Here is a 57,671-nt window from a genome sequence, read left to right as displayed (position 1 = left end):
CCACTGCCTCTTAACATATCTGTCAGTAGTGAAGTACGGGATTGGGTAAATTTAAGTCGGTAGAAGTCCTCAGCAAAAAACAGCAGTTGCTCGTCACCGGGCGCGTCAAGTATCTGCTCAATCAACTCTTTACACTTGTCATGCTGACCTTGTGCGTACAGTTGGCGGATATATTTTTCTTGCGCCTTAGGGTGAGCACTTAACGTCAGTAAAGCGGCGCTTAAATCTGAATCTTCACTGGCAACTAGGTTTGCTAACTTATAACAGAGATGGTCGTATTTTACTTTTGCTAACTGGCCCTCTGGGGAAGTGTATTCCCCTGACACTAATTTCCGTGCATGCTCTATCAAAGAATTAGACGGCAATAATTTTAGCTCGCTGTACAAATTACAATATTGGTAAGCACTGAGTGCTTCTTCTCGGTGTTCAAAATGTGCATTGCCCTGCTCTCTTTGATTTTGCGTTTGCATCACCCCTAAATCTCGCATCGAAAACTGCGACAGTGCACCACCTAACTTTCCAAAAAATAAAAACAAAAAATAGGAGAAATCCGCTTTGAAAGGCGAAAAAAAGTATTCTTGAAAGATAGCTGATGCAGGGTGGATACCCTCTATCTGAGATAACGTATAGTCAAGCCACTGTGCTTTTTTTGCGGATTTTACAGGTGGTTCATCAAAAGTATGGGTTTTCACAAGGGCAATGAGCTGGGTTTTGTTCAGTTCTGAAATTAAGCCTTCAAGCTCGGAATTGGATGTTGCATGACTTATCCAGCCACATGTTTTTAGCGTTTGATAAGCCTGATCATAGTCTGTGATTTCATCGTAAACGAGATCAGTATCGCACACAAAATCACGCTTTCGATTGATCACCCGAACTAATAAACACTGCGCATCTTGCGAAAGGCGCTTAAACTCATTAATTTTCTCTCGCTGCTTATCACTTAACAAATCCCAGCTGGTTTGCGTTAAGTAATCAAGCAGCTCAAAAAAGTGCGTGAGATAATATTTTTCGGGCAGTGTTTTCAAAATTAGAGCCTGTATATTTAAACAGTACTCAAATATGCCAAAATTCCCGCTAGATAGCCATTCATTTTTTACTCTGTTAAATCAGAGCGCGCAGTTTGTGTACTCAAATGCGCTTTCAGACATTGTAACAAGGTCCCAGGTTGAATTGGCTTTGTTAAATAATCATCCATTCCGGCATCTCGGCATTTTTTCTCATCGCCACTCATTGCGTTTGCAGTAAGCGCAATAATTTTGATCTCTTGGTTACTATGCCCTGCTTGTCCTTGCCTAATTAAACCTGTCGCCTCATACCCATCCATTTCAGGCATTTGACAGTCCATGAGCACCAAATCATAGGGTTTTGAGTGTTGGCAGTGACGCAATGTGTTAATCGCTTCTTGGCCATTAGTCACAACGTCAACAAACTCAATACCAAGCTTTTTCAGCATGCTTGTTGTAACTATTTGATTTACGTGGTTATCTTCAGCCAGTAATAAACGGGGTTTTGGATCCCAAACAACGGGCTCAGACGCATCATTGTCTTTAAACGATTTCAAATAATGAGAAGTAACAATCGGTTTTGCATTGGCAAGCGCTTCACCATCTTCTCCTACTACCGATAATGCATTGTGTAAGTCTGTTGTAGTGGCTGGTTTAGGGAAATACCCAGAGAACCCTCGTTTTGCAAAATATGCCGCATCTCCTTGATGTCCCATAGATGTCATCATAATCAGCTTAATACTGCTCAGCCTAGGATCAGCCTGCATCTCAGCGCCAAGCTTTGCGCCATCCATCACAGGCATCTGCATGTCTAATAAGGCAATATCAAATAAGGTTTTACTTGGGTCTTTTAGTCGTGATTCGCATTGAGAAAGCGCTTCTATAGCAGACGAAGCCTCAGTCACAGAGGCGCCCCAAATTTCCAATTGCTCTCGAAGTACAGTACGGTTTGTTTGATTATCATCGACGATTAATAGCTCTAATTTGCTGATATCAAATTTGGGCATTGGTCGGTTATTTTGCTCACCTATTCCTAAGCTAATAGAGAAGTAAAACTCACTGCCAGAGCCCTCTTCACTTTTCACTCCAATACTACCGCCCATCAATTCACAGAGCTTTTTAACAATCGATAAACCTAAGCCCGTACCGCCATATTTTCTTGTGGTAGATGAATCTACTTGGGAGAAGGTTTCAAATAATTTATGTTGCTTTGATAACGGTATGCCTATACCAGAGTCAATAATAGAACAGTCTAAACGAAGCTTGTCGTCTACTTTATTAAGTTCGGCACGAATAATGATTTCGCCTTCATCAGTAAATTTAATCGCATTGCCTACAAGATTAGATAATACCTGTCGCAAACGGCTTGGGTCACCTTTTACTACTGAGCTGTCGACCTTTACGATATCTAAAATGAGCTCGATACCTTTGCTTTGAGCTTGCAATGCAGCAGATTCTGAGAAATCACCAAACAGTTCTCGTAAATCAAAATCAAGTAACTCAAGCTCTAGCTTCCCAGCATCAACTTTGGAGAAATCTAATATGTCATTGATTAGGTTAAGCAACGAATTAGCACTATTCATCGCAAGCCGTGCACGATGCTTTTGTTCATCATCGAGTGGACTATTCATCATTAAGTTAAGCATACCCAACACCCCATTCATCGGGGTGCGGATCTCGTGACTCATCGATGCCAAGAAGGCACTTTTCGCTTCGCTCGCTTGCTCAGCTTGGACTTTCGCATCTGCCAATGCTTTTTGTTGACGAATTTGCTCTGTCACATCTTGCAAAATACCCACATATGCGATCAATTTTTTGTTTTCATCCAACACAGGACCAATGTGCATATTGTTCCAAAATGGCTCGCCGTCTTTGCGATAATTCAGTATTTTTTCTCTATGCGGTTGCTGTAGCTTTATCGCTTCACGGATTGCTTCGACTGCAGAACTCGATGTTTGCTCACCTTGTAAGAATCGGCAGTTTTTACCAATAACTGATTCATCATACCCAGTAATTCGCTTAAAGGCTGAGTTGATAAAGCTCAAAGGCATGTCTTTTTTATAAGCATCTGTGATCACAATACCGACATCACACGACTCAATCGCATAAGCTAATAAGTCATTATGCTCTTTCGCTTTTTTAAGTGCTTCTTGATACATTTTTTGATCAGTGATATCGGTCAGTGAGCCCGACATACGCACTGCTTTATTTTGCTCATTACGAAGCGCCAAACCCTTTGAACGATAAAATCTAAAGTCACCGTTTTGATTACGCATTCTAAACTCAACGTCAAACACATCTCCGCTTTCCAAATGCGTATTCAACGCCCCAAATGTATGGGTTTTATCTTTTGGGTGGATAGCTCGCTCCAAACTATCAAACACATCAGGAAACCCGTTAACATCATTAGCACTATAGCCCAACAGCTCTCTAAATCTGGGTGAGTAAAACATACTACCCTTTTCTATGTCCCAATCCCAAATCCCGTCATTACTGCCTTTGATTGCTAATTTAAATCGCTCTTCACTTTTTTGAGTCTCTTTCTGAGACAGCTGTAATTGCTTAAATGGGTTTAGCAATAGTTGGCGCCCAAAGAAAAACAGCAAAAGGAAAGACAATAACAAACTAATCACAACCGCTTTTGCGATGGCTAAAATAAAGGTGTTTACGCTATTTTGAATGATCTGTTGGTCAATAAAGAATTTTATCTCTATATCTGTATCTGGTAAGCGGCTTTCGAACAGCTGCAAATACTCTAAACCCTCCTCAGCATTGCTGTACTCAACCCATTGACCAGCAAGCTCAACCACTAATTCACTTTGCCTCATGTCGATGGCCAAAAGCGAGGCTAGGTCGGTTTTAAATTCAGAGATCAGTACTCCTTCCGTAAAACCGTTGTATTCTATGGGCACAGCCAAAATAAACTTGAACTGTTGCTCTTCTTGTTTTAAGACAATCGCTTGACCAAGCTCACCCAATAACATCTGATCCAGCCACGGTTCACGACTAAATTTTCCACTGTATAGAGGTGAGTTTGTAAAAACCGGCTCAGAAAGCACATTGTACAGGTGCAAAGGTACATGCCCGCCCAGCACCTTATAATCTTTTAAAAAATCAGACAGCGAAGCGCGCGATATATCACTGCCCATCACTGCATTTGAAAGCATTGGGATTTTGGCTAAATCCTTTAATAAGATAAGACGTGTTGACACAAACTGACCAAGGTTACTAACCGCCAACTTTGCTTCGGTTTGTCTTGCTTGCAGTTGAAGCTCTTTCACTGAGCTATCCGCTCGAGTACCAACCAAAGACAAACTAATAACAATTGATAAGACTAGGCTACATAACAAAAAGGCATAAAAAGCCCTGTCTGAGGACATGCTAAATACCTTATTCAGCCAGCGGATCATGAATTACCCACCAGCACTTTGGTACTGCCGTTAGACTCAAAGTATGCCATGCATAAATCGCCTATTCCTAAGGCCTCATGGGCGTCTGGATTTTGTTTACTCCACTTAGAATAAGGGTTTTGGTAAGTTTTGATAAGCCCTTTAACAGGCTTATCAAGTTGCTCAAGGGCACTTCTAAATGCAGCTCTGTCTTTAGACATATCACCGGTTAATTTTATTTGCTCGATAGCCGCTAACGCAACTTTTGCTAAATCATAACCATGGATGAATCCGGTAGGCGCAAATAAAAAGTCACGCTCTGCAAATTCATCAGAAAACATGCGTTTAGCATTGTTCCACACTTTACCTGCTTGCCCAGATAACGGGCGCTGCTGAAATGAGAAACAACTTTGGATAAAATGTAAATCTATGCCTGATGCAAGATCTACTTTCGCCTGCTGAAAAAAGTCCCCGCCCGTGATTCCCCAGTGACTAATAATTGGAATTCGTTGTTCCTTTGGATAGTCAGCCATCGCTGAGACCAGTTGCTTGCCTTCAATGGCATTACCAACAAACAAAATACAATCACTGTCTTTTGCGACCATTTCTCTGATGTGAATTTTTGCACTGCTTTCCTTCATGCCCCAATCAAACCAAGTCACCGTTGCCTCTGGGTTACCCAAAGCTTTACCAATTGATTTATAATTTGATTTCCCCCAAGGCGTTCTTTCTAAGAAAAGGTGAGGGTTTTTGCACGCGCGTTGATTAGCAAATTCCACGAGCTTAATACCCGCTTTGGTGTCATCCACAGACAGGCGAAATACCCAATTTTCACCCTCATCATAACGTGTGATAGGGCCACCTGCTGCCCAAGGTACCAAAAGTGGGATTTGGTTGGTATTGATAAACTCTCGGTATTTTATGTAAGGGGGAGAATGTAGACCACCCAGCACAAACAGCCCAGATGGATCTTTCAAAAAACGCTTAAAGTTCAAAAAGCTGCGATTACTGTTACCACGATGGTCTCGAGATAACAGTTTAATTTTAAAACCTTGCGCTTGGTTGTCTACTTCATCTAACGCAGTCAAAAAACCCATTTTTATCGCAACAGCTGACTGTCGATGGGTACTATAGTCTGAATCATGATAAATATGTAATTCAGGTAAGCTTTTTTCTTTTGCAAATAAGCAAGTCGACAACACGACAAAGAGCACGGCGCAACAGTATTTGAACATAAGCACTAATCAATTATTTTTAGCTACTATAAAGTTAGTCTATCTTGCCTATGAATTACAATTCCATCAAAGTATTAAATATCAATTAATTGTCTAATCGCTTGCCAAGTCTGTGGACTGTTTATAACCCTACCGTGGCCTTGACCTTGTGTACTATGTAAACTGGCATGGCTGTGTTTCTCAACCTGAGCCAAAGTATGCTGGTATGGCGCATATTTATCTTCCTTATCATGAACCATTAAAAGCTGTGATTGCTTAGCCAAGTGATTTTCTGCTTGCAGGGACTTAAATACCATATCATGCTCTGTCTCTACTTCATTAAGTAGTCGATCCACCAGTTTATCGGTTATCCCTGTCGAGTAAATACGCTCCTGAAATGAATTGTAAAAATCAAATGTAGGCGCAATCATGACGTGTTTGGCATCACAAGTTGCATTTACTGCGCTAATTGTGCCCATGGAATGACTCACTATGCCCCTAATTTGTTCATCTTCATACTCAGCTAAAACATGTTTGAGCCCTTTAATGAACAGAGGTAAATTTGCAAACTTGCCAGCACTTTTTCCATGTCCAAAATGGTCAAAGCCCACCACAGAAAACCCTTCATCAATGACTTTTTGCATCAATGGATAAAATTGACTCACGCCGCCAGACCAACCATGGGTGAAAACAAGTCTTGGACCTTCTCCACCTTCTACCAAGTTTAGCGCACCATAGGGTGTGTCAAGTTTATGGCGACTCATCTGCTGTGGTACTGCGACCTCTTTACGCCCAGCTGCTGGTGTTAACAGTAATTTTCGAGTCGCGTTTAAGCTCATTTTAGGTGCGAATTTGGCCATTAAACTCGACACCCCTCTAGTCACATGGAAGCTCATTGATTTTTTATTCTTGTCAGAAAAGTATATTTTACTGCTCATGCGTTTTGGCTCCATATTTATCTAACAAAGCATTAAACCCTGTTTGAAAACGACTACGCTCATCATCTTCAAATGATAACCAGCGCAGATTTTGACTTCCGAGATATAAAGAATACAGTTCGAACACAAACTGTTTTGGACAAGTGTCTGAATTAAAGTCGCCATCTTGAATGGCTTGCGAGACTATATGTTGTAAGTAGCTTAGCCAGTTTTTTAACGTGGCTTGGATGTGCTCCCTAAGCGCGCCAGGTTGGTCATCAAACTCCGCCGCAGCATTGATAAAAATACACGTTGCCGCATCTGGCTTATACCAATTAAGCCAGTTTTGACAAAGCTGGTTTAACTTTGCCAAGCCCCTCGAATCTTTATCACACGCTAAAATGACATGCTCTTTAAATAAGTCAGATGCATATTCAAGTACATTTAACTGCATAGTTTCTTTAGAGTTAAAATGACCAAACAGCCCAGATTTAGACATACCTGATGCAGTAGCCAACATGCCAATTGTCAGATCATTTAGGCCAGTTTCAGACGCCAATGCCAAGCCTTTGGCTAAAATTTGCTGTTTAGTTTGTTTACCTTTACCCATAATACGCAAAAAAAGAACGAACGTTCGTTTTATATTAATCAATACTCTAGGGAGATCAAGGTTTATTTAATGTGGTCTTTTCTCAGTTTAGAGGGACTATTCTAAAACCACTTAAAAAACAAAAAATTAACGACACAAAAAAAGAGCGCATATCGCGCTCTTTTATTTTGCTTAACATGCTAACCCACGTTAGCTGCCAGATCCTGCATCTCCACTCATTTGGCTTTGGATGTAGTTTTGAATACCAATTAAATCTATCAGGCCAAGGTGCTGTTCTAACCAGTAGATATGATCCATTTCTGTGTCATCAAGCAAGGCTTCTAAAATTTCTCTTGTTACGTAATCTTGCTCTTCTTCACATACGGCAATGACCTTTTTCAGATGATCTTTCACCACTACTTCGGCGGCTAAATCATTTTCGAGCATTTCTTTTACATTACTGCCTACGTTGATAGGCGCACGTGAAGCCGTATCAGGTGTTCCCTCTAAAAATAAAATCCGCTCAGTAATACGTTTAGCATGATCCAACTCTTCTTCATATTCATGAGACAATTTGTCATGCAAACGCGCCATTCCCCAATCTTCATACATTTTGGAGTGTGCTAAATATTGATCCATTGAACTGAGTTCAAGGGTGAGTTGCTTATTTAGCAAGTCGATAACTTTTTTGGAACCTTGCATAATTTAATCCTCTATCTGTGATTGAAGATAGTTTTCAATACCCGTATTCTTAATTAAGAAGTCTTGAGTTTCGAGCCAGTCCACATACTCTTCTTCATACTCTAAGATTTCTTCGAGTAACTCTCTACTGACGTAATCTTGCTCTTTCTCGCACAAATCAATGGCTTCGCGTAGTGCTGGTAACTGCTCATGCTCAAAAGCAAGGTCGCAGCTGAGCATTTCTTCGGTGTGCTCACCAATGCGTAACTTTTCAAGATGCTGTAAATTCGGTAAGCCTTCTAAAAATAAAATGCGCTCAATCAAATCATCTGCTTGCTTCATATCCTTGATTGATTTTTTGTAGGCTTTTTCGTTTAACTCTTCAAGTCCCCAGTTTTTGTACATACGTGCATGTAAAAAATATTGGTTAATTGACGTGAGTTCGAGTGTCAAAATTTTGTTCAAAGTGACAATTACTTGCTTACTACCCTTCATAGGGCCCCCTAGTGGCAAAATCAGTTAGACGCTATTTAACACTAGTCCAATATTCGTACTTGGCAAGACTAAATGAAAATAACAAAAAAGTTTTAATATCCTTTTAAAATAAATAACTTATAAAAGAATTAAGAACAATTTTCATTGCCAATAACAATTGAATTAAGGTCTCGATTAACACTTTAAACACGCCGTTGCGATTACCTAACTTGGCTACTTAACTTTCTTTACAGTTTCGACGCCTAAGCGCTTAGCTAAACGGACTAAATTTGCTCGATCAATATTAAGTGCTCTGGCCGCCGCTGCCCAGTTGAGCTGATGGGTGTTAAGTGCTTTTAAAATAAGACTGCGTTGAAATTCTTCTGTGGCCTCTTTTATTGGCTGTAACATAACCTCCTGCTCGCCATATATATGTGTTTCCAGTTCCCCCTTTGGAGATTCAAAACTGAGTTCACAGTGGCTAGGCATAATTTTGATAATGTCTTTTTGCCAATTTGAATGCTTCGCTTTGAGTGCTGCGCGACTTAATACATGCTCCAATTCTCGAACGTTACCCGGCCAGTCATGAGCTTTTAAACTTGCAAACAAATCATCATCCAGTAAAAGTTGAGACACTCCTAGCTTCTTGCGAAGCTGCTCTACAAAGTAGCCAGCCAGTGGGACTATATCTGTATTGCGGTGTTTAAGGGCTGGAACCTGAAGTGGGAAAACCCTTAAGCGATGATACAGATCTGAGCGAAACCGACCTTCATCCACTTCTTTTTGTAGGTCTCTATTCGTCGCAGCCACAATCCGGACATTCACAAAGTGTGGTTTATCGCTGCCTACGGGCTGGATCTCACCACTTTGCAACGCCCGCAGTAATTTACTTTGAATATGCAGTGGCAATTCGCCTATTTCATCTAAAAACAATGTGCCCTGATCGGCTACCAAAAACTTGCCTTCACGGTGTTTATCTGCACCTGTGAACGCCCCTTTTCGATGACCAAAAAACTCACTTTCTGCTAGATTGTCAGGCAAAGACGCACAGTTTACTTGTACAAATGGCCCGGTACTGCGATTAGATTGCGCATGTAATTGCCGTGCTACCAACTCTTTACCTGTGCCAGTTTCTCCTTGAATAAGCACACTCAGATCAGAGTTTGCAACTAGGCTAATGTCCGACTTAAGCTTTTGCATCGGCACAGACTCACCAACCATGGTGTATTGCTGATGGCTCAGCTCATTTAACATCGCAATCCCGGATTTGGCGCGCTTAGACAATCTATGCATGTTGTCTACTGCACTAAAGTGGCTAGAAACCGATGCTTGCACCATGGTAAGTAAAGAAGCACCATAGCCATCGAAAGCATACGGGCTTAAACTATCAAATGTGATCACGCCCAATAACTTATCTTGCTCGTACATTGCAAAGCCCATACAAGCATGCACAGGTAAATCCCCCGTCTCCGCTATCAACATGCCATCATAGGGGTCGCTCAGTGGACAATCAGCAGGAAAAATCACCGGTACCGTTGCGCTGTGCGCTATTTCTTTTAGTCTTGGATGCTCTGATAATTGAAATCGTCTCCCCATGACTTCTGGCGCCAGTCCTGTCGCAGCCAACGGAACCAAGGCCCCTTGCTCGTGACCAAGTACTGCTATCGCATCTGCACCAATTAAAGCTTTAAGCGCATTCATCACCGCACCACAATATGACACTAAATCAACCTCGTTATTTTTTGGCAACGCCTCAGCAAGTGATTGATTAAATGTAATTAGTTGGGATAACTCTCTTTTATCCATGTCATATTGACCTATTAAATATAAAAAGACTTTATTTAAAATATGTCAAATTGACTCTAAAGTAAATCATAAAAGCCATAAGCATCTGTTTTTATTAAAATTAAAAGTTGGCACATCTTGTGCGATGTATATGACACGAACACAACCTAAGTGGGTATACATATGCAAATACAACAAGAGAACTTTACGGGCGTTTTTACTCGTTTACTTAGCACTTCGAATTGGCTACTTGTCGCCAGTATAGTCGGCTTTGGCCTCGCTATCATCGCCAGCTACCCGTTTTCTCACCTGCTATCTATACCCATACAGGTCAGTGCGCATATTGGCAGTTTGTTGTTCGCCACTCTATTAAAAATTAGCTATGTAGTGCGGTGCTTGTGCCAGTACAGCTTAGGCTTGGAGGTGCGCTAGTGACGATGTTGCCAATTGAAGAACCTCTACCAAAACCCATTCTATTTAAGCCAGCCACTTGGCCCTTTTTAATGTTAGGGTTTAGACCTTTATTCTGGCTATCAGCGACTTGGGCAGTCGTCAGTATGCTCATTTGGGCTGGTGTTTTATCCGGTATTTTACACTGGCAAAGCCAAGTACCCGCGACGCTTTGGCACGCCCATGAAATGTTATTTGGCTTTGCCAGTGCCGTCGCTATCGGTTTTCTGTTCACCGCTTCAAAAAACTGGACGGGGATCCCAACGATAAATGGCGTTCAGTTGCTATTGCTGTGCAGCTTGTGGTTAGCCGCAAGATTAATTTTTGTATTCTCCGATAGCCCTTACATTTGGCTCGCTATTTGCCAAGGCTTATTTTGGTTACTGAGCATTACCCATCTGGCCAATACATTGGTGCAAGCCAAGAGCAAAAATAACTATCAATTTATCGTTATTTTGTCGCTCATGGCGAGTGTCAACTTGACCTTTATCTGGTTGATTTACAACCATAACTACATGTTTGCACTCACTTTGTCATGTATTGGTGTACTTGGTTTTACTTTTTTAATCAGCATCATTGCAGGACGCGTATTACCGTTTTTTATTGCAAGAGGGTTAAACCTGCAATCGCAAACGACAACGCCTTTGCTCAACATAGCATTGTTTTGGAGTGCTTTATTAGGGCTTATCGGTTTCTTTGCTCACCATGTATTTAATAGCCCTATAAACCCAGGCTACCTGCTCATAGTAACAGGCCTGTTGCATATCGCTCGAAGCGTGTATTGGTTCAAATTCGCAATCTGGCAAGTCCCCTTACTTTGGTCGCTCTATATCGCATATTGCTTGATGGCCATAGGCTTGATCGGATTTGGCGGTGCCTATTTGAACTTTGCGTGGCAAGCCAAAGACGCTTTGCACTTGATCACCATAGGTGCAATGGGTCTGATGATTTTATCAATTATGTCCAGGGTTTCACTGGGACATACTGCAAGACCACTCAAGGCACACCCGCTTCTGAGTGTGGCATTTGCACTGTGTTTTCTATCAGCCCTGATCAGAAGTCTATTTCCTTTATTTATCAATCCGCACGATGCATGGCTTGCCAGCGCTATTTTATGGTCTGGTGCATTTACCATTTTCGTTGCGATTTACACCCCTATTTTAATGAAACATCGCCTCGACGGGCGTCGTGGTTAATTGGAGAATACCTATGTTATCAACTCAAACAATTAAACTGGTTAAGGACACCATTCCTCTGCTTGCTAATGCTGGCCCTGCGGTCACTGATCACTTTTACAAACGTATGTTTAGTCATAACCCTGAGTTATTAGATGTTTTTAATATCAGTAATCAAAAAACCGGCAAGCAACAGTTTGCGCTATTTAGTGCACTGGCGGCTTATGCAACCCACATAGATAATCCCGCGGTATTGGCGCAGGCTATTGAGCGCATCAATCATAAACACGCCAGTTTAAACATTTTACCTGAGCATTATCCCATTGTAGGTACCCATCTATTGGCCACATTACAGGAAATGTTTCCCAATGAATGTACACCAGAGATCATTGATGCTTGGGCCCAAGCTTATGGTGCTTTGGCTGACTTATTCATCACTCAAGAAGAAGCAATTTATCAAAATAATGAACATAAATCTGGAGGCTGGCGCGGTCGTCGTCGCTTTGAAATTACCAAGATTGTACAAGAGTCAGAAGTTATCAAGAGTTTTTATCTAACGCCGCTAGATAAACGACCTGTGGCTAGCTATCAAGCGGGGCAATACCTTGCCGTTGATTGTGAGATTCAAGAGTCTGAAAATCGCCAGATCAGACAGTACTCATTGTCGCAATCAAGTCAAAGCGATCATTATCGTATTTCAGTTAAAAAAGAGGGGCTGGTTTCAAACTATTTACACACTCTTAAGGAAGGCGATGAAATAGATGCATACCCTCCTGCTGGTGATTTTGTCCTGTTAGCGTCAGATGCACCTAAGGTATTTATCAGTGCAGGTGTCGGGATCACACCCATGATGGCGATGCTGCAAACAATCAAATCAAACGCATCAAACACACCATGCTGGTTCTTGCATGCGGCACGTACGCATTCTGAGCACGCATTTTATGACAATGTAGAAGCTTTCAAACCACAAGTTTCCTCTCTGCAAAGCCATTATTGGATAGAGAATAACGCCATCGGGCACCGCGAGGGAAGAATGCACCTAACTGAAATATCCTCTGAATTACCAATAGAAACCGGTGAATTTTATCTCTGTGGGCCAAGCGCATTCATGGCGTTTATAAAAACCCAATTAATTGATTTGGGTGTTGACGATAGCCGTATTCTTTACGAGGTGTTTGGCCCTCACCAAACTCTATAACTGACCCATCCTAGTATGGGTAACCTTTTAAAAAGAGCCAATCGGCTCTTTTTTATTCACCGCATATTGTTGGAATGTGAATTGCTTAAATTTAAAGCAAAGCAAATACAAGGACAGAATATGCACATTCAAAATACAGCGCACACATATGCGCCAACACGGCAAAGTACGTTAACAACGCCTGTACAAAATACCGACCAAATAACGCAATCAACCAGTACAAACAGCCCTGAACGCGCATTTGATTTCACTAACATGACCTTAAAAGAGCAAAGTGAGGCGGCAAATACACATTATGAATCAGGTTATTTGACCATGGGTGAAATGGCATTTTTAACCGGTCGCTATGGCCTTATTAAACATGATGGTCAACTGGGCGGTACCACGTTAAATGACGCTAACACCAAATCATTTAACGTGATAGAGCAAATGCGTGAGGACCTCGCTTATGTAAAATCACAGCACCCGGCCAATTCTGATGTGGTAAACAATCACGAAGCATTGCTTAAGAAAATTGAACACTATCAGTATGGTATCAATACACATGCTTAATCATGCAGACAGGCAAATTGTTATCAAGACAGTTTGCCCCTGTTCAAAGCTCATCACCATCTATAACTATAATTGCATGTACCAGAAACCACTCTTTTATTAACCTAATTTATATCAATATCTTAAAGTAAAAACCGCTTATATAAATACGCACCAAACTCAACATTCTGTCTGTTTTTTAACCTTCCCACTTGATCTCTGAAGTACTTGCTCTAGTTTTAATGTTACTAAACTGTAACAATTGGAACATATACATGAAAAGGTTCATTCTGATTCTCATTTTAGGCTTTACGTCTTGCTTTACACACTTAGCTTATAGCCGAGACACCCTCGAATACCCAGTGGTGCTGGTACATGGCTTATTTGGATTCGATAACTTGCTCGGTGTTGATTACTTTTATCGAGTCCCCTCAATCATTCAACAAGAAGGTGGCAATGTATTCGTCGCAGAAGTCTCCTCTGCACATAACTCAGAATTGAGAGGTGAGCAACTGCTTGAGCAAGTCGCTTTGATCAGGGCACTAACGGGTAAAGACAAAGTCAATTTAATCGGCCACAGCCAAGGTGCACAAACAATCCGCTATGTGGCAGCAGTAAAACCACAGTGGGTTGCATCGGTAACCAGTATTGGCGGTGTAAATTGGGGGAGTCGATTTGCCGATGTCGTTAGAGGCGGTGTTGACAGAGGTTCTTTTTCTGAGCTGTTTTTGGCATCGCTCGCCAATACATTGGCCGGCTTAATTGATCTGCTGTCAGGAAAAGCCACTGCGCCCAAAGATGCTTTACAAGCACTTGAAGCATTAACCACAGAAGGCACCCTTGCATTTAACCAAAAATACCCTGAAGGCGTACCAAACCACTATTGTGGTCAAGGCAACATGCTTGAGCACAATGGTGTTTATTATTTTTCTTGGAGTGGCGCTAAAGCATGGACCAATGTGTTTGACCCCGCCGATACCCCTTTGGCATTTATCTCACAGGTTTTTGACGAGCCTAATGATGGACTGGTGTCAGCCTGCTCGAGCAATTTAGGGCAGGTCATAGGCAATGATTTTAAAATGAACCATTTAGATCAAGTCAATCAAACCATAGGGATCCACCATCTATTTGAAACTGATCCGTTAACTTTGTACAGACAACATATTATTCGCTTAAAAGGGCTCAACCTGTGAAAGGAAAATATCTGTTAACGGTGGCGATTGCTGGGGCGCTATGCGCCTTGGTTTTATGGTACTTCAATAACAACAGAAACAGCGCTGAGCAAATCGTACTGCACTATCCTACTGTTCAAAAACCTAAAACACGTGCAACAACCGAGAGTCCTGTTAGCTCAGGCCCCATAACAATATGCAGCACAGTGACAAAATCACACAAAACATACATTGACGATTGGTTAATTACCTTGCAGCATAAACAGCAAGTTGAAAGCTGGGATCAGTTTATTCATCAGCTGCCTGTTTGCTTGCAATCACTCGCCCATGATTACATGCATTATAAGATGGCGCTTACAGAGTTAGACCCGAATTTAGACATACATGAACGATTTGAAGCTTTAACCGCCTTACAAAAACAACACTTTTCTCATCCGGTTATCCATGCATGGTTTCAAGATGAAAACAGCTGGCACGGGCACACCCTGACACGTTGGCACATTCTCTCTGACAAAACACTCAGTGATGACATACGCAACTCACTACTCGATGCACATATCTCTCAACTGCCAGACGCGCAGCGACAGATAATTGAATCATCACTGCGCTTCTTTGAACTGAAAAACAACTGGCATGGAATGAACCATAACCAATTTAGTGCAAATTTTGGTGATGAGGCAGCCCAGCGACTTGTTACATTACAATCTAAGCAACAACTGTGGCTGCAAAGAATTAAACACTATAAACAAGCTCATCAGGCGATTGTGGCGCAAGCCCCAATTGAACAGCACAGTGAAAGAATCACCACTCTCAAACATAACTTATTCAACAGTAATGAGTTAAAACGTCTAGATGTGATCTTGGCTAGTGAGCAGGCTCAATCGCCGTAATTGCAGCTGCTCACCATAAAGTTAGGCTAAAATACTCTCTCACCTTGTTTTTTCGAGGTCAGAACAAATGCTTTTTTCAGCCCTAACCGTTTATATTTCGCGGTTATTTCAACAGAGCTAAGGGCATTATCACCGTAAAAAACATTATGGAATGACAGGTTCTTCGTGTGATCCACATTGATAAACTTACCCATAACGATAATTTGGTCTATCTCACGGCCATTGCCATGGTGAGACGCTTGAGGAGACAACATCAACCCCTCCAAATACTGGGTTTGTTCACCCTGTTGCATATAAATGCCAGCCAGTACTTGCTTGAAAATAGTCTCTTTTGCCTGCTTAAATTCAGTGAAAGACAGGTGTCTATCTTTATCTGTATCCGCCGCTAAAAAGTTAGATGCCGATAGCGATATCACGGTATAAACTCCTGTTTCATCGAAGTTAAGCGTACCACGCTCAGCGACCATAAGGTGTGCATTAGCAGGCACGCTGAACACCAAAAAACACATACACCAAAAGTGATTTTTAAAATAAGTCATTACATCTACCTCTTTTATATTTCACCTTTCACACAACGCTGAAAATATGGATAACTGTCCGTTGCATAGTAATGATAAATGCCTTCAGGAAATTCAGGTGTGACACCAAAGCGCCCATTACACTCGTCTAGATCTCCACTACCCGCTACGTATTCCCAATCCTGTGCAAAGGTGCCTAACGCATAGACTGAGGTAGATGGTCGATTGCTGCTGACATTTTCAACCAGTTGATAGCTACCTGTGATCACTTTGAGCGCGGACTGTGCATCATCAGCATCGCTATAACCATATCGCGCATAAATTGGAAAGCCATCTGCCGCCCAACCAATTAATGTCATGGTTGTGTCTGAGCCACCGCGAAGCGCTATAAACCCTTCTGGCATGCCATGGTAATGATATGATCCATCCGGTTGCACATGAGCGTTATTATCATCGGTACCAAAATCAAAGCTCGTTTGACCCAACGCTTCAATGCTCCAGTTTCCCGTATTCCCCACTAGCGAACAATCATTGCCAGAGTCATCACAGGAGCCAGCTGTATTGGCATCAATTTTTACACCATTCAAAACATAACCCGTTGCACCTCTTGGGCCACCGAGCGTTGAAGTGGTCTCAGTTTTTGTTGGCGTCAGCGAGTAGCTGATTGACACTGACGTTTCACTGATCGTATTTGGATTGCCTGGATTTGGGAAAGTACCTGTTTGGTGGTCAGGAATGCCATTTGCAGTTAAGGTTCTTGCACTGCCTGTACAATTCCAATCGGCATTACTGGTTGCTTGGACCGATGCAGAGTCATTAAACTCATTATAGAAATAATCACATAACACACCGTCAGTTGAACCTGATGTCGCAGCAGTCCCATTATCAACATCATCTGAGCTATCCGTGCTGCCACTCGTGTCGCCTGAATTGCCAGTGCTAACACCACTCGTCGTGTCTGATGTTGAAGTGTTGCTACTGGTATCTGAAGTGTTATTCGAGCTACTACTAGATGTACTGGTATCAGCTGTGTTATTTACACTTTGCTGTGTAATTGACTCAGTTTGTGTGTTATCGCTACTACTGGAGCCACACCCTGCCAACATTAACATAGTCGCACTTGCTGTAAGTACAGATATGTTATGAACAATTGAACCTTGCTTCATATCAACACTCCCATAGAAAAAGAAACTGTCATCACCAAATGTGGTTAACTATTGCTGTTTTTTTAACTATAGGAGCTGATTGTGCAAACACTGTGCAATAAAATAAATAATTTATAATTCTTTTTACAAGGAATATAAAACTAACTTTTTGAAATCGAAAGTTTGGGGTTTTCTTTGATTAAATTCATCATCGGAATAAATAACGGTTGTGGTAAGTTATCCCACGTAAACCACTGCCACTGCTTACATTTATGCGGTTCTAAAATTTGTGCATCTCCTTCATCACATCGCGCCTCTACAAATATTGTGATGTAATGCTTATCTTCACGCTCAAAAATATCATTCGTGAAACCAACTTGTTTAACATCCACAACCGTTAATCCGGTCTCCTCAAGTACCTCGCGGGCCGCACAAGACTCAATACTTTCGCCAAATTCCAAATGACCACCGGGCGTTGCCCAGGTATTTGCGCCATGGGCCCCAATACGCTCACCCAATAAAACTTGATTGCCACGCTTGATAATAACACCAACCCCGACACGGACTACTTTACTCATGGGATTTCCTTTTATAAATGAGTGGAGCTGGATTTTAACCCTAAAGTAGACTTAGGCAAGCAAAGATTACGTTGTAACTCAGTTAAGAGCGATTTATAACTGAGTTACAATACAATCGAATAAACCCATGGATTAGATCACCCACAAATCCATAAATCGGTTCACCGGTGTTTTTAACAGTCGATGTTTATCATCAAACAAATCAATAATTTGATTACACTGGCCTTTAGGAAAACGAGTTTCCAAGTTTCGTTTGAATTTTGCTTTTAATACAGGAATGCCTTCTTCGCGGCGGCGGCGGTGGCCAATTGGGTACTCCACCTCAATTTTGTCAGTGCAACTTCCATCATGAAAATGGATCTGAATCGCATTGGCAATTGAGCGCTTGTCAGGGTCATGATATTCCTCACTGTAACGCTTGTCTTCGATAATCACCATTTTACTTCTAAGTAAATCGATTTTCGGGTGCTGCAGATGAAACTCATCTTCATAGTTTTCAGCACTCAATGTGCCAAATAATAAAGGGACTGCGACCATATATTGCAAGCAATGATCTCTGTCAGCTGGGTTTGCCAACTCACCTACTTTAGAAATAATTCGGATTGCAGATTCATGAGTTGTTATTTCTATACGTTTTATATCATCAACTCGGTTTAAGACTTGCTTATGAAGCATGACAGCTGCTTCACAGGCAGTTTGCGAGTGAAACTCTGCGGGGAAACTCAGTTTAAAAAGAATGTTTTCCATCACATAAACACCATACTCCCTTTGGAAGCTAAACTTGCGCTGTGCTTGGGGCTTCAAAGCGAGATCTTTATTCGTTTGACTAAAAGATACATCGTAAAACCCCCACTGCGGCGCACTCAAAACCCCCGGAATGCCCATTTCTCCCTTAATCGACATATCGGCTAACCTTACCCCTCGAGAGGTCGCATCCCCTGCCGCCCAAGACTTTCGTGAGCCAGCATTAGGCGCGTGTCGATAGGTTCGAAGTGATGATCCATCTACCCATGCTTGAGAGATAGCAGCCATGACTTGCTCTCTATCGCCACCCATAAGATCAGTTATAACCGCTGCTGTAGCAACACGCACAAGTAATACATGACACAAACCAACGCGATTAAAACTATTCTCTAACGCCATTACACCTTGCACTTCATGTGCTTTAATCATGGCAACAACAACATCTTCGATAGTCAACGGAGCAAGCCCAATACTCATATTTTGCTGAGATAAGAAATCTGCAACCGCTAAGATCCCCCCAATGTTATCCGAAGGATGCCCCCACTCTGCCGCTAACCATGTATCATTGAAATCCAGCCAACGAATAATACACCCGATATCCCAAGCCGCTTTCACTGGGTCTAAAGTAAACTGGGTACCCGGAACTCTTGCACCGTTTGGTACCAAAGTCCCTTTTACCAATGGCCCCAGATGCTTTGTACACTCTGGAAAACTCAAGGCCAGTATTCCACAACCTAATGTATCCATTAAACAGTAGATAGCCGTATCAACCGCTTCTTGAGACTCAACTTTATAATTTATAACGTAATCGGCTATATCCTGAATTTCCTGATCGTAACTTGGGCGGTTTGCCAAATCGACATTTGCACTCATAGTGCCACTCCTGTGGTTCGCTGTTAGATGATTTTCATGCCAAAAAGTAATGCATTGCATAACTCAATCGAAAAATGAAAGGCTGAGGTATATTTTTAGTTAGTGTAAGGATATGCACCGCAACCTTTGCAAATGATATTTATTTTCATTATCATTTGCAAATAACAATACAGCAGTGATTTAAATGCTTTGATGTATTATTAGAAAAAGGATAAACATGTCAGCCCAACTACTTACATTGGTGTCGTCCACTAACTCAGATTCTTTGACGATAAAATACAATCGATTGATAGACAGTGCACAAACTGCATACCTGTTTGGTCATCAAGAAAAAGCAGCTAACTGCTATCAAGAGGCATTTAAAATTAGTCTCAAAATTTTACAACAACCAAGTGCAAATAGAGTGTCGATTAACCGAATAGTTGAGGTGTGCAATTACTGCTTTGATTATTGTCCAATTTTCAATGAATCAGATAATTTTTGCTTCTTAGAAGCCGCTGCAGATACGCTAAGCAAATTGGTGCAAAGCCAAAGGGAATTAAAAATAAGAAAAAAAGCCTTAGATGGGTTGAAGAGTATTGCTTGTTTGGCATGTGAGCTTGTCCGCTTTAACCAAAGTATTCGCTGTCAGGTTATTATCGATCAATATGTGAAATTAGAATCAACACATGCTAGATATTTATCTCATTGAGTAAAACATTAAAATGGCTGTGCCACAATCGAGCACAGCCTATCTAATTAACTAAAATTAACCGTATACGCACCTATATAAGTTTGTTGATTACCCACTTTTTTACTTAAACGACATTCTAAACTGTAAGCTGTGCCCACATCTCTATTACTGTCACCAATCGTACTTGCAGAGACAGACTGAAATAAAAATCCAGGATAGCTAGATAGGGTAAAATCTTTCTTTAATAAAGTGGGCTTAGTTGCATAATGTGACCAATGTCTACGCACTAAACTACAATACACCGTACGGTGAGGTTGGTGCCAAATATCTAACCCCTGAAATTTTAAACCAACTTGGTTGCGAATAGGACATCGGATCGTTAAATCATGAGTCAAGGAGTCGTTTGTCACACCCGCCTCGTCAAAAGCAATCTCTCCATCCCCCCCAACCTGCTGACATTCTGTTGGATCAACAGACACTCTTACTTGCGCACTTACAGCAAAAGACAGTAATAATCCTGATACTAATAATATATGCTTCATCATGTTTCCTTCATTTCAACCTTTACAAGAAAACACAATGATTACATAAAAATTACAGTTGATTTATATTTATTGTAGATAAAAAACGCACCAGCCATTCATACAAGCTATTAATGGCTTGTTTTCTACTCCTCTCAATTTGAAAGAGACTTTCACTCAAAGCATCAGTGCTGCTGAAATTTTTTGCGCAAAGAAATCTATAAATACGCGTGATTTTTGTGCGAGAAACCCTGTATTTGGGTAAACGGCATAAATATCCGATTGATTTAATTTCCACTGCGGTAACACTTCAACGAGCGTCCCTTTTTGTAAATGGGAATAGGTAATAAAATCTGCCAGCAGCGCGATACCAGAACCATCTAACGCCGCAGCCAATAATGCCGACGCATCATCACACATGAGTGTTGGTGTAATCTCGACTTTTCTCGTGACCTTGTCTTTCGTTAATTGCCACTTTTTGCCTTGAGATAAATGCGAGAAATGTAAACATTGATGGTTTTGTATATCGGCAGGCCACTGAGGAACGCCTGCTTGTGCTAAATAATCAGGCGAGGCAACCAAGCGTCGTATATTAGGGGCGATCCGTTTAGCGCGTAAGCTTGAGTTACTTAAAGTCCCAATCCTAATTGCAACATCAATATTCTGCTGCATTAAGTCCTCAAAATTATCCTTTTGAATAAGCTCTAATTTAAGTTTGGGATAACAACGTAAAAATTCTCCCAAATATGGACTGATATGCAAACGTCCAAATGTATTGGGAATACTGACTCGCAAAGTGCCTCTTGGCTCACTATTTTCGCTCGCCATATCTTGCTCAATAGAGTCCAATTGAGAAAGCACGCCAGAGTAGGCCTCTAAATATCGCTGTCCAGCTTCTGTGATATTGACTTGTCTTGTTGTGCGCGTGAAAAGCTGCGTTTTTAATACGGATTCGAGCTTTTTTATCCTTCGTCCAAGTGTCGATGGTGATAACTCTAAAAGCTGAGCAGCAGTAACAAAGCTACCTGCTTGCGCTGTGGTCACAAATGTACTGTACAGGCCCAGTAAACCTTCATCTTGATTATAGCGTGTCATGCAATTCACTTCCTTATCACACGGTGATTATCCTCATACCAATCTATTGTAAAGTGCATGCAACTTCAAACAAACAGGTAAAAACATGCTAGAAGGAATTAAAGAACATGCATTTTTAGTCACTGGCGCAAGCGCTGGTATCGGACAAGCAACTGCGGTTTTGCTTGCCAAACTGGGCGCCAAAGTGACTATTTTGGCAAGACGTGAAAATGAGCTATTGCAAACGTTAGAGATGATCAAACCCTACACGGATGATGCAAGTTATCTCGTCGCCGATATTAATCAACACAACGTGCACCACCAAGCGATAGAGCATATGGTTACCAAATATGGGCGGTTTGACGGTGCTTTTAATAATGTAGGTACTATTGGGAATTTCGCTCCGTTACTAGAACAATCAGAAGCCGACTTTGACCGTACTTTAACCACAAATACCAAATCTATATGGCTCGCTGTACAAGCTCAAGCTCGCTACTTTAAAGAGCAGCAAAATGGCGGCGTTATCGTCAATACCTCTTCTTGGCTTGCTAACGGTGGGCTGATTGGGTCAACCAGCTACTCAGCGAGTAAAGGCGCACTAGACGCTTTTATTCGCCCAGCGGCTCTTGAGTTAAGTCAATACGGGATACGGATCAATAATATCAACCCCGGAGGTATTGATACTCAAATGACACGCAAAGCATTTAATCATGACGAGACGGTACTTCAGCAGTTTGCAAACCAGCACCCCAGAGGTTGCTTAGGCTCCTGTCTGGACATTGCTAATACAGTCGCGTTTTTACTGAGCGATGCGGCTGTGAACATCACGGGTCAATCCATTACTGTCGATGGTGGTTATGCCATTGCAGGTCAACGTTAAAGGAATATTCTAATGACAAAATCACTGTTAATAACGCTTTTTTTCTTATTCATGACAACCAGTGCACGGGCACAAAACATGAATAATATCAGCCAACGCGCGTACCGAGATGTCTTTGAACATACGCAATTATCAAAAAAAGAGCAGTCTCTTGCCTCTATCGCACTATTAATCGGCGCGAATCAAAAGCAACTCGCTGTGACAACTATTCAAGAGACACTGAATGCCAAAACATTGACCCCTCAACAAATAATTTCATTGCTTGCCCAGCTAACCAGTTATGTGGGGTTTCCAAAAATAGAGGCGATCACAGTGGGTTTACCAGAGAAAATACAAAAAGCGCAGATAAAGTTGCCAAAAGATACATTGAACATACGCCATGCGGTGGGTAAAAAATATTATGAAAAGCTTGATCCAAAAGGCTATCAAGTCATAAACGCTGCGTTTGGAGATGCTGCACCTCAGCTAATCGCCACAACATACCCTTTATTTGGTGATGCTTTTTCCCACCAAACACTCACTATTAGAGAAAAACAGTTAGTGACAGTCAGCTGTCTCACTGCACTTGGCAATGCCCAGCCACAATTGAGTTTTCATGTTGGTACATCATTGCATGTTGGTTTAACCGTGAATACGCTCTATGATATCGCGACTATCAGCCAATATTACTCTGGCATGCCAAGTGCTTACAATCTAGCCCTTGCGATTAAACAACATACCGAGTCACAAAAGCAAAACCCATATGCAGAATAAAAACCATGTGCCGCACTAATTTACTGCGGCACATGTTACTTGAGTGACTCATTTAAAACTCATTTATAGCAAGCTGCACAGCTTTATTTTCAACCTCTGCTTGATCTTGCCCTTGCGTAAATACAGCTATGGTTTTAGGAATCTGCTGTTTAAAGTGATGCACCGCAATGACACTCCCCGGCCCCATCCCTGTATGCCCCACAGTATGGAGACTATTATCATCATTGCACATTAGCCCCAACCCAATCGCTGGATGAGTCCAAGGACGCTCGCCCACATCGACATTCAATGGCAGCATAGACTGCATTTGCGCAAGCGCTTGATTACTCACAATGTCTCCATTGAATAAGTAATGTAAAAACAATGCCGCATCTTTCACCGTACCAGCCACCAAGCCATGGTAACACCAGTTGGGTTCGTAACCATTAACACTGCCTTCTAGCAGCATAAAAGCCTGCTTATCTTGTACGACGTGTGCACTGCTTAAACCCAGCTCTTTAACTAAGAGATCATGAATTAATGTCGCAAATTCCAAATCATAAAGTCGCTCTAATTGCTGGCGTAACAATAAATATCCAATATTCGAATAGCACCAGCCGTCTCCAGGCGAATACCGTAGTGCATCCACATCAACTTTTTCTAACAGCAGCTCTATCGGCCAGGGCTTGTCATTATTAGCAACTGCACGATGATACTCAGGTAAAAAAGAGTAATCTCCCAGGCCAGAACTATGATTCAATAATTGTTTATATGTGAAAGGCTTATCAGGATAAAAGTCATCCAATTTTATTTGCCCAGTTGCAGTTAAACGCATCATTAATGTGGCAATGACGCTTTTCGTAAAGCTCCACCAAGGCACCATGCCAGCTCCGCGCTCAAAGGCGGACCCGTTTTCATCTACAACGCAGTAAATCATCCAAGCTTTTCTCCATTAATAAACAGCATATTATTATGTATGACTTTTTTGAGATAAATAAATCAAGTGTGCTAGATTTAGTTTTATGCAAGGGTAAAAGCATAAAAACCAACCACCAACACGCAAGAATTTAATACAAATCCATAATTATATTAAATATTTAGTATTATGATGAATTTATCTCACACCTACTTTTATTGCTCAGTTGAGAATGTTAGTTTATTAGTCTGTTTAAAGTGATAGCTCAATATTGATAGGCGAATACCATGACCACACATAGTACTATTCAAAATATCCTAGTTGTTTGTATGGGAAATATTTGCCGCTCACCAACAATGGAAGCCGTCTTAAAAGCCAAAGCGGATGTGCATAATCTCAATATTGAAGTTGACTCAGCTGGTACCATCAATTACCACCAAGGCAATGCGCCAGATAAACGCAGTATGCAAGCAGGTGAAAAACGAGGCTATAGTTTTGCCAACATTCACTCTAGACAAGTTACACAAAATGACTTTGCAGCATTCGATCTTATCTTGTGCGCCGATAAGCAAAACTTATCAGATTTAAAAGCCGTTTGCCCCTCTGAGCATGCAAACAAACTCCATTTATTTTTAGAGTATGCGGACGCAGAGCAACAAGATGTGCCCGACCCTTACTATGGCCAAGGTGATGGATTCGAGTTAGTACTAGATTTGGTAGAAACTGCCAGCGAGCGCATAGTGCAGCGTTTATTAAGATCATAATACTGACTACATATATAACAACTTTACAACTAATAAACTGTATTACCCAAAATATCAGTAGGCAAAACTGGATGATTTTGCCTATACACAAAAATAAAAATACCAAAAATAAGCCCAAGCTTAAGGAAAAGAGATGAAAGAACTATCCCTCGTTTTAATTGGAGATTTTGACCCTTCTGTACCTGCTCATCAAGGTATCCCACTCTCTTTAGATATCGCCGCTGAAGACCTCAAGCTCAAAGTAACAGCCACTTGGCTTGGTACTGATCAGGTTAAAGACACAGAACTATCGCAATTTGATGGCATTTGGTGCGTTCCTAAAACCCCATACGCCGATCCAGATGGCGCACTGATGGCTATACGTTATGCAAGAGAAAACTTACTGCCATTCCTTGGTACATGCGGAGGTTTTCAACACGTGGTTGTCGAATACGCAAGAAATGTCATCGGTTGGTCGGATGCTGCACATGGTGAGTCGGAGCCAGATGCGAGCAGGCAAGTCATCTCGCCACTGAGCTGCGCATTAGTCGAAACAACTGAGCAAATCAATCTATTTGAGCACAGTCAATTGGCAAGTATTTATGGCACACCAAGTATTCATGAAGGGTATCGCTGTCGCTACGGTTTAAATACAGCTTTTCGTGAAGCCCTACTTCAAGGTCCTTTAGTTGCATCAGCAGACGACGATACAACTGAAATTCGCGCAGTAGAACTGACAATTCACCCGTTTTTTATTGCCACACTTTTCCAGCCTGAGCGCGCTGCATTGAGTGACAAACGCTCTCCTCTTATTGCTGCATTTGTTAATGCCTGTGCGCAAAATCAAGGTTTATAAGCCTAATGGTAAGATACGCTTGCCTTTTTAAGCTTGATTAGGTAAAAAACCACCTCATTATCTGGAGGTGTGAATTGTCTGACTTTGACATTGAAAACATATATGCGCAAATAGCCGATGATTTGCGCTCAACCGGCTTAAGCATTATAGAAAATGCCGTTGACCCCAAAATTATCCAAACGCTCAACGAACGCATTGCAAGTTTAGAAGAAGATACTTTTCAAACTGCAGGGGTTGGTCGTCAAAGTGACCACGAAAAAAATGCCCAGATCAGACGAGATAAAATTCGTTGGCTTGAAAGAGGCAATGCCCAAGAGGCCGGCTACCTAGATGCGATGGATGAATTAAAAAGCTACTTAAACCGCCGTTTATTCATGGGCCTATTCAGCTATGAAAGTCACTTTGCACATTATCAGCAAGGCGCCTTTTACAAAAAGCATCTCGATGCATTTAAAGGCAAAGCTAACCGAGTTCTCACAACGGTCTTTTACCTTAATGAAGACTGGTGTACAGATGACGGTGGCGAGCTGGTCATTTATCAAGCTGAAAATCATGACAAAGAACTGTGCCGCGTTTTGCCAAAGCAAGGCACACTGGTAACTTTTTTAAGTGACGAATTCCCACATGAAGTGTTAGCAGCCAATAAATCAAGATATTCAATTGCAGGCTGGTTTAGAGTTAATGCCAGCACCGCAGCGCATATCGACCCACCACGTTAACTTGTTGTAAGTAAAGCAACTACCTTCTTATCCTGTGCAAAGATAGTGTTCACTATCTCTGCACACTCTATTTGTAAGCTATCTAGCCATATTCTATGCCTCAACGTTTCATTACAAAATTTAACTTTTAAATGGCAGCTAATGCAGATATCTTGGCAAAAAATTTAAGGAAAACACCATGTATAAATTGCTACTGCCCATTCTGATGTTGAGTGTATTGTCAGGCTGTATATTCGTATCAAAGGAGGTGCAATATTATGACGAGCAATGCCATATTACTAAACGCAAACATGTTTTAAGCACAGAGCAAATGGCTTCGCTTGGAAATTGCTCAGGCAGAGCGTGTGCCATGGTGATGGCCGGTGCTGGCATCGTCTCCGCTGCGAGTCTTGTGGTTTCTGGTACCGTTGTTATGACTCAAAACACACTCTCTTGGCTTGAGCAAAGTAGAGGATGTGAAACATTAGATGCAACTAATCTTGAGAAAAGTACACAATCTTAATAAGGAAAAACAACCTCAACTTTGAGTCCGCCTTTTGCTCTATTGCGGATACAGATCTGGCCGTTATGCGCATCGGTAATTTCTCTGCATAACGCCAATCCCAGCCCCGTCCCACTGGACTTAGTTGAATAAAACGGCAACAGTGCATTGGTCAACACAGCTTCACTCATGCCCGGGCCTCTATCTGATATGGTCATTTTAATGCCTTCGTTGGTTGGATTGACACTCAGTGCTATCGCGTCAATATCAGTCCCAGACTCATGGGCATTTTTTAATAAGTTAATCAGTAATTGCTCTAGCTGCCCTTTATCTGCTGAAATCACCTCAACATCACACGACACAGTAAAGGACCACTGCATTTTCAGTGCGTCCATTAAAGGGGCGAGTACAACAGGCTTTATCTGTGGCGCAGGCAACTTAGCAAATGTGCCATAGCCTTGGATAAAATCACATAAATGCTCAATGCGTTCATCAATCGTGTTGAACACACGATTGAGTCGCGCTTCATCAAGCTTATTGGCAATAATTTTACCACTGTGCAGCATGGATGAAATTGGCCCCAAAGAGTTGTTCAACTCATGACTGATAACACGTATGACCTTTTTCCATACCGCCACTTCCTGACGGTTTAACTCTTTTGTTAGCTGCTTAAAAATAAATAAATTATGGGGCTGATTATTTAATAAAAGCTTACCCACTGTGCTGTGCCACATTTGCTCCTCTCCAAGTGAAGGGATGACACTCACTAACCCATCGGTCCCCTGCTCTATCGCATCAATGATTTCTATCGGGGTCTCTGGGCAAAGACTTTTTATCGATTTCCCCTCTAATGCTGTTGAGCTCGCCATTAGCTTTTGAGCGCTAGGATTCGCAAACACCACTGTTTCATTTTCATCCACTAAGAGCAGCGCTTGCGGTGCACTTTGCAGCATTTTGTCCAACATCATCTCTCGTTGATAGAGCCACTGTTTTTCGTTTCGTAATTGCTTCGCGGTTTCATTGTATAAGTGACACAAGTCCCCAAAGCTGTCTTTTGACTGGTAAGCTAATTGATTTGAAAAGTCACCGTCTTTAAAGTTCAAAAGACCAATCTGAAGGGCATCCAATGCTTGTAAGAATGAGCTAAAAAATAAACGCAACAATACACAGGTAAGTATCCAGCTAGACACAGCAGTCAAAAACCACATTGACCAAGAAACAAAAAATGCCACGGGTAAGCTCGCCAATAGCGTACTTATAGCAATTGCGATACAGGCTTTTTTAGTTAACGCCTTTTGGGTATTTTCCATTAATAGTCGATTCCGTGCTTTTGCAAACGCCGATATAAGGCTTGGCGGCTCATTCCAAACTGTCTCGCGACCTTGGCTATCACCCCTTCGCATTGATGCATTGCCTGCTGTAATTCTTGCTTTGAAGGCTCGTTATTATGTATCTGCGTAGTCTGTGTCTTAACTTGAGTAAGCCCAAAATCTGCGGCATCTAACTCACCTTGCGGCTTTAATACGCCTGCGCGCTTACAGGCATTTTCAAGTTCTCTCACATTACCCGGCCAACTGTGCGCACAAAGCGCTTTTTCTGCACTCAATGACAATGCTCTCTGTGGTAAAAAATGGTGCACCAAGGGAATGATGTCATCGGTTCTTTGCTTTAAATTTGGTAAGTTAATTTCAATCACATTTAAGCGATAATATAAATCTTCACGAAAACGCCCAGCGGCAATATCATTCAATAATTGCGCATTGGTTGCCGATATAACACGTACATTTACTTTGCGTGTTTCAACCGAGCCAAGCCGCTCAAACTCGCCTGTTTGCAGCACACGAAGTAGCTTCATTTGACCTGAGAGCGGTAAGTTACCAATCTCATCTAGGAATAACGTACCGCCATCGGCGGCTTCAAATCGACCTATGCGCTGCTTATTCGCTCCCGTATAAGCGCCCGCTTCTGCGCCAAATAATTCAGCTTCAATCAGGCTATCAGGTAAAGCCCCAGCGTTTACGCGAATAAAAGGCTGATTGACTAGTCGAGAGTTTGCCTGAATTATTTCGGCTACCTTTTCTTTACCACTGCCATTTGCGCCCGTAATAAGCACCGACACATCCGACTTGGCCACTTGCAGTGCCATTTCAACAGCGCGCTGCATCGCAACGCTTTTATAAATTAAGCCGCATAGTTGCGCATCTGCGTTAAAGTTTGATCGCTCTTGCTCTTGACGGTGCAGCTGTTGACTATCTTGATTAGCTTTTCCAAGTGCGATGAGGTTAGCAACGCTTATCAGCAGCTTTTCGTCATTCCAAGGCTTTGCAAGATAGTCCGCAGCGCCTGCCTTAACTAAGGAAATGGCCATCTCTAGCTCTGTCCACGCAGTTAATAGAATAATGGGCAAATTAGGATTGATAGCGCGAAGCTGATAAAACAGCGCTTTGCCTTCTTCACCTGAGGTCGTATCCGCAGAAAAGTTCATGTCTTGAATAGCTAAATCAATGCGCTGGTAACGCACAATTTGCTCTGCTTCAAAAGGAGATGAAGCAAGCGCAACTTGATAGTCATGTAATTCAAAAAGTAGTGACAATGACTGCAAAACCGCAGGATTATCATCAATGATCAGTATTTTATCCATGTGCTTATTTTTATTATGTTACACCCCAATGAGTGTAACATAATACGCTCCGTCTTTACTCTAAATACTGCGTGTCGCGACACTAGGCGAAATGTTCGCCGCACGCTGAGCTGGTAAAAGCACAGCAATTAAGCTCATCACTATCATCGCAATTGCAGTTAATAAAATAGACATATTCTCGAGAGGTGGCACATCATAAATACCCATTAACTTTCGTCCAAGTAACAATGCCCCAATTACACCTATCAGCATACCAAGCGAAGTCACCACCATATTCTCCAATAAAAAATGCTTGAAGATGGTTGATTTTCGAGCGCCTAACGCACGCCTTGTACCTATCTGTTTGGTGCGCTTGCTGATATTAAAATGTGTTAGGCCAAAAATACCGAGTGCCGTAATGACCCCTAAAAAGACCACTATCGAGATAAGCATCTTGATCATCAACCTATCACTGGCATAGGTATCGGCTTTTGATTTATCCAGTGCTTTAACATCCATAACCACGCGTCCACGACTTAATTCCAATAGCAGAGGTTCAATCTTGTTCATGACTTCTGCACGTTGGTGCTCTGTTGTCTTAACAACAAACTTCTGATATGCCGTGCTGTCTTGCAATGGTAGAAGCACCAAATTGTCGGCAATGTTTGATTTAGGCCACTGACTTTTAATGGTATCAATAATGCCGATAACTTTAGCCGCATTGTTGCCACTATATATGGTTTCGTTTAAACCCTTGCCTTCCCCAAATAGCGCATTGGCCACAGCTCTGCTCACAATAGCAACGGTTGGATACTCTTTTTTTCTATCATACACAACGTCGTTTTCGGTAAAGTTGCGACCTTCAGTTACCTCAAGCCCCAGAGCACCGACCAAGGTATGATTGCCATAGAGGTACCCTGAGTCCACAGACTTACCTTTGAGTTCATCAGGATCCGTACTGAGCGCCCAAGCCCCGCCGCTTCGAGTCAATGGCACCGAACTCACCGCCAACGCCTCTATCACCCCAGGTAGATCTTTTAATTTTTGAATATCTTCATCAAACTGCTTTGCCTTATCAATGCGCTTATCATACGTCACAACAAGGTATGAAATAATACTTTGCTCATCGTAACCCGTTTGCTGATTCATCTTTTCCAATCTGTCGAACACAATCGACATCGCATTACTGACCAGTGCAAGCGTAATTGCGATTTGTAATACTAACAATATCGCCCCTGTTTTAGAGCGCTTTAATGCACTTAATATCGGTTTAATTTCTGACATATTCCGCACTCCTTTACTGTACTTTTAAATGTGTTGCTGGAGAGGTTTTACACACCACCCAAGCTGGAAATAACCCTGCAATTAAGCAAGCTAAGATGGAGATAACTGGAGCAACCAGCAGCATTTTCCAATCCATTATCGCGATTAAGTCATACCCGCTCATAGTACCTCGAATGCCAGCAAGGCCGACTTGGGCCAGCAATACCCCTACAATCGAGCCAAGCAGTCCAAGTAATGCGACCTCAACTAAATGCTGACTAAATATCTGTGTTTTACTGGCACCAAGTGCACGTCTAACCCCTGCATCCGGTGCGCGTTTCATAAATTTTGCCAGCAACAGACCTAAAATATTGGCGACGCACACAGCCAAAAACATAAAGCTCAAACCAACAAGGATTTTATTGTCTGAGCTGACTACATGGTTATATTCCAGCCACTGCGGTACCGTTTTAAGATTGTAATCAAGCGCCTTTCTATTGAATCGGCCAAGCTTTTGCTGCTCTGTCATATAATCCATGACGAATTGCCCATACATCCGCTTTTGCGATTCTGAATCAAACTCGACCCAAAATTGCAACCATACGTTTTCCGAGTTTAAAAAGTCCTCAAATGAATCAATATCCTCACTTTTCCAGCCATTGGTGTTGCCCCAGCTTGGCACCTTGTACGCTTCGATATGAGTAAAAGGCACAAATACTTGCTCCGATGCTTCAAAAGGATCATTATTTACATCGTAGAATTTAACTGCGGGCTGCCAAGCTTTTATTACGCCAACCACTTCATGTAGGCGTTCACCTAAATATATTGACTCTCCAAGCACATCTGTTTTTCCAAACAGCTTGTTTGCGAGATCGTCACTTATCACAGCAACCAGCGCAGCTTGCTCACTTTGAGACTCACTCCATACATTGCCATGTAAAAAAGGCACATCAAACAGTTCAAAAAAGTGGCGACTGGTTACCCGTAAACCCTGTATAAAGGGCACACTGTCAGGTCTGTCAGTGTGCACAGCAGCGCCGGACTTGACCATGGCGACGCGTTTTTCCAGCGGTGAGTTTTCGAGTAAATATTTGGCATCCGGATAAGTTAACTGCAAAGGCACGTCATCTTCTGTCCGCCATGTATAGCCGTCATCTAGTACTTGCAATTGTACAGCGTGTAATTTGTCACTTTTGTGTGCAATAGGGTCTGCACTCATCATGTGATAAACGGAGAGTGTCGTCATAGTCACGCCGATACCAATACCAATAGCGATGATCATCAACATGCTGACAAACGGCGTTTGCTTGATATTTCGCCAAGCCAGATCGCAATAGTGTAGCAACATATTAAGCCCCTACCGTTTTGTTGATTGTCTCGCGAGCCACATGTCCACCTTGATAAAGCGTAAAGTCAGCAACCTGCCCGTCTACAATCTGAATATTTCGCGGTGTTCTTCTAGCAAGCTCTTGGTCGTGCGTCACCATCACAATGGTGGTACCGGCTTGATTTAACTCTTCAAGCAATGTCATGACTTGCCTTGCCATTAAGCTATCGAGGTTACCTGTTGGTTCATCGGCGAGTAAAAAACGCGGCTCTCCTGCCAATGCTCGTGCAATTGCAACACGCTGCTGTTGCCCACCAGAGAGCTGCTGAGGTAAATGACGCGCTCGACCTGCTAGCCCCACTTGCTCGAGGCATTGTTCAACACGCTTTTTGCGCTCCTTGGCTTTAATGCCGCGATAACGCAGTGGCACTTCAATGTTTTCAAATAAATCCAGATCGGGAATTAGATTAAAACCCTGAAAAATAAACCCTATTTTTTGATTACGTAAATCTGAGCGTTGATTATCATTGAGTTTACCGATATCAATGCCATCTAAGGTATATTGACCTGATGAGTAAGGCTCTAAGAGACCTGCAATATTCAAAAACGTTGTTTTACCAGAACCTGATGGCCCAGTAACTGCAATAAACTCGCCTTCTTCAACGGTTAAATTAAACTCTCTCAGTGCCTGTGTTTGAACCATTTCAGTTTGGTATAACTTTCCAATATTTTGCATGTGTAGCATGATATGTTTCCTTTATTTTTATCTAATTAGCACTGAGTCAGCATTGCTGAACGCATCATAGCCAGAGATGATGATTTCGTCACCTTCTTGTAGACCAGTGGTGATCTCAATGTCTTTTAAACTGCTTGAACCTGTTGATATTTCAACCTTTTGAGCAAAATTGTCGCGCAATCGATACGCGAAATAGCCGCCATTATTTAAAAATGGGCCACGCCTGACTTTCAGTACGTTTTCTTTATTTTCTAATTGAATACGGGCATGCACACGCTGGTTTTGGCGAATGCCTGTAATATCTTGATTGGTGAACTTAACTCTTGCTGTGACTTCGCGGTCGCTCACTTCAGGCGAGATAGCACTCAGTTGACCAACAAACTCTGTTGCCCCAACTCGCATAAGCACGGCCATTTCTAGCCCCAGCTCATTGGCATAACTTTCTGGTACTCTCAGTTCAGCTTCATAAGCGGACAGGTCGACTAATGTCATCAAGGATTGGTTTTGGCTGACTGCGGCTTTATTTTGCACCAGCAAATTACCTACGATGCCATCCACGGTTGCGCGCACTTGTAAATTGTTGACGCGTCGTTTTACTTCCTCTACCACCAGCGCTTGTCTCTCAAAACGGCTCTTCGCAGAAGCCAGTTCAAACTTGAGTGTATCGCTGCCTATTTCCGCTTCTTTTTGCGCATGAGAGAAGTTAACTTTTGCTTTTGCGTAATCGTCTTGCGCTTGCTCTAAGTCAATCTGGCTAATTAAGCTAGATTGAATTGACAGTTGAGCACGGCGGTTTTCACGCTCGGCAGCCTCAAGCGACACTTTTGCTAAATCAAGAGACTTCTCAAGCGTCAGCGCTTGACGACGCGCTTCTAGTTGCTGCCTCTGCCACTCACTTTCAAGACGTGATAGTTCAGACTCTTGCTGTTTGAGTTCACTGCTCAGCTCTGGACTGTGTATGTGTGCAACAAGCTGCCCCGCTTTAACGTTATCACCAGCGCTGACATGCAAAGTCGTCACGCCGACTTCTGGGCTATATACAGTTGGTGCATGTGCTGCAACTATGCGCCCATGGGCACCAATTTCCCGTGTTAATTTACCGACTTCAACAGTTGCAATATCAAGCAGCCCTTTATCTACAGAACGCTGCGCTTGTGGCGACATAAATACCCACAAAAATGTTAATAGGAGCACGATTAGTATCGCACCACCCCACACTGACTTGCGCTGAAAAAATGCTCTGCGCTCCAGCATATATTGATCCTGTCCACTGGTATCTTTAATCATCTTAGCCTCTCGCTTTATCCTAGTGGACCAAGTAATACCAATAACATGCCAAAATTAAGCCATTGAATATTAAGAGTTTTAAATTATTATTGTTATTTAAAAGCGTCCGCGGACAGAAAATGTGTCCGCAGCGGACAGGTTGGTGTAATACGATAAATTTATGGCGTAGCAATAGATGTAAGATACTAAAGGTGCAGTTAGAACAAGAACAAGATATAGTAGTAAATAGAAAAACTGACAGGAAGCCCGATGCGTACTCTTATTATAATAATCGCTTTTTTGCTGAGCTTTTCAAGCATAGCGATGCCGGAAAATATCATACTGGTTCGCCATGCCGAAAAACAAAAAGGTGTCGATCCGAGTTTAACTCAGCAGGGAATTAAACGTGCTCAAATCATAGCGCAAATGATGCTGCCTTATGAGCCCACTAAACTTTATTCAACTAATTACAATCGTACTAAAGCAACACTCGCCCCACTGGCAGATCTCATTGATACACATATTTCATTGTATGATGCCGGTAACCTTGAAGCATTCGCTCATATGCTTAAAAAGCAAACTGGCACCATTGTTGTTGCAGGTCACAGTAATACGACTCCTGAGCTTATAAAGCTACTCACTGAGAGAGATGTGAGTATTGCTGAAGACGAATTTGACAAAGTCTTTGTCGTTACTTTTGAAGAAAAAGCCGCGAAGCTAACAATCAATAGTTCAGATCAGTAGCTCCCCACACTCTGTTGCCGTGTAATAATGTGTAATGTTTATACAGGCACAATCTCAATATAATACTCACATCACGTTGTGGCACCATTAAGTTAACTCAATGGTGTCGTTATATAGATAAATGGAGTACTTGAGATATGTCGTTCATTTCACCCCCGGGATCTTATAAATTGAGCTGCCGTAATATCCATTTTGAGGGCATTCCCGGCGAGGAAGATTGCTATATCATCGCATTATGTCAAAAAGAAGATGGTAGCTGGGTTGAAAGCAGACTCAAGTATGATATCGCAAATATCAATGGCAAGCTCACATGGGCGCCAGATAGAAAGTAGTATTCCCTTTTAAACACATGCAATTCTATGTCGATACCGGGTCTAGGCATGGACCCTTTTTTCCCTTCAAAGTAACGCAAAAATCGCATCAAGTCCTGCTGTTATTCTCTCTGGTTCTTGCCCTGCAAAGCCAAGTCGTATGTGTGTTTCTCTTTCTATTTTAGTGTGGCAAAACGCCTGTTCAGTGTGCGCAAATATCTTTGCTTCCTCAAGCTTGGCTGGTAAATCTGATATATCTCGTTTTAAATCAACCCAAAATGCCATCCCACCATCTGGTTGTTTAAATTCAATATCAAATCCCTGTTCTTTGAGATCACCGAGTTTTTGTGCCATCAAGTCGCACCGCTGTTGATATAGTTTAGTCATTCGACGCAGGTGCCTTTCAAAGTTGCCCGTTGCCATCCAATCAGCAATGGCCAACTGCATTAACACATCATTCTTATGATTTATCAGCCTTTTCAGTCCTACAAGCTGCTCAAGTACAGCTGGTGCTGCGGTGACATAGCCTAACCTTGCACCTGCGAACATGATTTTCGAAAAGGTCGAGAGGTAAATCACTATTTGCGCGGGATCATTCGCAGCCATTGGCTGAAGTGGAGGACAGCGGTAGTGAAATTCATGATCATAATCGTCTTCTATGATAAAAACGCCGTGCTGTGCACATAACTTATATATCGCCATTCTTCTCGCAACCGACATAGTGAGTGTGGTGGGATATTGATGCAACGGGGTTAAATACAATAAGCGAATAGCCGAGCTGGCAAAACCTTCCGCCAAGGCTTCAACACACAAGCCCTGCTCATCTTGTTTAATATCGTAAATCACGCCACCTGCTGCCATAAAAGCTTGCCTAGCTGGCGGGTAGCCAAGTAACTCCATTGCAACCCCTTCACCAGGGTTCAAAAACGCTTGCGCTGTTAAAAACAAGGCTTCCTGTGAGCCATTACAAACCAGTACATCATCACAGGGTAGTCCTCGCGCTTTGCGCAAGTATGCTTTTAACTGCGTACGTAGTTCGGGCTCTCCAGCCACATTTTGATAATGAAGTGCATGGGCATTGCTACTACGACATACCTTATTGATACTGCGCCTGAACTCATCAAATGGAAACTGCGTAATATCCGGCAGTCCACCTGCAAAATTATAGGTATATTCTTCTAAAGGCGGTGATGGATGTTTAGGCATGACGGCAGCAAATTTTGGCGTTACAGGCTCAAATGTCACGTCTTGTTCATGGACTTGTGTGCTATGCACGATAGGCAATTGGCTATTAACCTTATAGCCTTTTCGTAACTCAGACACCAACCATCCTTCAGCAACCAAGTTTTGCAATGCATTCATCACCGTATGACGATTCACAGAAAACAGCTCACCTAAAGCCCGTGCTGAGGGTAACTTTTCACCGGGCTTAATGTGGCCGCTTTGAATTGCTGAGCGCACTTGCTCTGCCATTTGAATATATTTTGCTTTATTTTTTTTATCTAATGGGCGCCCTGTAAACATCATTTTATCGCAGCAGTATTAAGTGCTATTGAGCGTATAAAAATCTCAGCCTGCTAGCAAGCTGGTATAGAAAATTTTTAAGATCTGGTTGTTTAAACCTGACCAGAAAAGCGTAGCCTTAATTCATAGCAACCATGTATCGTCACAGCCTAAGGAGAAATATATGTTAAAACCGATATCACTGTGCTCTAACAAAGTGCGCTTAGACCCCTTATCTCATTCACACCTTGATGCATTACAAAAAGTTGGTGAAGCCAAGGCGCTTTGGCGCTGGGTCCCGACCAACTATTGTCAAAGCCCTGAGATATTAAAAGACTGGTTTGAGCAAACAGCTCAATTTGACCCACAGGAGCAGCTCGCCTTTGCCATTATTGATGTTGCAACTAACCAAGTGACTGGTAATACACGCATATTTAGACTAGATCCCCACAACCTTCAAGCCGAAATTGGCCATACATTTATCGGCTTAGACTGGCAGCGCAGTCACATCAATACACATGCAAAATACTTATTATTAAAACATGCTTTTGAAACACTAGGATTAGTCAGAATTGAATTTCAAACACATGAGCTAAATCACAAATCGCGCAGCGCAATTGCTCGACTAGGTGCACACTTTGAAGCTATCCATCTGAAAAATAGAAAACTACCAGATGGCAGTTTTAGAAATACAGCCCGTTTTAGCATTACAGATGATATGTGGCCCGACATTAAACAGCGTCTAGAGTCTTGGCTATGAAATACCCATTCAAAGAGTATGTTCAACAACAAGATAGCGCGCTTTTTGATGTAATTCAGCGCTTCCCCTTAGCCACTTTTTTTTGTAAAAGTGAGGATCAAACACATATTTGCCATATACCCGTTAGCCTTTGCAAAGGGTCAAAAACACTCTTTGGCCATGCGACGGGTTCAAACCCCATAAAGCACTTTGTCGGAACCACCGTGGATATTGTATTTAGAGGACCGGATACCTACCTCTCTCCTAACCAAGTAGAGGGCCTTAGCTTACCAACTTGGGACTATGTGACAGTACAAGGCCAAGGGAAGCTCATTTCTATCGAAGATTATGACAAGCAACTAGAGGTAATGGGACATATACTGCAAGCTTTTGAAGATAAGCGTAATCCTTGGCAATTGACAGCTGTACCAGAAAAGCGACTAAAATCCATGTGTAAAAGCTTATTATTTTTCGAGATAAAACTTGAAGCTTTATCTGGCAACTTTAAATTAAGTCAGAATAAAACAGCAGAAACTCGGGCTGGCATTGCCGATCTGTTAAGCAACACCAACCCAGAAATGCGCTCCTACTACGAATAACCCCGTGTTTTAGAGTGCACTGCCATCACAATAGCTTACTGCTTGCCAAGGGTCGTAAGGTCCTGCTCTATCAGGCTCAAAATTATAACTCCAATGTCGAGCTTGATAGATCACACCTTTATAAGCAACTTGTTGTCCTTTTTTATTGTAAGCAAGGTCCGCTTGCCAAGCAGTTGCTGCACAGCCTCCCATTTCATAGCCGACGGTAACAGGAATAGCTAGCTCACGACCAAAGTCAGGCTGTAATACCGTTATTGCTGAGTCTGCGGCATCACTGTGATGTAACACGATTTCGCCTTTACCCTTGCGCTGATTAAAAAATGGAAATGCAAGGCCATCTTGCGCACTGTCTTGGATTTTCAAGGTATAGCAACCCACCGGCACATCCAAAGGCAGGTCATGCCAACTGGCATCTGTAAATTCATCCCAATGTTTTACTGTCGATTGTGTGCGGTCGAATAAAGAAACACGGGTTTCGTCGCCCTGCTTGCCTGTCAGCAGCCGTAAAACCGCACTGGACTCAATCGCAATTGGGCGGTTAAACCGAACTGTTTGGCTGTTATTCGCGATTTTTTTATCGCCTGTACTTCGCACAGTTACATTCAACTTCGCTTGCTCTGTGTTAAAAATCCCCAAAAATTCAGCGCTAAATGTAATGCGTTTCTTATCACCTGCTACAATCTCACCCTGCCAGTAATATTGATTCGCTTGCTGTCCCTCAACGCCATAGTCAAACCACAGTTCATTGATTTTTGTATTTCCTTGGTTTGCTACTTCAACTTCTATCTCACCACATGACAAACCAATGCGATCTGGCATGGCAGCATTCGGTTTAACGATAGTCGTGAGTGCGATATCTTCTTCAACGGTCTGCTCGCCATAGGTGACTAAAACCGCATTAACGATATATCTCGGTGCATCTTTACCATACTGAGAAGGTGCCCAACTATATGCCTGCCAGTTCAAGTCAAATTCTGAATTCACATTAGATATATCAACAGGATAACTAAAAGGCGTAACGGCTTCTCCTGGACACCAATTTGCACGCGCAAATAAATAAGTGCCTCCTTGTGGGAAAGTGGCACTTTGGTCGCAATCATCACGCCACAGGTTTTGCTGAACCACTAAGCTTCCATCTTGATGCAAGGTAAAATATCTATCGCACCATTCACCACACAACTCAGCTTTTCCTTCAGGGTTGTCATAGGACAAAGCATGGCCGTGTGCTGTGACAATCATCTTAATCTCAGCAGATTGCTCACCGGCTTCAAAGGCGACGTTTTTGGCTGGCAATAAAGCAGCAAAGTCTTGTGCTGTTTTATATGGCCAGCCTTCAGAGCCGGACTCATACAGTGGAATTACACGTTTAACCGCTCTGGTATGATAGTTTGGCTGTGAAACGAGCTTTGCAGCAATACCAAAAGCACTCTTTTTAGCGCCCCAGCCACCATAATGCACATTTAAACTGCCTTCACCTGTCAGCACTGGTGCTAAATGAGAAACATCAAAAGAGAAAGTGCGCCGCCAATTTCGGTCAAAACCATGCATGCCGCGTTGCATATATCCAGCATAAGGGGTAATTAGGCGTCCCAGCTCGTAGCGCTTTGCGCCTTGGTGCCATTCAAAGCGCACCGTATAATCCCAATCGCTACAACCTTGCGCTGCGCAGCCAAGTTCAACTTCGAGGGTGTGTTTTGCTGAGGGATCAGCGGGTAATAAATCGACCACAAAGCCATGGTCGCCATGCTGTGTAAATGACGTGTACTCTGTCAGTATCTGGGTGGTAGCTAATGTACTATTTGCCAATAACTTAGGGCAAAACAATATCATCAGCAATAAAAAGGTAAGTTTCATCGCACATTCCTTGGTTACATAAAATTAACACAACCATACGGACATGGGTAAAACATGTAAAGTCCCGTTGTTCCTTTTTATAGTTCATTTTTATTAAACACAAAAAAGCCGCCATACGGCGGCTGGTTGGAAACAACGTAACAAGCAAATAAGGGGTTTAGTTATTCTTCTTCAAGTAATTTCGTTGAGCCAATGGCTATTTTTCTTGGCTTCATGGCTTCTGGCACTTCGCGTTCCAAATCTATTTTTAACAAGCCATTTTCTAAATCTGCGCCGATGACTTTAATATGATCTCCGAGCTGAAACTTGCGCTCAAAATTGCGTTCAGCAAGACCTTGATGAATAAATTTACGCTCTTGAGCAGACGCTTTATTCTGCTTCTCACCTCTCACTGTGAGCGTATTGTTTTCTGACTCTAGTGACAACTCTTGCTCACTGAATCCTGCAACGGCCATGGTAATTTGGTACTTATCTTCATCCAAAGCTTCAATATTATAAGGTGGAAAACCAGACTGTTTTTCTGAGCTTCTTTGTGCCGAGTCCATTAATGTAGCTAGGTGATCAAAGCCAATGAATGAACGATAAAGTGGTGATAAATCTACTGTACGCATAATGGTATCCTCATAAAGCGATATTAAGCCTGTTGACTCTTTAAAAAGCAGTTAATAGGCATATAAAACAATGTGTTAAGTTAATTTCAGTCCCTTACGGCGACCTCATAACTCTATCTATGGACGAGGAGGAATGTTTTCAAGAAAATTATTATAAAAAATCAAAATAAATTTATAATCTCTTGTTTTATATATCAAAAAATTTATCTTTACCCGCACCATCACTTTCATGACAGTGCAGTATAAAAACTAAAATAGGGTCGTATCCGCATTGCTGGCACTTTCTTTAAATAAGAATCTGAGTTCTTGAGGGGGCTTTTTCAAACTGCCTAAAATTGCGCTGATCCGCTCAGCATTATCACCAAACGCTTCAACCATACCTACCAATTCATCACTGGAGCTCGCAATAAGTTCGTCAAGATCATTTTCGTCTTGTAGATCAAACTGTGAGATCAGACCAGAATCAAATAGCTGTTGCTTAAGTGTGGTATTCGATTTGCTTTTCGTTTCTTTTAAACTTGCTAGAATTTCTTTATTGGTTTTTTCTATCGATAGAATTTGCTCGACCATCTCTGCTCTGCGGTTTAAATTACTGATAGCAAGCTCTAACGCATCCATGACATGGGCACAAATATCACTCAACTCACCGACATTTTTCACCAACAAAATGCTACTGCGCCAGTTAAACACCATAGGACCATGATCGAATTGATGTACACGCTCAAAATCCTCGTGGTGCAACAACATTTCATGCTCTAATTTAGCAACACAGCCTGATGTACTGCGAAATAATGCGCGATTTTTGAAATGAATAATGGCACGCAGCCCAAGTGCGTTTAGGGTATTAATGAATATTTTTTGCAGCACTTCCAGATCACTACAATAGTGGGTTGCTTGCATAAATAAGCCAATGGACTTCATGCAGGCATTTTGCCTTTGTAAATCCAGTAATAGTGACTCTTTTTGTACTATGTCCGCATGTGCTTCAAAATAGTCATGATCAGCATCTAAAATAGCGACTACTTTGTCTTTTAGCTCGTTTGGATGAGTGGTTTTACATACATATTCATTGGCACCAATTTCAAACGCTTTTAGACGACAATCAGAGGACGATAAGTTAGAAATAAATACAATGGGGGTATGTCGCAAGTGTTCTATTTTTCGCAGCTCTGAACAGGTGGCATATCCATCCATACCTGCCATCACGATATCGAGTAAAATCACATGCGGCTTCAATTCGATGGCTTTTTGTAATCCCTCTTCACCACTAGATGCGACGCTCACTTCATAATCCGCAAACGTCTGAGAAAGTAAAGTACGGTATGTCTTGTCATCATCAATGACCAAAATACGAACGCTCATCCCAGCTCCCATTCATCTGTTTTCATCTCACACTATAGACGTTAAACGAAACAGTGCCGTATTTAGCTTTAATTTTTTAAATAAAAAAGGGCTGCAACACATGCATACCCTTTGGTCTCTCTAAGGAGAGTGTGAAAAACGAATTTTTTTGAACCTAAAAATTAAAACTGAATGTTCAGTCCGGCATACACATAACGCCCTAAAGTATCGTATGTATATGGATCTGTATTGGAGTCATTGTTACCAGAATAATAAGGCGGTTGCTTATCGAACAAATTATTAATGCCGCCCGTGAGCTTAACAGTATCACTGACAAAATAGCTGCCAGAAATATCATGATAAACCACGCTTGGCGTGCTTGGTGCGTAACAACTTGTAGGGTTATCTAAGCAGCTAAAGCTATCCATGCCCGATAAGTATCTCACCTTGTAATTTGCACCCCATGTATCGGCTTTTACAGACAAACTTAAACTCGATTTTATGTCTGCATATCCCCCTAAACCTGACGTGATCAAACCAGTGTAGTCAACGGTTTCCCCAGCCATAGTAATGGTGCGCTCTTTTAAAATCGATGTATCCCACCCTGCTCTCCACGCAAGCCCAGCAGCATCAAACGCATACGCAACATTAATGTCATACCCTTGCGTTGTCTCATCGCCAATGTTTTGCAACTGGTTGTTAAATGTCGCTTTGCCATTAGATATTTGTACATTTGCCGAAGAGCACATAGCCGAATCTTGATTTATTAAATCCCCGCTGTTGTTGACACAGTTATCAATGATATATTGATTATTCACTTCGCTGATCGCATTAGTGATAGCGATATCGTAATAATCTAAAGTCAGTGACAACCCCTCTAAAAAACTTGGTTCATATACCAGTCCAAACGTTAACGTATCTGCTTCTTCTGGTGTGAGATTCGCATTTCCCCCAACAATCACTTCAGCTTGGCTATCTAAGTGAGGATGAGATATTTGCTCGAAGGATGGCGATTTACCACCATATAGCTCATCGACCGTCGGTGCGCGAAATGCGGTTGATTTAACACCTCTAAACATTAGCTGTTCATTGAGTTTCCAAGTAAAACCGAGTTTCCATGTTGAGTCACTGCCAAAGCTTGAGTAATCAAACGCCCTAACAGCCGCACTTAAATCTAAGTTTTGTGCAAAAGCCACATCAGCAAGCACTGGAATAGCAAACTCTACAAACGCTTCATTCACATCATATGAGCCACTGGTCGGCTCAACTTTTGGGTCGTTAGCCAGACCTTGTGAGGTCAGTGAGTCAGGTGTGTACCAGGCTTTTTCGGTCCTTTTTTCAATACCCGTTGCAAACCCCAAGTAGCCCGCTGGCAGCGCCATAATCTCACCGGCAAGTGACGCACTGAAGTTCAGCATCTGGCTACCACCTGTATTTTGTTCAGTGTATAGATAATCAGTCATATTATCCGCCGACCACGCTGACTGGTCGAGTGGGTTAAACTTACCCAGCTCGATATCTTCGGTCAAACTGCCGATATTGTGCAAATTAGACAGTTGATCAACAGAGTCATTACGACCAAAATTAACCGCAACATCCCAACTCCAGTCGTTATCCAGATATCCTTCTACACCTACCACAGTTCTTACCGTATCAACAACTTGTGAAAAGTCACGAGTTCCCGTATCAGACATACGGCGGCGATAATGGACGGTATCGCCATACTCAGCACCATGCTCTATCAAATCATCCCCCATACTTTCTGTATAAGTGAAATCAAACCATACAGGCTGAGGTGCCATTTGCTGTTCTGACCAACGCTTTGAATACATGGCTTCAGTAAATAAATTCGTGTTACTGCCAAGCTCATAATTGAGCACACCTGTTAAATTAAGCCTTTGCATAGGTGTATATAAATAGCTATCAGATGCATAGTTATACGGATCGGTCTCTGGGTTGTACTCTGCGTAGCTTCCGTCAGTATCGCCTTGTAATTCTTTGCCATTTTCAAGGTACAAATGACCATTTGGGGTAATGGTTGAACCGCCACAGGTCAGGGACTTTCCGTTATCGACCTCACTGATTGGACAAGACGAAAAATCTCTATCAGCTTGGCTTGCCGATCCGCGCTCCATATATTGAATGCCGAACACCATGTTACCGCGATCAAAGCTGGTACCTACCGTCAGGTCAACATTATGTTGCTCCGCATCCCCTTCCCCAGACAAACCGGTTTGCGCATTCAACTCTGCCCCTTCAAAGTCATCTTTAAGGATAATATTCACCACACCTGCAACCGCGTCGGTTCCATACACCGCCGATGCCCCATCTTTGAGGACTTCAATATGCTTGATCATCGCAACTGGAATCGTATTTAAATCAACTGTTGATGCAGCCCCCGTGCCCGAATTAATCATTCTGCGGCCATTCACCAGCACCAAAGTACGTTGCGCGCCAAGACCGCGCAGATTGATACTTGCGTTACCTCCAGAGCCATTGTTAACACCCGGATTAGTCATAGCGCCAGCGGCGGCTGTAATATCCTGCAAAACATCATCAATGCTCACGGCACCACTCGCTTGGATAGCATCAGCGCCAATAAATGTAACTGGGCTCGCTGTCTCCATATCTGAGCGTTTAATACGCGATCCCGTTACTTCTATTTTTTCTATTGATGCTGCTTGATCATTTGCAAATACAGGCGTTATTGCACCTCCTGTCGACATTGCAATCGCAATACTGATAGCGGTTTTTCTCATAGATACTTTCCTAAATAGATGTTGTTTTTAACTTGCCATGGCGCTTAACTGGACATTAGAGCGAGAAAAATGAATGAAAAATTAATAAAAGCGCAATAAAACCCCACCACACTTCAAAAACCAAGAAAAAAGATTGAGAAAAAGAATCAAAACCAAAACAACCCTTTATGATTCAATCACTTAAAATCAATAAAAAGATAGGAAAAGATGCGTAAAGATGCGTTTTAGGTTGTAAAGCAATGTTATTCTAGCTATCCAGTACCAATTTAAAGACTTTTTACATGCGTATAACGCAATTATCAGGCGCACTATCCAAACAACCTGAGGGTCTGTAGCTTAGAGTTTGAAAATACAAAAAAAATCAAAAATATTAATTTATTTATATCAATGACTTACGATTACAAAATAACAAATTTAAAAATTAATTTAATATTTTGTGAAATAAAAGAAAGCAACATTAGGTCTTGCTTAGTGTCATTCAATTAAGGAGAGAAATTTCATGACAACTCTAAGCAAACCAGCAACTTACTATCCAAACTATGAAGTTAATGCCGACGATATCATGACTGTCATTGAGTTATGTCACCCAAATAGTCCACACAAAAAACGCGCATTCGACATGATCCAAAATGCTGAAGTGAAAAAAAGGCACCTGATCATGCCGCTGACAGATGTTGTTAAGCAAGGAGACTTTGGCGAACGTGCAAAAGTGTATCAAGATGCCGCTATTGAAATGGCTGAAAACGTCGCTCGAGAAGCGATTCACAATGCAAGGCTCAGCGTAGATGAGATTGACATGGTCATCGCCACTTCCTGCACAGGATTTATGATGCCTTCACTCACTGCACATCTTATTAATCGTCTGTCACTTAGACCCGATACTAAACAGATCCCAATTGCACAATTAGGCTGTGTTGCCGGCGCATCAGCCATAGGACGTGCATTTGAGTATTGTGAGCACCGCCCTGATAGAAACGTATTAATTGTCTGTGTAGAAACTTCGTCTCTGTGTTTTCATAAAGAAGCGGGGCGCTTGCAAGACTTTATCAGCAATTCGTTATTTGCAGATGGTGCGGCAGCTGTGGTGATGCGTGGTGACGACCAGATATCTGGGCTCAGATTAACCCACAATCAAAGCGTTACAATTGAAGACACCATGCCCTATATTGAATACCAACTCACCGATAAAGGCTTTAAGTTCTCGCTTGATAAAGACGTGATGCATTCAATTCCACACGTTGCGCCATACCTTCAATCTTTTTGCAAAGACAAATTAGAGATTGATGCCAATGATGTGGACAATACGATATTTCACACTGGGGGTAGACGGATTTTAGATGAACTAGAACGCTGTCTTGACCTAGCCCCTGACAAAGTAAAGCATTCACGGGCTTGCCTTGCAGAAACTGGCAATACCTCAAGTGTCGCGGTTATTGATGTTTTACGACGTACATTTGAACATGCAACAAAAGGAGAAACCAGCTTACTCGCGGCGTTTGGTCCGGGTTTTACATCTGAGATGAGTGTGGGTATCTGGCAATAATAAAGCCAACAAAAGAAGAGATGATGGGAGGAGCCATTTTACTCATCAAGCTGAGATAAATGGCTTGCCAAACTGACTAAGCATCTGCTTCAAGTTTTAATAACAATGCTTTAATGCCGTCTTTGGCACTTAAAATATGATGCTTTAAGTAGTCACATGCACCCGCAATGTCTTTGTCGCGGCAAAGCTGCAGTAACTTTCTATGCTCCTCAGGTGCAGTATTAATACCGCCAGCAAGTAAGATGTGCATTCGTACATAGCGCTCTGAGTTTTTACTGTATACCGCAACAAGCTCCCGTGTTTGAGGTCTATTTGCACGCGCGTATAACTTATCATGAAACTCAGCATTGAGCTTGCCTGTTGCCAACTGCGAATCTCCAGCAGCAATGGCGTCTTCCAGATCTGCTAAAATGGCTTCTGCTTCAAGCAAATCACGGTTTGTTAAGTGTGTAATGGAGTGGCTAAGCAGCTCAGCTTCAAGTAAAGCGCGTAGGTCAAATATTTCGTCTATTTGCTCAGCACTGAGGCTTGTCACTGTTGCCCCTTTATGTGCTTCAAAATTAACTAACCCTTCAGCTTCTAATTGCAATAAAGCTTCGCGAACGGGGATACGGCTCACATTAAGCTCTTCTGCTAATGCGGCTTGACGCAAAGGCTCTCCAGCTTTAATTTCACCGCTTAAAATCTTATCTCTAATCGCTTCGGCAACAAGTTGAGTTCTAGTTTTATGTACAATCGCCATGGGGTTAATCATAAATTTACAGTGAGTTACATTATACGTGGCTAAATTGAAAATGCACGCAGACCAGATGAAAGCCGTGTTTGTCTGATAAGTATCAAGCCCATAACGACACAGAGCTTGATACTTAGTTACCTAAAGTATTTGCCCTTGCACACAAAGCGGCCTTAAAAACCTCAGCAATGCTCTTGTGCCTACAGACGTGCTTTTTATATCTGTGGAGGATGGAAATGGACCTCCGTGGTTCATCGACATACACACTTCCACCCCTGTCGGGGCTTGATTATAAATAATTCGCCCAACCTTGTAGCTCAGCGCATCAATCAAGTGGCTTTGTTGCTGTAATTCACTCCTCTCCCCATAGATACTAGCGGTTAATTGACCTGCCAGTACATTCACGACCAGCTCAAGCTCTTCATCATTTCGATATCTCACTAACATGGCGCAGGGGCCAAATACTTCTTCTTGAAGCTGAGTATCTTCAATGAAGTCTCTCGCGGCACAGGCATATAACTGCACACAAGCATGATAATCCTTACTTTTCAGGCCTTTTGCTAACAAGGTAACATCAGGGTGCGCTTCTAAATATGTCGTCGCTTGCTTAAATGTCTTTTGAATACCCGGCGTTAATAAGGTGTCTGACGGACTCGACTCAACAGCATCAGTCGCGGCTTGTTCAAAATAATGCGCGTCATCCGGCACCAACCACACACCTGGACTTGTGCAGAACTGGCCATGACCCATAGCCATTGAATTGACCAATTGCTTTGCCAATACAGCACCGTGCTGAACTGCATATTGCTTTAATACAATTTGTGGATTTACGCTACCAAGCTCACCGTAAAAAGGGATCTTCTCAACTCTTTGATTGATTGTGTCTAGCAAAGCACTGGCTGCACCCAGCGATCCAGTAAAGCCGACAGCTTTGACGTGAGGCTCACTCACAAGTTGATGTGAGAGTGAATGTTGGCTGCCTTGCAGCATAGAGAATAGTCCACTTGGCATACCGCATTGCTTAATTGCTCGATCAATGACTCTCGTCATCAACTCATTGGTTGCGGGATGCGCAGGATGTGCTTTAACAACAACAGGACAACCTGCCGCCAGCGCCGCTGCTGTGTCGCCGCCCAGTGTAGAAAACGCATAAGGAAAATTTGATGCACCAAATACCGCAACCACGCCAATCGGAATATGGGTTAGCCTAGTTTTAGGTTTGGCAACAGGCAACCTGTTGTCGTTTGCCTCCTCATTGACGCTTAAATGCAGTGGGTTCAGATCTTGGTTTAACACCTCAGCAAACGCTCGTAACTGATTAACTGTACGCCCCCGCTCTCCTTCAAGCCGCGGTTTGGGTAAGTTCGTTTCTAGCATGGTGACTTCTATGAGTTCATCACCCAATGCCAGAATCTCATCTGCAATTGTATTTAAAAACTCACCGCGCTGATAATTAGAAATAGCGCGATATAGCTTAAATGCAGCTTCTGCGGACATAACTGCTTGGTGTACAAGCTGCTCACATGATTCATAAAATGCTGTTGGTAAGTACTCATTTGTTCCGGGACAGAACCCCTTAAAAACCTCATTGCTCGAACCCTTTTGCCAATCCCCTGCAATATAGCTCAATCCGCTAAATACCATGATGACCTCCTGTGTTTATTAATATGAATTGCGTTGCTATATCACTTGGAATCCGAATGCATAAGGATCATCGTCATCCACGGTAATACAATTGGTACCCGTGCTGACAGCCCAACCTTGAATGCTTGGCCGGATTGCCGCTTTGCCAGCAACTTCTGTCACCGCCTCTACACGACCAATAAATTGACTACCTATATAGCTCTCGTGAATAAAGTCCTTTTGAAGCTCCAATTGCCCTTTACTGAATAACTGCGCCATACGTGCGCTTGTGCCCGTCCCACAGGGGGAACGATCGATGGCTTTGTCTCCATAAAAAACCGCATTGGCGGCATGTGCTTTTGAACTTTTCGGATTACCTGTCCAAAGTACATGTGTGGCACCAAAAACATTTGGGTTCTGGGGGTGAATACAGTCAACTTGTTCGTTAACTGCGTCTCGTATATCTCGAGCAAGCGTAATTAATGTATCAGCATCGGTATGCTCTATTCCTTTAAACTTACCCTGAGGCTCTACAATAATGTAAAAGTTACCGCCATAGGCAATGTCGACTGTCAGCATGCCAAGTTCCTCGATATCCACTTGCACATTGGTATGAGCAACAAAAGCCGGCACATTGATCAACCGCACCCATTTCACCTTGCCTTGATGCAATTCATATCTGGCATCGACTCGGCCAGCAGGCGTATCAATTTTGACCAGCCCAGGCTCTTTCGGTGTCAGCAAGCCGTGCTCCAACGCAAAAGTGACCGTGCCTATCGTGCCGTGTCCACACATAGGCAAGCACCCCGAAGTTTCAATAAACAAAATGCTGATATCACCATCATCGCTGCAGGGAGGATATAAAAAAGCACCAGACATCATATCGTGCCCTCTGGGCTCAAACATCAAAGCAGTTCTGATCCAATCAAACTCGGTTAAAAAGTGCTGCCTTTTATCTGCCATTGTGGCCCCCTTAAGGTTCGGGTGGCCACTGGTAACAAGGCGCACAGGGTTGCCACAGGTGTGGCCATCAATACAAAAAAATGTACCCCTTTTCATTATGCTCATCCTTAATCGAGATTGTATTTAGTGAGGTCGATACGATTAGTCATCGCTTCATCATACAATCGACTCACGTACGCTTTTTCACTGTCAGTCAAACTCAAACGCGGTGAACGCGTCTTTTCACTCCCACGCCCGGCAAGTTGCTCAGCATATTTAATACACTGAACTAAGGTTGGCACTGTATCTAAGCGGAGTAACGGTAAAAACCAGCGCCAGAGCTCGGTGGCTTCAGCAAACCTACCTTGTTGTGCCAACTTAAAAATTGCCACTGACTCGCGAGGAAACACATTTGTTAAACCGGAGATCCAGCCTGTTGCACCCAACATTAAACTTTCTAGGGCAACATCATCCACGCCACCAAAAATAACGAACCGTTCACCAAATGCTGAGATTAATTCACTGATTCTGCGTGTATCTTCTGTGGCCTCTTTAACTGAGACAATATTAGGCTCTGCCGCTAACGTGCGCATGCCTTCAATTGATACATCGACGCCATACGTAATTGGGTTGTTATAAATCATAATAGGTAAGGAAGTTGCTCGAGCAACCTGTTGATAATGATAAATTGCTTCACGCTCGGTTGAGCGATAAACCATGCCCGGTAGCACCATAAAACCATCCGCACCTAATTGCTGGGCGTCTTGAACAAACTCAACGGCCAATGCGGTGGTGGTCTCAGCCACGCCAGCAAGTAAAGGCACTCTACCTGCCACCACCTCTTTAGCTGCACTTAAAACTTGTCGCTTTTCCTCTGCACGTAATGCACAATTTTCACCGACAGTCCCAAGCACAATAATGCCATGTACCCCCTCTTCAATCAGTGAATTGATCATGGCCTTGGTTGTTTCAAAGTTAATTGACTCATCTTCATTAAACTGCGTGGTTACTGCGGGATACACCCCTTGCCAATCTACGATCATTGTTTTTCCTCTGTTATGTTTGTTGCTTTTTTTCACTATAGGTATATTGTATACAATAATCAATATGCAATTCTGAAAAATATAAAAGGGTTCTCACCAACGCCAAACAAATGACATAAGGCCATGATTAGTAATATAAAAAAATATTAATACTCAAACTAAACCGATAAAAATCAAAGAAATGCAATCGCAATTAGAGAAAATATAATGAAGAAAAATTTAACTATTGCAGTCGTAGGCGCAGGTATCGTAGGTTTGTGTAATGCCCTGCAGCTACAACAGCTGGGCTACCAAGTAACCCTGTATGATCCCAAAGGAGTCGGCACTCAATGTTCAAAAGGAAACGCTGGTCATTTTGCGACTGAGCAAGTTTTCCCACTGGCCGACCGTGCTCTACTTAAAAAGTTGCCAAGTATGTTATTCAACAAGCTAAGTCCTTTAAGCATAGACTGGCGATATCTATTACAAGCTTTGCCATGGTTTGCTCGGTTTTGCGCAAATATGCCAACACAGCGTTACACAAGACATACACAGGCATTAAGCGCCCTTAACCAAGCCGCACTTGACGCATACAAACGCCTTTTAGGAGATAACTTTAATGCGCATATCATCTGCAAAGGCAGTTTGCTCACCTTTGAAAATTACGATTTAGATGCGATAAAAAAAATCCAGCACACTTATCGCTCAAACGGGGTTAAAGTTGAGCTGCTAGATAAACCCGCTATCATCGCATTAGAGCCCCAAATAAGTGACAAAGTGCAATATGCCCTGCTCTTCACAGAGGTAGGACACACGCCAGATCCGTTAAAGCTATCAATGCACATAAATAAAGAGTTTATTCGCTTAGGTGGTCAGTTTGTGCAGCAATCTGTCGCAGAAGTCGCTCAACATGAGCACAATGCGAGTGTCATCAACTCACTTGGAAAATCAAAACACTTTAGCAAGGTCATTATCTGTACTGGTGCTTGGAGCAAACAACTTTGTCAGCAATTAGGCTATAAGTTACCGATAGAAGCCGAGCGGGGTTATCATAATATGCTTAGTAACCATGCACTCAGTCGCCCCGTTGCCTCTGCAGACCGACAATTCATTATGACACCAATGCAAGCGGGTCTCAGGTTGGCTGGTACTGTCGAATTTGCAGGCTTACACAGACCTCCATTCTATACTCGTGCAGCATCTTTACTGACCCACGCTCAAGCGCTGCTGAAAAAGTTCAACCATGTAAAGCAAGGCGAACACTGGATGGGCCCTAGACCTTCACTACCCGACTCATTACCTGTGATAGGCCAGGCGCCAACGCACCCCAATATTTTATTTGCACTAGGCCATCAACATTTGGGTTTAACACAGGCCGCGATCACCAGTGAACTCATCGCAAACTTGGTTGCAAACCAGCCAACAGTATTTGATATTACCCCCTACAGTATTGCGCGTTTTCAGTAATGCTTGATAAAACAAAAAATAGGATACAGTTATGATAGGTATCGGTTTTCAAACCAAACAAGCGGCCCTTGCCAACCTCACAAACATGACCCAAGATGCACGGCCCATTGCTGCAGATGAATATCGTGAGAGGATGCAAAAAGCACAAGCATTCATGCGCGCGCAGAATATTGATGCGTTATACCTAAATGCAGGCACAAACTTAAAGTATTTTACAGGTTTAAGCTGGTCGGCCAGTGAACGACTTGTTGGTGCAATACTTCCGGCTCATAGCGATGTATGTTTCATTGCACCATTTTTTGAATTAGGCACCATCAGTGATTACCAAATCATCCAAGGCAAAGTATATGCTTGGCAAGAAGAGCAATCACCATATCGGCTACTTAGACAGGCGTTAACCGAACTGGGCTTGCCAAACTCTGCGACCTTAGCAATCGATGAAAGCACGGCCTTTTTTACTGTAGATGGCATTCAAAAAGAAAACTCAACTTTAAAAATCATGAATGGGCAATGTGTTACAAGCCATTGCCGCATGCATAAGTCAGACAATGAGCTTGCCTTAATTCAACGCGCAATGGATATGACCTTAGCAGTGCAAAAAGCAGCTGCCTCCATATTGCATGAAGGTATCACTACCACAGAAGTGGAAGCATTTATAGAGCAAGCACATAAAAAGGTTGGTGCTACAGGCAATTACTTCTGTATTGTGTTATTTGGCAAAGCGACATCATTTCCACATGGTGTAAAGGCGCCCCAAACACTTAAAAAAGGCGATGTTGTATTGATAGACACAGGCTGTAAGCTGCATGGCTATCTAAGTGACATTACCCGCACTTATGTCTTTGGTGAAGCAACAGATTATCAACGCGCAATATGGGCCCATGAAAAGCAAGCTCAGTTGCACGCTTTCAATGCAGCGCACATTGGCGCGAACTGTGGCGATGTAGACTATGCAGCAAGAACCTACTTGGCTGAACAAAACTTGGGGCCAGATTATCAACTGCCCGGTTGTCCACATAGAACAGGGCATGGGATCGGCCTAGATATCCATGAGCTGCCTTATTTGGTCAAAGACAACCCGCAACCACTTGCGCCAGGTATGTGTTTTTCTAATGAACCCATGCTGGTTGTTCCCGACCAATTTGGTATTCGCCTTGAGGACCATTTTTACATCACGGAGTCAGGCCCTAAATGGTTTACGGAACCAAGTCATAGTATTGATGACCCTTTTGGGCTAGAGAAGTAGTGACACACAGCGCCGCTGTGTGTTGTCTGCGGCGCTGTTTACAAAGACTTAATTTTGTTGGTCGCGGATATTTCTCAAGTTAACCTTGCCAGAACCATCATCTATCAATTCAAATGATTGCGCATTGCGCACTGAGATACTTCCTGAGCCATCATCGACTGAGACTTTACCAGTGACATTTTCAACAACGACCTTACCAGAGCCATCTTCTATCCGAACATTGCCTTTGATGTCCTCAACAAGAATTTTTCCAGAGCCATCATCAATATCTAGTTCACCTTGCACACTCAAGACCTCAATACCGCCAGAATTATCATCTATCCCAAGCGAAATTAGGTTATCCTTAATTATGATAGAGCCTGAGCCATCATCTATGCGCTGAATACTCGCATGTGACACATTCATTGACCCAGAGCCGTCCTTAATATGAGTCACAAGGTTTTGAGGTACAGTGATTGAAAGATGTACCAAGGTATCGTTTTCCCTGTGGTGGCAAACATTTGCTTTAAGCAAGGCTTTGTTATCTTGCTCAGTCAAATCTAAACAGTACTCGCCTCCATCACTTAACTGATATATCTCAGCAGTGACACTAATCTTATCTGTCTGTTCTCCAATCAACTTCAAACTACCCGCCCCTGCATCAATTTTTAGCTGTGTCAGTTCGCTTGCAGGTAAGCTTAAAGAGGTTGTTTTCACAAATTTGTAATCCGAGGAGTAATACGCAGTTGCAGAAACATAAAATGAAGATATTGCTAAAGCCGCCATCATTAAAGCTTTCATCTTGTTGTCCTTGTTTTTTCTATTTAAAAACTTTGACGACCAGAGGTAACAGAAAGGTTTAAATGCACGTTCAGTTTTTTTCAGGCGCTTGGTTTAATTTATCAAGTAAGTATCGAAGCTCCTTAATAACTGACTCCGGTTCATATTGAAAAATGTTGTGCTGTGGCGTATTTGCAAAAACAATTTTTTATCCGAAGACAAACTATGCATTAGATAACTTGCAATAAAGGTATTTGAATTTAATATGAGTATATTAAATAAGTGGAGAAACAAGCGTTACTTTTTATTTAATAACGCTTGCTCAAAAAAAACACATAATAGAACTAAGAGTAAACGGTGAAAAAAACCTCTTATCACTTACAACTAAAAGATAAGTTTATTTGATATGGTTCACCCATTGAGTCTTCTGCAATGCCACCACCAATCCACATGGCAGTACCTACATCATCTACATGACCACCACCTAAAATGGACATGCCCGCACCTGCCACTTCAACAGCTTCAGCCAAATTGCGATTTTTTAAATATTCTTGTTCAGGCATAGAGCCCATGTAAGTAATCGTTTCATTGATAATGTACGCACGAGTATCGCCATTTTCACTGCAGTAATAATTTGCTTGATCTAATGCTTCCTCTCCAGCTTTTTGTCTTGTTTCTGCGGTCAAATTGACATAATGCTTGCCATCTTGCGCTGGCCTAACGTTATTGTGATGTGCACAGCCACTAGCCAAAAGCGCTACTATCGTCATTGTTAAAAGCTTTTTCATTATTTTCCCCAATCATGTTTGATGGGTAAATCATAGTTAAACTCGGTGTAGGAATCAGTCAAGGAATGTGTAAAATTGTAATACTTGCAATAAGAAAACTGACAACTAGTTAGTAGATTGAAACAACATGAAAAGAACTATTCAGGGACTCTGAAGCTATGAATGCAGTCTTGCAAAGGCTAACTATTAGACTAATTAATAACTCATATAAATGCAATTACTTAAAAAACACACCTGTTTTTTTAAAAAGAATAAAGCAAAACCAAATAAATGATAACACGAACAAAGAGTAAACCATAAGTTGTAACCGCCTATAAAATCATCAATGTGATAAAAAGATAACACCGAATAGAACTGTATAATACCACTTAACATTAAGGTGAATAAGGTGAAAAATAAGTAAAAAGAAAAAGTTATGAATTAAATCATCATTTATAAAAAATATTCATATAATCTCTACCTTACTGATTTTATTAAATAGAATTTAATTTTAAATAAATATGCACCAACATTATTTATCGGCTGTGTAAAAACTCCAAGCATCCTCACCATTTATTGCTCAAGAGGCAACTTCAATGCTCACTCAACTAAATACACAATAAGCTGCAGTGCCTTAACACAACACGTCAATACAAGTGTATACAAAGCCAGACTAATACAGGTTCCACTTCATCATTGTGAATACTTATTAACCGCAAAAGCCTCGCTTTGTATGAAAAACGCCCAAACAAACCGAATAAACATGCATCAAGAAGTGAATTTCTATATCATCCGCGCGATTAAAATTAAAACGTAGGACAACAAGTATGAGTCATTCACAAGCGGGAGATACCGGTAACACGGTAAACGCCAGCCATGCAGGCTGGACCCAACATGACACTAATTGGGTGCTAAGCCTCTTTGGTACCGCAGTTGGTGCAGGTATTTTATTTTTACCTATTAATATCGGTATAGGGGGGTTTTGGCCGCTATTGATCATGGCTGTACTTGCGTTCCCCATGACGTATTTGGCACACAGAGGGCTTGCACGATTTGTCTTGTCTTCAAAAAAGAGTGATTCAGACTTCACCGACGTCGTTGAAGAGCACTTTGGCGCAACTAGTGGCCGCTTGATTTCACTCCTATATTTCTTCTCAATCTTCCCTATTTTGCTTATATACGGTGTGGGACTGACCAATACAGTGGACAGCTTCATGGTCAACCAACTAGAAATGGAGTCTTTACCTCGAGTATTACTGTCTGGTGTGCTAGTAGCGGGTATGATTGCCATTATGTTGGGGGGAGAAAAATTACTACTTAGAGCGTTTGCAATTCTGGTCTACCCATTAGTCGGTGTTTTGTTATTTTTGTCTTTATATTTAATACCTAACTGGCAATTACCGACTATTACAACACCTGATGTAGGCTCATTGACAGAAACTTTATGGTTATCTGTGCCTATTGTTGTCTTCTCATTCAGTCATGCTGCAGCAATTTCTAGCTTCGCCAATACACAGCGTAGGCACTACAAATCAGAAGCGACAATCAAAGCTGAAGCTATTTTGCGAAACACAGCACTTATGCTCATCGCATTCGTATTACTTTTTGTATTCTCTTGTATTTTTTCACTAACACCTGAGCAAATGGCCGAAGCGAAAGAAGCGAATGTGTCTGTACTATCTTATCTTGCAAACGTATACAACAACCCATTCATTGAAACACTTGGGCCACTCGTCGCTTTCATTGCTATCACCTCATCATTCCTAGGGCACTTCTTAGGCGCGAGAGAGAGCTTTAATGGATTGGTAACTAAGCAGACGTCAATGAACTATAAAACAGCTGACAAACTTGGCGTGGTATTAATGTTTATCTCTATTTGGGTGTGTGCAGTTATCAACCCAAGTATTTTAGATATGATGGGCGCAATATCAGGTCCAATTATCGCGTTGATCCTTTTTGTCATGCCGACCATTGCGATTTACAAAGTACCGGCACTGCAAAAGTACAAGGGTAAATTAAGTACTTATTTCGTGCTTAGCGTTGGATTACTCGCTGTATCTGCCTTGTTATTTAATATGTAAAGTCACAATCTAGAAGGTGCAATCACGCGAATTGCACCTTCTACGCCTTAATTTTCATTAAATAAAAATGCCTGATCTCTGCCATTAGACTTGGCCATATACAAGCCTTCATCTGCTTTTTGAATTAACTCTTCAACATTGTCATAGACACCGTACTTGCCAACAGCGACACCTGCGCTCACGGTGACCACGTCAAACTCTGACTTACCGTGTGGGATCTCAAGCCCTCTTACCGCATGTACAATGGACTGCGCTATCTTTAGAGCGCCATCCTCACTGGTATTGGGCAATAAAACCGCGAATTCTTCACCGCCATATCTAAACACGCTATCTAGAGGGCGATTTACCATTTTAACGGCAATTTTTGCCACTTCTTTAAGTGCATCATCCCCTTGCAAATGCCCATATTCATCGTTGAACAACTTAAAGTAGTCAATATCAAGCATAACTACGGCTAAGCACTGTTGCTGCCGCAAGTTTTGCCTAAATAAGCGTTTACACTCCATATCAAAGTAGCGTCGATTAAACACTTCCGTGAGACCATCAAAGAAAGAGTATTGCTTTAAGATATCAGTTTGGCGTTTATACTTAAGGTGAGTTCTAACACGATTAACCAGAGTCCTCGCGACAATAGGCTTGCCTAAAAAGTCTACTGCGCCCGCATCCCAACATAACTCTTGCTGATTTTCATTGGTATTCGATGTGACAAATATGATAGGAATGTCATTGAGTTCATCCATCGCTTGGATTTTTTTACAAGCTTCCAACCCCGTCATACCGCCAAGGATCCAATCCATTAGGATCAAATCAGGGGGTGATTTAAGACAATAGTTAATCGCCTCTTCAGCGCTGTCTACAGCATCTACACGGCATAAGCCGTCCAAACAAGCACC

Annotated in this window: 54 protein-coding genes (2 of these 54 cut by a window edge); 21 read left to right on the top strand and 33 right to left on the bottom strand. The window is 42.2% G+C overall.

Features of this window, described 5'->3' with window-relative positions:
- From L1077_RS10365 to norR, 8 genes are all read right to left on the bottom strand, one after another.
- Positions 1 to 1,025: the beginning of an exonuclease domain-containing protein gene (locus L1077_RS10365; protein ID WP_237136774.1), read on the bottom strand. It extends 1,144 nt beyond the left edge of the window; 1,025 of the gene's 2,169 nt are visible here — the first part of the coding sequence; it begins with the start codon at positions 1,023 to 1,025; the stop codon falls past the left edge of the window.
- A 68-nt stretch (positions 1,026 to 1,093) separates the two neighbouring features.
- Positions 1,094 to 4,384, bottom strand: coding sequence for a response regulator (locus tag L1077_RS10360; RefSeq protein WP_237136773.1), 3,291 nt, complete (start codon positions 4,382 to 4,384; stop codon positions 1,094 to 1,096).
- 26 nt (positions 4,385 to 4,410) lie between these two features.
- Positions 4,411 to 5,628: an ABC transporter substrate-binding protein gene (locus tag L1077_RS10355; protein ID WP_237136772.1), complete on the bottom strand. Its 1,218-nt coding sequence runs from the start codon at positions 5,626 to 5,628 to the stop codon at positions 4,411 to 4,413.
- 74 nt (positions 5,629 to 5,702) lie between these two features.
- Positions 5,703 to 6,545, bottom strand: a complete 843-nt coding sequence (locus L1077_RS10350; protein WP_237136771.1) for an alpha/beta hydrolase family protein — start codon at positions 6,543 to 6,545, stop codon at positions 5,703 to 5,705.
- Positions 6,535 to 7,134: a TetR/AcrR family transcriptional regulator gene (locus L1077_RS10345; RefSeq protein ID WP_237136770.1), complete on the bottom strand. Its 600-nt coding sequence runs from the start codon at positions 7,132 to 7,134 to the stop codon at positions 6,535 to 6,537. Before L1077_RS10345 ends, L1077_RS10350 begins: the two co-directional genes overlap by 11 nt.
- A 189-nt stretch (positions 7,135 to 7,323) precedes the next feature.
- Positions 7,324 to 7,815 (bottom strand): bacterioferritin, encoded by a 492-nt coding sequence (gene bfr / locus L1077_RS10340; RefSeq protein WP_063362615.1) that lies wholly within the window; start codon positions 7,813 to 7,815, stop codon positions 7,324 to 7,326.
- A 3-nt stretch (positions 7,816 to 7,818) separates the two neighbouring features.
- Positions 7,819 to 8,289 carry a bacterioferritin gene (bfr, locus tag L1077_RS10335; protein WP_063362616.1) on the bottom strand — a complete coding sequence of 157 codons (471 nt, stop codon included), beginning with the start codon at positions 8,287 to 8,289 and terminating at the stop codon, positions 7,819 to 7,821.
- Between the two features lie 213 nt (positions 8,290 to 8,502).
- Entirely contained in the window at positions 8,503 to 10,074 is a 1,572-nt protein-coding gene (norR, locus tag L1077_RS10330) for a nitric oxide reductase transcriptional regulator NorR (RefSeq protein WP_237136769.1), read from the bottom strand.
- 162 nt (positions 10,075 to 10,236) lie between these two features.
- Between norR and L1077_RS10325 the strand changes: the two genes are divergently transcribed.
- From L1077_RS10325 to L1077_RS27580, 6 genes are all read left to right on the top strand, one after another.
- Entirely contained in the window at positions 10,237 to 10,485 is a 249-nt protein-coding gene (locus L1077_RS10325) for a hypothetical protein (protein ID WP_237136768.1), read from the top strand.
- A 5-nt stretch (positions 10,486 to 10,490) separates the two neighbouring features.
- Positions 10,491 to 11,699, top strand: coding sequence for an NnrS family protein (locus L1077_RS10320; RefSeq protein ID WP_237136877.1), 1,209 nt, complete (start codon positions 10,491 to 10,493; stop codon positions 11,697 to 11,699).
- A gap of 13 nt (positions 11,700 to 11,712) precedes the next feature.
- Entirely contained in the window at positions 11,713 to 12,876 is a 1,164-nt protein-coding gene (gene hmpA, locus L1077_RS10315) for an NO-inducible flavohemoprotein (RefSeq protein ID WP_237136767.1), read from the top strand.
- 120 nt (positions 12,877 to 12,996) lie between these two features.
- Positions 12,997 to 13,428: a hypothetical protein gene (locus L1077_RS10310; RefSeq protein WP_237136766.1), complete on the top strand. Its 432-nt coding sequence runs from the start codon at positions 12,997 to 12,999 to the stop codon at positions 13,426 to 13,428.
- A 254-nt stretch (positions 13,429 to 13,682) separates the two neighbouring features.
- On the top strand, positions 13,683 to 14,600 hold the full coding sequence (locus tag L1077_RS10305; RefSeq protein ID WP_237136765.1) for an esterase/lipase family protein: 918 nt from the start codon (positions 13,683 to 13,685) through the stop codon (positions 14,598 to 14,600).
- Positions 14,597 to 15,469 (top strand): lipase chaperone, encoded by an 873-nt coding sequence (locus tag L1077_RS27580; RefSeq protein ID WP_237136764.1) that lies wholly within the window; start codon positions 14,597 to 14,599, stop codon positions 15,467 to 15,469. The genes L1077_RS10305 and L1077_RS27580 overlap by 4 nt, the downstream gene beginning before the upstream one ends.
- 26 nt (positions 15,470 to 15,495) lie before the next feature.
- On the opposite strand, the gene L1077_RS10295 is transcribed toward L1077_RS27580, so the two are convergent.
- The 4 genes from L1077_RS10295 to L1077_RS10280 all read right to left on the bottom strand — a co-directional run bounded on the left by L1077_RS10295 (position 15,496) and on the right by L1077_RS10280 (position 19,327).
- Entirely contained in the window at positions 15,496 to 16,008 is a 513-nt protein-coding gene (locus tag L1077_RS10295; RefSeq protein WP_237136763.1) for a hypothetical protein, read from the bottom strand.
- A gap of 14 nt (positions 16,009 to 16,022) precedes the next feature.
- Positions 16,023 to 17,153 (bottom strand): YHYH protein, encoded by a 1,131-nt coding sequence (locus L1077_RS10290; protein ID WP_237136762.1) that lies wholly within the window; start codon positions 17,151 to 17,153, stop codon positions 16,023 to 16,025.
- Positions 17,154 to 17,293: 140 nt separating this feature from the next.
- Positions 17,294 to 17,710, bottom strand: a complete 417-nt coding sequence (locus L1077_RS10285; protein WP_237136761.1) for a nucleotide triphosphate diphosphatase NUDT15 — start codon at positions 17,708 to 17,710, stop codon at positions 17,294 to 17,296.
- Positions 17,711 to 17,842: 132 nt separating this feature from the next.
- Positions 17,843 to 19,327: a bifunctional 2-methylcitrate dehydratase/aconitate hydratase gene (locus L1077_RS10280; RefSeq protein ID WP_237136760.1), complete on the bottom strand. Its 1,485-nt coding sequence runs from the start codon at positions 19,325 to 19,327 to the stop codon at positions 17,843 to 17,845.
- 217 nt (positions 19,328 to 19,544) lie between these two features.
- On the opposite strand from L1077_RS10280, the gene L1077_RS10275 reads away from it, so the two are divergent.
- Positions 19,545 to 20,018, top strand: coding sequence for a hypothetical protein (locus tag L1077_RS10275; RefSeq protein ID WP_237136759.1), 474 nt, complete (start codon positions 19,545 to 19,547; stop codon positions 20,016 to 20,018).
- Between the two features lie 47 nt (positions 20,019 to 20,065).
- On the opposite strand, the gene L1077_RS10270 is transcribed toward L1077_RS10275, so the two are convergent.
- Together L1077_RS10270 and L1077_RS10265 are read right to left on the bottom strand one after the other, a co-directional pair.
- The gene (locus L1077_RS10270) at positions 20,066 to 20,542 is read right to left on the bottom strand and encodes a hypothetical protein (protein ID WP_237136758.1); all 477 of its coding nucleotides are present in this window, start codon (positions 20,540 to 20,542) and stop codon (positions 20,066 to 20,068) included.
- Positions 20,543 to 20,698: 156 nt separating this feature from the next.
- On the bottom strand, positions 20,699 to 21,616 hold the full coding sequence (locus tag L1077_RS10265) for a LysR family transcriptional regulator (protein WP_237136757.1): 918 nt from the start codon (positions 21,614 to 21,616) through the stop codon (positions 20,699 to 20,701).
- 85 nt (positions 21,617 to 21,701) lie between these two features.
- On the opposite strand from L1077_RS10265, the gene L1077_RS10260 reads away from it, so the two are divergent.
- Positions 21,702 to 22,475 (top strand): SDR family NAD(P)-dependent oxidoreductase, encoded by a 774-nt coding sequence (locus L1077_RS10260; RefSeq protein ID WP_237136756.1) that lies wholly within the window; start codon positions 21,702 to 21,704, stop codon positions 22,473 to 22,475.
- Between the two features lie 12 nt (positions 22,476 to 22,487).
- Positions 22,488 to 23,228, top strand: coding sequence for a carboxymuconolactone decarboxylase family protein (locus L1077_RS10255; protein ID WP_237136755.1), 741 nt, complete (start codon positions 22,488 to 22,490; stop codon positions 23,226 to 23,228).
- Positions 23,229 to 23,280: 52 nt separating this feature from the next.
- Here the strand turns inward: L1077_RS10255 and L1077_RS10250 are convergent, their stop codons facing one another.
- Positions 23,281 to 24,144 carry a serine hydrolase domain-containing protein gene (locus L1077_RS10250; RefSeq protein ID WP_237136754.1) on the bottom strand — a complete coding sequence of 288 codons (864 nt, stop codon included), beginning with the start codon at positions 24,142 to 24,144 and terminating at the stop codon, positions 23,281 to 23,283.
- A gap of 284 nt (positions 24,145 to 24,428) precedes the next feature.
- Here L1077_RS10250 and L1077_RS10245 point away from each other — a divergent pair, with 284 nt between their 5' ends.
- From L1077_RS10245 to L1077_RS10230, 4 genes are all read left to right on the top strand, one after another.
- Positions 24,429 to 24,887 carry a low molecular weight protein-tyrosine-phosphatase gene (locus L1077_RS10245; RefSeq protein WP_237136876.1) on the top strand — a complete coding sequence of 153 codons (459 nt, stop codon included), beginning with the start codon at positions 24,429 to 24,431 and terminating at the stop codon, positions 24,885 to 24,887.
- 133 nt (positions 24,888 to 25,020) lie between these two features.
- Positions 25,021 to 25,722 carry a CTP synthase C-terminal region-related (seleno)protein gene (locus L1077_RS10240; RefSeq protein ID WP_237136753.1) on the top strand — a complete coding sequence of 234 codons (702 nt, stop codon included), beginning with the start codon at positions 25,021 to 25,023 and terminating at the stop codon, positions 25,720 to 25,722.
- Positions 25,723 to 25,796: 74 nt separating this feature from the next.
- On the top strand, positions 25,797 to 26,441 hold the full coding sequence (locus L1077_RS10235) for a 2OG-Fe(II) oxygenase (RefSeq protein ID WP_237136752.1): 645 nt from the start codon (positions 25,797 to 25,799) through the stop codon (positions 26,439 to 26,441).
- Between the two features lie 178 nt (positions 26,442 to 26,619).
- Positions 26,620 to 26,943 carry a hypothetical protein gene (locus L1077_RS10230; RefSeq protein WP_237136751.1) on the top strand — a complete coding sequence of 108 codons (324 nt, stop codon included), beginning with the start codon at positions 26,620 to 26,622 and terminating at the stop codon, positions 26,941 to 26,943.
- Here L1077_RS10230 and L1077_RS10225 read toward each other — a convergent pair.
- From L1077_RS10225 to L1077_RS10200, 6 genes are read right to left on the bottom strand one after another with little or no spacing between them, the layout of a single operon-like run.
- On the bottom strand, positions 26,940 to 28,232 hold the full coding sequence (locus L1077_RS10225) for a sensor histidine kinase (RefSeq protein WP_440589542.1): 1,293 nt from the start codon (positions 28,230 to 28,232) through the stop codon (positions 26,940 to 26,942). The two genes, L1077_RS10230 and L1077_RS10225, sit on opposite strands and share 4 nt — an antisense overlap.
- A complete protein-coding gene (locus tag L1077_RS10220) occupies positions 28,232 to 29,563 on the bottom strand; it encodes a sigma-54-dependent transcriptional regulator (RefSeq protein WP_237136749.1) in 1,332 nt (443 codons plus the stop codon). The genes L1077_RS10225 and L1077_RS10220 overlap by 1 nt, the downstream gene beginning before the upstream one ends.
- Before the next feature lie 60 nt (positions 29,564 to 29,623).
- Positions 29,624 to 30,826, bottom strand: a complete 1,203-nt coding sequence (locus L1077_RS10215; RefSeq protein WP_237136748.1) for an ABC transporter permease — start codon at positions 30,824 to 30,826, stop codon at positions 29,624 to 29,626.
- A gap of 13 nt (positions 30,827 to 30,839) precedes the next feature.
- A complete protein-coding gene (locus L1077_RS10210) occupies positions 30,840 to 32,153 on the bottom strand; it encodes an ABC transporter permease (RefSeq protein ID WP_237136747.1) in 1,314 nt (437 codons plus the stop codon).
- A 1-nt stretch (position 32,154) separates the two neighbouring features.
- Positions 32,155 to 32,877, bottom strand: a complete 723-nt coding sequence (locus tag L1077_RS10205; protein ID WP_237136746.1) for an ABC transporter ATP-binding protein — start codon at positions 32,875 to 32,877, stop codon at positions 32,155 to 32,157.
- Positions 32,878 to 32,895: 18 nt separating this feature from the next.
- The gene (locus L1077_RS10200; protein WP_237136745.1) at positions 32,896 to 34,155 is read right to left on the bottom strand and encodes an efflux RND transporter periplasmic adaptor subunit; all 1,260 of its coding nucleotides are present in this window, start codon (positions 34,153 to 34,155) and stop codon (positions 32,896 to 32,898) included.
- Between the two features lie 249 nt (positions 34,156 to 34,404).
- Here L1077_RS10200 and L1077_RS10195 point away from each other — a divergent pair, with 249 nt between their 5' ends.
- Both L1077_RS10195 and L1077_RS10190 read left to right on the top strand, forming a co-directional pair.
- Positions 34,405 to 34,878: a SixA phosphatase family protein gene (locus L1077_RS10195; protein ID WP_237136744.1), complete on the top strand. Its 474-nt coding sequence runs from the start codon at positions 34,405 to 34,407 to the stop codon at positions 34,876 to 34,878.
- 137 nt (positions 34,879 to 35,015) lie between these two features.
- On the top strand, positions 35,016 to 35,210 hold the full coding sequence (locus tag L1077_RS10190) for a CVNH domain-containing protein (RefSeq protein ID WP_237136743.1): 195 nt from the start codon (positions 35,016 to 35,018) through the stop codon (positions 35,208 to 35,210).
- A gap of 66 nt (positions 35,211 to 35,276) precedes the next feature.
- On the opposite strand, the gene pdxR is transcribed toward L1077_RS10190, so the two are convergent.
- The gene (gene pdxR / locus L1077_RS10185; RefSeq protein WP_237136875.1) at positions 35,277 to 36,713 is read right to left on the bottom strand and encodes a MocR-like pyridoxine biosynthesis transcription factor PdxR; all 1,437 of its coding nucleotides are present in this window, start codon (positions 36,711 to 36,713) and stop codon (positions 35,277 to 35,279) included.
- Positions 36,714 to 36,876: 163 nt separating this feature from the next.
- On the opposite strand from pdxR, the gene L1077_RS10180 reads away from it, so the two are divergent.
- Complete coding sequence (locus tag L1077_RS10180) at positions 36,877 to 37,452, top strand: GNAT family N-acetyltransferase (protein WP_237136742.1); 576 nt, start codon at positions 36,877 to 36,879, stop codon at positions 37,450 to 37,452.
- Positions 37,449 to 38,030: an FMN-binding negative transcriptional regulator gene (locus tag L1077_RS10175; protein WP_237136741.1), complete on the top strand. Its 582-nt coding sequence runs from the start codon at positions 37,449 to 37,451 to the stop codon at positions 38,028 to 38,030. The genes L1077_RS10180 and L1077_RS10175 overlap by 4 nt, the downstream gene beginning before the upstream one ends.
- A 9-nt stretch (positions 38,031 to 38,039) precedes the next feature.
- Here L1077_RS10175 and L1077_RS10170 read toward each other — a convergent pair whose 3' ends face one another.
- The 4 genes from L1077_RS10170 to L1077_RS10155 all read right to left on the bottom strand — a co-directional run bounded on the left by L1077_RS10170 (position 38,040) and on the right by L1077_RS10155 (position 44,595).
- Positions 38,040 to 39,884, bottom strand: coding sequence for a peptide-N-glycosidase F-related protein (locus tag L1077_RS10170; protein ID WP_237136740.1), 1,845 nt, complete (start codon positions 39,882 to 39,884; stop codon positions 38,040 to 38,042).
- 161 nt (positions 39,885 to 40,045) lie between these two features.
- Positions 40,046 to 40,495: an Hsp20 family protein gene (locus tag L1077_RS10165; RefSeq protein ID WP_237136739.1), complete on the bottom strand. Its 450-nt coding sequence runs from the start codon at positions 40,493 to 40,495 to the stop codon at positions 40,046 to 40,048.
- 249 nt (positions 40,496 to 40,744) lie between these two features.
- On the bottom strand, positions 40,745 to 41,857 hold the full coding sequence (locus L1077_RS10160; protein ID WP_237136738.1) for a response regulator: 1,113 nt from the start codon (positions 41,855 to 41,857) through the stop codon (positions 40,745 to 40,747).
- Positions 41,858 to 42,018: 161 nt separating this feature from the next.
- Positions 42,019 to 44,595, bottom strand: a complete 2,577-nt coding sequence (locus L1077_RS10155; protein ID WP_237136737.1) for a TonB-dependent receptor — start codon at positions 44,593 to 44,595, stop codon at positions 42,019 to 42,021.
- A 499-nt stretch (positions 44,596 to 45,094) separates the two neighbouring features.
- On the opposite strand from L1077_RS10155, the gene L1077_RS10150 reads away from it, so the two are divergent.
- A complete protein-coding gene (locus tag L1077_RS10150; protein WP_237136736.1) occupies positions 45,095 to 46,138 on the top strand; it encodes a type III polyketide synthase in 1,044 nt (347 codons plus the stop codon).
- 76 nt (positions 46,139 to 46,214) lie between these two features.
- Here L1077_RS10150 and L1077_RS10145 read toward each other — a convergent pair whose 3' ends face one another.
- From L1077_RS10145 to L1077_RS10130, 4 genes are all read right to left on the bottom strand, one after another.
- Positions 46,215 to 46,880 (bottom strand): GntR family transcriptional regulator, encoded by a 666-nt coding sequence (locus L1077_RS10145; RefSeq protein ID WP_237136735.1) that lies wholly within the window; start codon positions 46,878 to 46,880, stop codon positions 46,215 to 46,217.
- A gap of 132 nt (positions 46,881 to 47,012) precedes the next feature.
- Positions 47,013 to 48,515 carry an aldehyde dehydrogenase (NADP(+)) gene (locus L1077_RS10140; RefSeq protein WP_237136734.1) on the bottom strand — a complete coding sequence of 501 codons (1,503 nt, stop codon included), beginning with the start codon at positions 48,513 to 48,515 and terminating at the stop codon, positions 47,013 to 47,015.
- Between the two features lie 36 nt (positions 48,516 to 48,551).
- The gene (locus L1077_RS10135) at positions 48,552 to 49,553 is read right to left on the bottom strand and encodes a 4-hydroxyproline epimerase (RefSeq protein ID WP_237136733.1); all 1,002 of its coding nucleotides are present in this window, start codon (positions 49,551 to 49,553) and stop codon (positions 48,552 to 48,554) included.
- Positions 49,554 to 49,564: 11 nt separating this feature from the next.
- Positions 49,565 to 50,479, bottom strand: coding sequence for a dihydrodipicolinate synthase family protein (locus L1077_RS10130; RefSeq protein ID WP_237136732.1), 915 nt, complete (start codon positions 50,477 to 50,479; stop codon positions 49,565 to 49,567).
- Between the two features lie 207 nt (positions 50,480 to 50,686).
- On the opposite strand from L1077_RS10130, the gene L1077_RS10125 reads away from it, so the two are divergent.
- Positions 50,687 to 51,925 carry an NAD(P)/FAD-dependent oxidoreductase gene (locus tag L1077_RS10125; protein WP_237136731.1) on the top strand — a complete coding sequence of 413 codons (1,239 nt, stop codon included), beginning with the start codon at positions 50,687 to 50,689 and terminating at the stop codon, positions 51,923 to 51,925.
- 31 nt (positions 51,926 to 51,956) lie between these two features.
- On the top strand, positions 51,957 to 53,171 hold the full coding sequence (locus tag L1077_RS10120; protein WP_237136730.1) for a M24 family metallopeptidase: 1,215 nt from the start codon (positions 51,957 to 51,959) through the stop codon (positions 53,169 to 53,171).
- A 48-nt stretch (positions 53,172 to 53,219) separates the two neighbouring features.
- Here L1077_RS10120 and L1077_RS10115 read toward each other — a convergent pair whose 3' ends face one another.
- Together L1077_RS10115 and L1077_RS10110 are read right to left on the bottom strand one after the other, a co-directional pair.
- Positions 53,220 to 53,951, bottom strand: coding sequence for a hypothetical protein (locus L1077_RS10115; RefSeq protein ID WP_237136729.1), 732 nt, complete (start codon positions 53,949 to 53,951; stop codon positions 53,220 to 53,222).
- Between the two features lie 353 nt (positions 53,952 to 54,304).
- Entirely contained in the window at positions 54,305 to 54,718 is a 414-nt protein-coding gene (locus L1077_RS10110) for a hypothetical protein (protein WP_063362659.1), read from the bottom strand.
- An 806-nt stretch (positions 54,719 to 55,524) separates the two neighbouring features.
- On the opposite strand from L1077_RS10110, the gene L1077_RS10105 reads away from it, so the two are divergent.
- On the top strand, positions 55,525 to 56,778 hold the full coding sequence (locus L1077_RS10105; protein ID WP_237136728.1) for an aromatic amino acid transport family protein: 1,254 nt from the start codon (positions 55,525 to 55,527) through the stop codon (positions 56,776 to 56,778).
- A 47-nt stretch (positions 56,779 to 56,825) separates the two neighbouring features.
- On the opposite strand, the gene L1077_RS10100 is transcribed toward L1077_RS10105, so the two are convergent.
- Positions 56,826 to 57,671, bottom strand: partial view of a GGDEF domain-containing response regulator gene (locus L1077_RS10100; protein WP_063362661.1) — the 3' portion only. It continues 78 nt past the right edge of the window; 846 of the gene's 924 nt are visible here — the last part of the coding sequence; its start codon lies off the right edge, out of view — the gene reads right to left on this strand; it ends in the stop codon at positions 56,826 to 56,828.

Source organism: Pseudoalteromonas luteoviolacea, assembly GCF_021654285.1.
GTDB lineage: Bacteria > Pseudomonadota > Gammaproteobacteria > Enterobacterales > Alteromonadaceae > Pseudoalteromonas > Pseudoalteromonas luteoviolacea_J.
This window is presented reverse-complemented; position numbering and strand designations above follow the sequence as displayed.

Bases quoted from the DNA above. Each gene is read 5' to 3' on its own strand.
- L1077_RS10360 (WP_237136773.1), bottom strand. From the start codon at position 4,384: ATGTCCTCAGACAGGGCTTTTTATGCCTTTTTGTTATGTAGCCTAGTC.
- L1077_RS10355 (WP_237136772.1), bottom strand. From the start codon at position 5,628: ATGTTCAAATACTGTTGCGCCGTGCTCTTTGTCGTGTTGTCGACTTGC.
- L1077_RS10350 (WP_237136771.1), bottom strand. From the start codon at position 6,545: ATGAGCAGTAAAATATACTTTTCTGACAAGAATAAAAAATCAATGAGC.
- L1077_RS10345 (WP_237136770.1), bottom strand. From the start codon at position 7,134: ATGGGTAAAGGTAAACAAACTAAACAGCAAATTTTAGCCAAAGGCTTG.
- bfr (WP_063362615.1), bottom strand. From the start codon at position 7,815: ATGCAAGGTTCCAAAAAAGTTATCGACTTGCTAAATAAGCAACTCACC.
- bfr (WP_063362616.1), bottom strand. From the start codon at position 8,289: ATGAAGGGTAGTAAGCAAGTAATTGTCACTTTGAACAAAATTTTGACA.
- norR (WP_237136769.1), bottom strand. From the start codon at position 10,074: ATGGATAAAAGAGAGTTATCCCAACTAATTACATTTAATCAATCACTT.
- L1077_RS10325 (WP_237136768.1), top strand. From the start codon at position 10,237: ATGCAAATACAACAAGAGAACTTTACGGGCGTTTTTACTCGTTTACTT.
- L1077_RS10320 (WP_237136877.1), top strand. From the start codon at position 10,491: ATGTTGCCAATTGAAGAACCTCTACCAAAACCCATTCTATTTAAGCCA.
- hmpA (WP_237136767.1), top strand. From the start codon at position 11,713: ATGTTATCAACTCAAACAATTAAACTGGTTAAGGACACCATTCCTCTG.
- L1077_RS10310 (WP_237136766.1), top strand. From the start codon at position 12,997: ATGCACATTCAAAATACAGCGCACACATATGCGCCAACACGGCAAAGT.
- L1077_RS10305 (WP_237136765.1), top strand. From the start codon at position 13,683: ATGAAAAGGTTCATTCTGATTCTCATTTTAGGCTTTACGTCTTGCTTT.
- L1077_RS10295 (WP_237136763.1), bottom strand. From the start codon at position 16,008: ATGACTTATTTTAAAAATCACTTTTGGTGTATGTGTTTTTTGGTGTTC.
- L1077_RS10290 (WP_237136762.1), bottom strand. From the start codon at position 17,153: ATGAAGCAAGGTTCAATTGTTCATAACATATCTGTACTTACAGCAAGT.
- L1077_RS10285 (WP_237136761.1), bottom strand. From the start codon at position 17,710: ATGAGTAAAGTAGTCCGTGTCGGGGTTGGTGTTATTATCAAGCGTGGC.
- L1077_RS10280 (WP_237136760.1), bottom strand. From the start codon at position 19,327: ATGAGTGCAAATGTCGATTTGGCAAACCGCCCAAGTTACGATCAGGAA.
- L1077_RS10275 (WP_237136759.1), top strand. From the start codon at position 19,545: ATGTCAGCCCAACTACTTACATTGGTGTCGTCCACTAACTCAGATTCT.
- L1077_RS10270 (WP_237136758.1), bottom strand. From the start codon at position 20,542: ATGAAGCATATATTATTAGTATCAGGATTATTACTGTCTTTTGCTGTA.
- L1077_RS10265 (WP_237136757.1), bottom strand. From the start codon at position 21,616: ATGACACGCTATAATCAAGATGAAGGTTTACTGGGCCTGTACAGTACA.
- L1077_RS10260 (WP_237136756.1), top strand. From the start codon at position 21,702: ATGCTAGAAGGAATTAAAGAACATGCATTTTTAGTCACTGGCGCAAGC.
- L1077_RS10255 (WP_237136755.1), top strand. From the start codon at position 22,488: ATGACAAAATCACTGTTAATAACGCTTTTTTTCTTATTCATGACAACC.
- L1077_RS10250 (WP_237136754.1), bottom strand. From the start codon at position 24,144: ATGATTTACTGCGTTGTAGATGAAAACGGGTCCGCCTTTGAGCGCGGA.
- L1077_RS10240 (WP_237136753.1), top strand. From the start codon at position 25,021: ATGAAAGAACTATCCCTCGTTTTAATTGGAGATTTTGACCCTTCTGTA.
- L1077_RS10230 (WP_237136751.1), top strand. From the start codon at position 26,620: ATGTATAAATTGCTACTGCCCATTCTGATGTTGAGTGTATTGTCAGGC.
- L1077_RS10225 (WP_440589542.1), bottom strand. From the start codon at position 28,232: ATGGAAAATACCCAAAAGGCGTTAACTAAAAAAGCCTGTATCGCAATT.
- L1077_RS10220 (WP_237136749.1), bottom strand. From the start codon at position 29,563: ATGGATAAAATACTGATCATTGATGATAATCCTGCGGTTTTGCAGTCA.
- L1077_RS10215 (WP_237136748.1), bottom strand. From the start codon at position 30,826: ATGTCAGAAATTAAACCGATATTAAGTGCATTAAAGCGCTCTAAAACA.
- L1077_RS10210 (WP_237136747.1), bottom strand. From the start codon at position 32,153: ATGTTGCTACACTATTGCGATCTGGCTTGGCGAAATATCAAGCAAACG.
- L1077_RS10205 (WP_237136746.1), bottom strand. From the start codon at position 32,877: ATGCTACACATGCAAAATATTGGAAAGTTATACCAAACTGAAATGGTT.
- L1077_RS10200 (WP_237136745.1), bottom strand. From the start codon at position 34,155: ATGATTAAAGATACCAGTGGACAGGATCAATATATGCTGGAGCGCAGA.
- L1077_RS10195 (WP_237136744.1), top strand. From the start codon at position 34,405: ATGCGTACTCTTATTATAATAATCGCTTTTTTGCTGAGCTTTTCAAGC.
- L1077_RS10190 (WP_237136743.1), top strand. From the start codon at position 35,016: ATGTCGTTCATTTCACCCCCGGGATCTTATAAATTGAGCTGCCGTAAT.
- pdxR (WP_237136875.1), bottom strand. From the start codon at position 36,713: ATGTTTACAGGGCGCCCATTAGATAAAAAAAATAAAGCAAAATATATT.
- L1077_RS10180 (WP_237136742.1), top strand. From the start codon at position 36,877: ATGTTAAAACCGATATCACTGTGCTCTAACAAAGTGCGCTTAGACCCC.
- L1077_RS10175 (WP_237136741.1), top strand. From the start codon at position 37,449: ATGAAATACCCATTCAAAGAGTATGTTCAACAACAAGATAGCGCGCTT.
- L1077_RS10170 (WP_237136740.1), bottom strand. From the start codon at position 39,884: ATGAAACTTACCTTTTTATTGCTGATGATATTGTTTTGCCCTAAGTTA.
- L1077_RS10165 (WP_237136739.1), bottom strand. From the start codon at position 40,495: ATGCGTACAGTAGATTTATCACCACTTTATCGTTCATTCATTGGCTTT.
- L1077_RS10160 (WP_237136738.1), bottom strand. From the start codon at position 41,857: ATGAGCGTTCGTATTTTGGTCATTGATGATGACAAGACATACCGTACT.
- L1077_RS10155 (WP_237136737.1), bottom strand. From the start codon at position 44,595: ATGAGAAAAACCGCTATCAGTATTGCGATTGCAATGTCGACAGGAGGT.
- L1077_RS10150 (WP_237136736.1), top strand. From the start codon at position 45,095: ATGACAACTCTAAGCAAACCAGCAACTTACTATCCAAACTATGAAGTT.
- L1077_RS10145 (WP_237136735.1), bottom strand. From the start codon at position 46,880: ATGGCGATTGTACATAAAACTAGAACTCAACTTGTTGCCGAAGCGATT.
- L1077_RS10140 (WP_237136734.1), bottom strand. From the start codon at position 48,515: ATGGTATTTAGCGGATTGAGCTATATTGCAGGGGATTGGCAAAAGGGT.
- L1077_RS10135 (WP_237136733.1), bottom strand. From the start codon at position 49,553: ATGAAAAGGGGTACATTTTTTTGTATTGATGGCCACACCTGTGGCAAC.
- L1077_RS10130 (WP_237136732.1), bottom strand. From the start codon at position 50,479: ATGATCGTAGATTGGCAAGGGGTGTATCCCGCAGTAACCACGCAGTTT.
- L1077_RS10125 (WP_237136731.1), top strand. From the start codon at position 50,687: ATGAAGAAAAATTTAACTATTGCAGTCGTAGGCGCAGGTATCGTAGGT.
- L1077_RS10120 (WP_237136730.1), top strand. From the start codon at position 51,957: ATGATAGGTATCGGTTTTCAAACCAAACAAGCGGCCCTTGCCAACCTC.
- L1077_RS10115 (WP_237136729.1), bottom strand. From the start codon at position 53,951: ATGAAAGCTTTAATGATGGCGGCTTTAGCAATATCTTCATTTTATGTT.
- L1077_RS10110 (WP_063362659.1), bottom strand. From the start codon at position 54,718: ATGAAAAAGCTTTTAACAATGACGATAGTAGCGCTTTTGGCTAGTGGC.
- L1077_RS10105 (WP_237136728.1), top strand. From the start codon at position 55,525: ATGAGTCATTCACAAGCGGGAGATACCGGTAACACGGTAAACGCCAGC.